The 56,671-nt window shown below is 59.2% G+C and carries 54 protein-coding genes and 1 pseudogene (1 of these 55 cut by a window edge); 29 read left to right on the forward strand and 26 right to left on the reverse strand.

Features of this window, described 5'->3' with window-relative positions:
- The coding region (locus tag AC13C0_RS02830) for a thiolase family protein (protein ID WP_482953923.1) at positions 1-628 on the forward strand (628 nt) is incomplete at its 5' end.
- Between the two features lie 113 nt (positions 629-741).
- Positions 742-942: a YHS domain-containing protein gene (locus tag AC13C0_RS02835; RefSeq protein WP_008175323.1), complete on the forward strand. Its 201-nt coding sequence runs from the start codon at positions 742-744 to the stop codon at positions 940-942.
- 148 nt (positions 943-1,090) lie between these two features.
- Here AC13C0_RS02835 and AC13C0_RS02840 read toward each other — a convergent pair whose 3' ends face one another.
- From AC13C0_RS02840 to AC13C0_RS02895, 12 genes are all read right to left on the reverse strand, one after another.
- Positions 1,091-1,825, reverse strand: a complete 735-nt coding sequence (locus AC13C0_RS02840; RefSeq protein ID WP_482953924.1) for a 16S rRNA (uracil(1498)-N(3))-methyltransferase — start codon at positions 1,823-1,825, stop codon at positions 1,091-1,093.
- Between the two features lie 30 nt (positions 1,826-1,855).
- Entirely contained in the window at positions 1,856-3,208 is a 1,353-nt protein-coding gene (locus tag AC13C0_RS02845; protein ID WP_482953925.1) for an adenosylmethionine--8-amino-7-oxononanoate transaminase, read from the reverse strand.
- 253 nt (positions 3,209-3,461) lie between these two features.
- Positions 3,462-4,190 (reverse strand): TorF family putative porin, encoded by a 729-nt coding sequence (locus tag AC13C0_RS02850; protein ID WP_008175315.1) that lies wholly within the window; start codon positions 4,188-4,190, stop codon positions 3,462-3,464.
- Positions 4,191-4,307: 117 nt separating this feature from the next.
- Positions 4,308-4,472: a hypothetical protein gene (locus AC13C0_RS02855; protein WP_162893701.1), complete on the reverse strand. Its 165-nt coding sequence runs from the start codon at positions 4,470-4,472 to the stop codon at positions 4,308-4,310.
- A gap of 182 nt (positions 4,473-4,654) precedes the next feature.
- A complete protein-coding gene (locus AC13C0_RS02860; protein WP_117618155.1) occupies positions 4,655-5,737 on the reverse strand; it encodes an OprO/OprP family phosphate-selective porin in 1,083 nt (360 codons plus the stop codon).
- A gap of 166 nt (positions 5,738-5,903) precedes the next feature.
- The gene (locus AC13C0_RS02865) at positions 5,904-6,650 is read right to left on the reverse strand and encodes an amino acid ABC transporter ATP-binding protein (protein WP_117618154.1); all 747 of its coding nucleotides are present in this window, start codon (positions 6,648-6,650) and stop codon (positions 5,904-5,906) included.
- A gap of 13 nt (positions 6,651-6,663) precedes the next feature.
- Positions 6,664-7,335: an amino acid ABC transporter permease gene (locus AC13C0_RS02870; RefSeq protein WP_117618153.1), complete on the reverse strand. Its 672-nt coding sequence runs from the start codon at positions 7,333-7,335 to the stop codon at positions 6,664-6,666.
- A gap of 88 nt (positions 7,336-7,423) precedes the next feature.
- On the reverse strand, positions 7,424-8,182 hold the full coding sequence (locus tag AC13C0_RS02875) for a transporter substrate-binding domain-containing protein (protein WP_482953926.1): 759 nt from the start codon (positions 8,180-8,182) through the stop codon (positions 7,424-7,426).
- Between the two features lie 279 nt (positions 8,183-8,461).
- Positions 8,462-9,331 (reverse strand): methylenetetrahydrofolate reductase [NAD(P)H], encoded by an 870-nt coding sequence (gene metF / locus AC13C0_RS02880; protein ID WP_117618151.1) that lies wholly within the window; start codon positions 9,329-9,331, stop codon positions 8,462-8,464.
- 12 nt (positions 9,332-9,343) lie between these two features.
- On the reverse strand, positions 9,344-10,738 hold the full coding sequence (ahcY, locus tag AC13C0_RS02885; RefSeq protein WP_117618150.1) for an adenosylhomocysteinase: 1,395 nt from the start codon (positions 10,736-10,738) through the stop codon (positions 9,344-9,346).
- A 554-nt stretch (positions 10,739-11,292) separates the two neighbouring features.
- A complete protein-coding gene (metK, locus tag AC13C0_RS02890) occupies positions 11,293-12,483 on the reverse strand; it encodes a methionine adenosyltransferase (protein WP_117618149.1) in 1,191 nt (396 codons plus the stop codon).
- Between the two features lie 172 nt (positions 12,484-12,655).
- Positions 12,656-13,657 carry a metalloregulator ArsR/SmtB family transcription factor gene (locus AC13C0_RS02895; protein WP_341582535.1) on the reverse strand — a complete coding sequence of 334 codons (1,002 nt, stop codon included), beginning with the start codon at positions 13,655-13,657 and terminating at the stop codon, positions 12,656-12,658.
- Positions 13,658-13,882: 225 nt separating this feature from the next.
- Here AC13C0_RS02895 and tkt point away from each other — a divergent pair, with 225 nt between their 5' ends.
- The 10 genes from tkt to AC13C0_RS02945 all read left to right on the forward strand — a co-directional run bounded on the left by tkt (position 13,883) and on the right by AC13C0_RS02945 (position 23,871).
- Positions 13,883-15,883 (forward strand): transketolase, encoded by a 2,001-nt coding sequence (tkt, locus tag AC13C0_RS02900; RefSeq protein WP_341582534.1) that lies wholly within the window; start codon positions 13,883-13,885, stop codon positions 15,881-15,883.
- Entirely contained in the window at positions 15,883-16,923 is a 1,041-nt protein-coding gene (gap, locus tag AC13C0_RS02905; protein ID WP_341582533.1) for a type I glyceraldehyde-3-phosphate dehydrogenase, read from the forward strand. Before tkt ends, gap begins: the two co-directional genes overlap by 1 nt.
- Positions 16,924-16,980: 57 nt before the next feature.
- Positions 16,981-18,141, forward strand: a complete 1,161-nt coding sequence (locus AC13C0_RS02910; protein ID WP_117618145.1) for a phosphoglycerate kinase — start codon at positions 16,981-16,983, stop codon at positions 18,139-18,141.
- Between the two features lie 238 nt (positions 18,142-18,379).
- Positions 18,380-19,444 carry a class II fructose-bisphosphate aldolase gene (gene fba, locus AC13C0_RS02915; protein WP_482953927.1) on the forward strand — a complete coding sequence of 355 codons (1,065 nt, stop codon included), beginning with the start codon at positions 18,380-18,382 and terminating at the stop codon, positions 19,442-19,444.
- 461 nt (positions 19,445-19,905) lie between these two features.
- Entirely contained in the window at positions 19,906-20,877 is a 972-nt protein-coding gene (locus AC13C0_RS02920) for a DnaJ C-terminal domain-containing protein (RefSeq protein ID WP_482953928.1), read from the forward strand.
- Between the two features lie 13 nt (positions 20,878-20,890).
- Positions 20,891-21,235 carry a chaperone modulator CbpM gene (locus tag AC13C0_RS02925; RefSeq protein WP_482953929.1) on the forward strand — a complete coding sequence of 115 codons (345 nt, stop codon included), beginning with the start codon at positions 20,891-20,893 and terminating at the stop codon, positions 21,233-21,235.
- A gap of 176 nt (positions 21,236-21,411) precedes the next feature.
- Positions 21,412-21,702, forward strand: a complete 291-nt coding sequence (locus AC13C0_RS02930) for a nucleotidyltransferase family protein (protein WP_117618141.1) — start codon at positions 21,412-21,414, stop codon at positions 21,700-21,702.
- On the forward strand, positions 21,699-22,085 hold the full coding sequence (locus AC13C0_RS02935; protein WP_341582532.1) for a HepT-like ribonuclease domain-containing protein: 387 nt from the start codon (positions 21,699-21,701) through the stop codon (positions 22,083-22,085). Before AC13C0_RS02930 ends, AC13C0_RS02935 begins: the two co-directional genes overlap by 4 nt.
- A 181-nt stretch (positions 22,086-22,266) precedes the next feature.
- Positions 22,267-22,518, forward strand: coding sequence for a hypothetical protein (locus AC13C0_RS02940; RefSeq protein WP_117618139.1), 252 nt, complete (start codon positions 22,267-22,269; stop codon positions 22,516-22,518).
- Positions 22,519-22,530: 12 nt separating this feature from the next.
- The gene (locus AC13C0_RS02945) at positions 22,531-23,871 is read left to right on the forward strand and encodes an ISL3 family transposase (RefSeq protein ID WP_117618138.1); all 1,341 of its coding nucleotides are present in this window, start codon (positions 22,531-22,533) and stop codon (positions 23,869-23,871) included.
- A 105-nt stretch (positions 23,872-23,976) separates the two neighbouring features.
- Here AC13C0_RS02945 and AC13C0_RS02950 read toward each other — a convergent pair whose 3' ends face one another.
- Positions 23,977-24,957 (reverse strand): NAD(P)H-dependent flavin oxidoreductase, encoded by a 981-nt coding sequence (locus AC13C0_RS02950; RefSeq protein ID WP_482953930.1) that lies wholly within the window; start codon positions 24,955-24,957, stop codon positions 23,977-23,979.
- Positions 24,958-25,084: 127 nt separating this feature from the next.
- Between AC13C0_RS02950 and AC13C0_RS02955 the strand changes: the two genes are divergently transcribed.
- The 3 genes from AC13C0_RS02955 to AC13C0_RS02965 all read left to right on the forward strand — a co-directional run bounded on the left by AC13C0_RS02955 (position 25,085) and on the right by AC13C0_RS02965 (position 27,714).
- Complete coding sequence (locus AC13C0_RS02955; protein WP_117618136.1) at positions 25,085-25,816, forward strand: DsbA family protein; 732 nt, start codon at positions 25,085-25,087, stop codon at positions 25,814-25,816.
- A 125-nt stretch (positions 25,817-25,941) separates the two neighbouring features.
- Complete coding sequence (trhO, locus tag AC13C0_RS02960) at positions 25,942-26,961, forward strand: oxygen-dependent tRNA uridine(34) hydroxylase TrhO (protein ID WP_117618135.1); 1,020 nt, start codon at positions 25,942-25,944, stop codon at positions 26,959-26,961.
- 21 nt (positions 26,962-26,982) lie between these two features.
- On the forward strand, positions 26,983-27,714 hold the full coding sequence (locus AC13C0_RS02965) for a DUF481 domain-containing protein (RefSeq protein ID WP_117618134.1): 732 nt from the start codon (positions 26,983-26,985) through the stop codon (positions 27,712-27,714).
- Positions 27,715-27,802: 88 nt separating this feature from the next.
- Here AC13C0_RS02965 and AC13C0_RS02970 read toward each other — a convergent pair whose 3' ends face one another.
- The 5 genes from AC13C0_RS02970 to AC13C0_RS02990 all read right to left on the reverse strand — a co-directional run bounded on the left by AC13C0_RS02970 (position 27,803) and on the right by AC13C0_RS02990 (position 34,276).
- Positions 27,803-28,750 carry a YbgA family protein gene (locus tag AC13C0_RS02970; RefSeq protein WP_117618133.1) on the reverse strand — a complete coding sequence of 316 codons (948 nt, stop codon included), beginning with the start codon at positions 28,748-28,750 and terminating at the stop codon, positions 27,803-27,805.
- An 86-nt stretch (positions 28,751-28,836) separates the two neighbouring features.
- The gene (locus AC13C0_RS02975; protein WP_482953931.1) at positions 28,837-31,080 is read right to left on the reverse strand and encodes a glycosyltransferase; all 2,244 of its coding nucleotides are present in this window, start codon (positions 31,078-31,080) and stop codon (positions 28,837-28,839) included.
- A complete protein-coding gene (locus tag AC13C0_RS02980; protein ID WP_482953932.1) occupies positions 31,077-32,135 on the reverse strand; it encodes a lysylphosphatidylglycerol synthase transmembrane domain-containing protein in 1,059 nt (352 codons plus the stop codon). Before AC13C0_RS02980 ends, AC13C0_RS02975 begins: the two co-directional genes overlap by 4 nt.
- A 64-nt stretch (positions 32,136-32,199) precedes the next feature.
- Positions 32,200-33,222, reverse strand: a complete 1,023-nt coding sequence (locus tag AC13C0_RS02985) for a DUF6160 family protein (protein WP_482953933.1) — start codon at positions 33,220-33,222, stop codon at positions 32,200-32,202.
- 394 nt (positions 33,223-33,616) lie between these two features.
- Positions 33,617-34,276 (reverse strand): GntR family transcriptional regulator, encoded by a 660-nt coding sequence (locus AC13C0_RS02990; protein WP_117618129.1) that lies wholly within the window; start codon positions 34,274-34,276, stop codon positions 33,617-33,619.
- Between the two features lie 235 nt (positions 34,277-34,511).
- Between AC13C0_RS02990 and gloA the strand changes: the two genes are divergently transcribed.
- Positions 34,512-35,060, forward strand: coding sequence for a lactoylglutathione lyase (gene gloA / locus AC13C0_RS02995; RefSeq protein WP_482953934.1), 549 nt, complete (start codon positions 34,512-34,514; stop codon positions 35,058-35,060).
- Between the two features lie 6 nt (positions 35,061-35,066).
- Here the strand turns inward: gloA and AC13C0_RS03000 are convergent, their stop codons facing one another.
- From AC13C0_RS03000 to atzF, 8 genes and pseudogenes are all read right to left on the reverse strand, one after another.
- Positions 35,067-36,020 carry a DMT family transporter gene (locus tag AC13C0_RS03000; RefSeq protein ID WP_482953935.1) on the reverse strand — a complete coding sequence of 318 codons (954 nt, stop codon included), beginning with the start codon at positions 36,018-36,020 and terminating at the stop codon, positions 35,067-35,069.
- Positions 36,017-36,670 carry a LutC/YkgG family protein gene (locus tag AC13C0_RS03005; RefSeq protein WP_482953936.1) on the reverse strand — a complete coding sequence of 218 codons (654 nt, stop codon included), beginning with the start codon at positions 36,668-36,670 and terminating at the stop codon, positions 36,017-36,019. Before AC13C0_RS03005 ends, AC13C0_RS03000 begins: the two co-directional genes overlap by 4 nt.
- The gene (locus AC13C0_RS03010; protein WP_482953937.1) at positions 36,667-38,106 is read right to left on the reverse strand and encodes a LutB/LldF family L-lactate oxidation iron-sulfur protein; all 1,440 of its coding nucleotides are present in this window, start codon (positions 38,104-38,106) and stop codon (positions 36,667-36,669) included. The genes AC13C0_RS03005 and AC13C0_RS03010 overlap by 4 nt, the downstream gene beginning before the upstream one ends.
- Positions 38,107-38,108: 2 nt before the next feature.
- Complete coding sequence (locus AC13C0_RS03015; protein WP_117618125.1) at positions 38,109-38,882, reverse strand: (Fe-S)-binding protein; 774 nt, start codon at positions 38,880-38,882, stop codon at positions 38,109-38,111.
- A 141-nt stretch (positions 38,883-39,023) separates the two neighbouring features.
- Positions 39,024-39,293: a ComEA family DNA-binding protein gene (locus AC13C0_RS03020; protein ID WP_341582521.1), complete on the reverse strand. Its 270-nt coding sequence runs from the start codon at positions 39,291-39,293 to the stop codon at positions 39,024-39,026.
- A 445-nt stretch (positions 39,294-39,738) separates the two neighbouring features.
- Positions 39,739-40,452, reverse strand: coding sequence for a GntR family transcriptional regulator (locus AC13C0_RS03025; protein WP_117618123.1), 714 nt, complete (start codon positions 40,450-40,452; stop codon positions 39,739-39,741).
- Between the two features lie 212 nt (positions 40,453-40,664).
- Positions 40,665-43,104: pseudogene (locus AC13C0_RS03030) on the reverse strand (biotin carboxylase N-terminal domain-containing protein).
- Between the two features lie 73 nt (positions 43,105-43,177).
- Positions 43,178-45,022, reverse strand: a complete 1,845-nt coding sequence (atzF, locus tag AC13C0_RS03035) for an allophanate hydrolase (protein ID WP_482953938.1) — start codon at positions 45,020-45,022, stop codon at positions 43,178-43,180.
- 358 nt (positions 45,023-45,380) lie between these two features.
- On the opposite strand from atzF, the gene urtA reads away from it, so the two are divergent.
- The 13 genes from urtA to AC13C0_RS03100 all read left to right on the forward strand — a co-directional run.
- The gene (urtA, locus tag AC13C0_RS03040; protein ID WP_482953939.1) at positions 45,381-46,688 is read left to right on the forward strand and encodes an urea ABC transporter substrate-binding protein; all 1,308 of its coding nucleotides are present in this window, start codon (positions 45,381-45,383) and stop codon (positions 46,686-46,688) included.
- A gap of 91 nt (positions 46,689-46,779) precedes the next feature.
- Entirely contained in the window at positions 46,780-48,378 is a 1,599-nt protein-coding gene (urtB, locus tag AC13C0_RS03045) for an urea ABC transporter permease subunit UrtB (protein WP_482953940.1), read from the forward strand.
- Between the two features lie 3 nt (positions 48,379-48,381).
- The gene (gene urtC / locus AC13C0_RS03050) at positions 48,382-49,506 is read left to right on the forward strand and encodes an urea ABC transporter permease subunit UrtC (RefSeq protein ID WP_482953941.1); all 1,125 of its coding nucleotides are present in this window, start codon (positions 48,382-48,384) and stop codon (positions 49,504-49,506) included.
- Positions 49,503-50,327, forward strand: coding sequence for an urea ABC transporter ATP-binding protein UrtD (gene urtD, locus AC13C0_RS03055; protein ID WP_482953942.1), 825 nt, complete (start codon positions 49,503-49,505; stop codon positions 50,325-50,327). The genes urtC and urtD overlap by 4 nt, the downstream gene beginning before the upstream one ends.
- Positions 50,327-51,025, forward strand: coding sequence for an urea ABC transporter ATP-binding subunit UrtE (urtE, locus tag AC13C0_RS03060; protein WP_117618116.1), 699 nt, complete (start codon positions 50,327-50,329; stop codon positions 51,023-51,025). The genes urtD and urtE overlap by 1 nt, the downstream gene beginning before the upstream one ends.
- Positions 51,022-51,918 carry an urease accessory protein UreD gene (locus AC13C0_RS03065; RefSeq protein WP_117618115.1) on the forward strand — a complete coding sequence of 299 codons (897 nt, stop codon included), beginning with the start codon at positions 51,022-51,024 and terminating at the stop codon, positions 51,916-51,918. Before urtE ends, AC13C0_RS03065 begins: the two co-directional genes overlap by 4 nt.
- A 172-nt stretch (positions 51,919-52,090) precedes the next feature.
- Positions 52,091-52,393, forward strand: a complete 303-nt coding sequence (ureA, locus tag AC13C0_RS03070; RefSeq protein WP_008175208.1) for an urease subunit gamma — start codon at positions 52,091-52,093, stop codon at positions 52,391-52,393.
- Between the two features lie 10 nt (positions 52,394-52,403).
- Positions 52,404-52,721, forward strand: a complete 318-nt coding sequence (locus tag AC13C0_RS03075) for an urease subunit beta (RefSeq protein ID WP_482953943.1) — start codon at positions 52,404-52,406, stop codon at positions 52,719-52,721.
- Between the two features lie 148 nt (positions 52,722-52,869).
- Positions 52,870-54,573 carry an urease subunit alpha gene (gene ureC / locus AC13C0_RS03080; RefSeq protein ID WP_482953944.1) on the forward strand — a complete coding sequence of 568 codons (1,704 nt, stop codon included), beginning with the start codon at positions 52,870-52,872 and terminating at the stop codon, positions 54,571-54,573.
- Between the two features lie 47 nt (positions 54,574-54,620).
- The gene (locus AC13C0_RS03085) at positions 54,621-55,187 is read left to right on the forward strand and encodes an urease accessory protein UreE (RefSeq protein WP_482953945.1); all 567 of its coding nucleotides are present in this window, start codon (positions 54,621-54,623) and stop codon (positions 55,185-55,187) included.
- Entirely contained in the window at positions 55,159-55,872 is a 714-nt protein-coding gene (locus AC13C0_RS03090; RefSeq protein WP_482953946.1) for an urease accessory protein UreF, read from the forward strand. Before AC13C0_RS03085 ends, AC13C0_RS03090 begins: the two co-directional genes overlap by 29 nt.
- Before the next feature lie 22 nt (positions 55,873-55,894).
- Positions 55,895-56,533: an urease accessory protein UreG gene (gene ureG / locus AC13C0_RS03095; RefSeq protein WP_053112898.1), complete on the forward strand. Its 639-nt coding sequence runs from the start codon at positions 55,895-55,897 to the stop codon at positions 56,531-56,533.
- Between the two features lie 44 nt (positions 56,534-56,577).
- A protein-coding gene (locus tag AC13C0_RS03100; protein WP_482953947.1) for a DUF6732 family protein crosses the window boundary here: on the forward strand, positions 56,578-56,671 show its 5' portion. It continues 92 nt past the right edge of the window; the window shows 94 of its 186 coding nt (coding positions 1-94); it begins with the start codon at positions 56,578-56,580; its stop codon lies beyond the right edge, outside the window.

The raw sequence follows: 56,671 nt of genomic DNA on the forward strand, positions 1-56,671 counted from the left end.
CTTCAGCGAGGCTCAGGCGGCAGGACGCTTCGACGCCGAGATCGTGCCGGTCGAAGTCACATCCCACAAGGGCACGGCGGCCTTCGGGCGCGATGAGCACAATCGCCCCGACGCCACCGCCGAGGGCCTCGGCAAACTCAGGCCGGCCTTCCGCAAGGACGGCACCATTACCGCCGGTAACGCCCCTGGGCTGAACACGGGTGCGGCAGCAATGATCGTCGCTGATCGCGCCTGGGCGGAACGCCGTGGCCTTGAGCCCATGGCGCGGCTGGTGAGTTACGGCATCGGCGCGGTGGAGCCCGGCTATTTCGGCCTGGGCCCGGTACCGGCGGTGCAACAGGCACTGGCACGTGCCGGCTGGAGCATGGGTGATATCGAGCGCATCGAGATCAACGAAGCCTTTGCCGCCATCGTCCTTGCCCTGACCCGGGAGCTCGGTCTGGCCGAGGATATCGTTAACGTGGAAGGCGGCGCGATTGCGCACGGCCATCCAATCGGAGCCACCGGCGCTGTGCTGACCACCCGTCTGTTACACGCCATGGCCCGGGATGGCGTGCGCCGTGGCGTGGTTACCCTGTGCATCGGTGGCGGCCAGGGGGTAGCGCTGGCGTTGGAACGCCTGGCGTAATCACGAATCAACCCGCACGCGCAGCTCGATAAGCTCACCGATGCGGTGGTCTGTTAATGGAAAGGCGCAGCAAAATCTGCATTATTGTGAACTGTAAAAGAGAGAGGGCAACAATGAAACGCGGACGAGAAGAGCAAAAATCTTTCGAGGATCCGGTCTGTGGCATGCAGGTCAGCTACAAGACAGCCCCTGCGGAGTCCGAATACCAAGGTAAACACTATTACTTCTGTGCGACGGCTTGCCGCGAACAGTTCGACGCGGACCCCGAACGGTATGTTCGGGCGCACCGGCAGCATGGGTCAAGGCGTGGGTGAACCTGGCAGCATTCGTGACCGTGATCGGCAACGCCCTGGCTGTTGAGTGATGCCCGGCTTTGCTGCAGGCTGACAGGGATTCTGTCGCCGACCCCTCTATGTCGATGACGTGGGCGCCAGATCGAGACGGCGGCACGGTCGGGGTTGGTCAGCTGCCGATATCGCCCCACAGCCATTGGCAAAGCGCCATGGCTGCAACCGGTGCGGTTTCGGTTCTCAGTACCCGAGGGCCCAGGGCCACCGGCAGGAAACCTTCTTTTTCCGCCTGGACGATTTCCTCTCGGGAAAGTCCGCCCTCGGGGCCAATCATCAGGGCGACGCGTTCGGGGGGGATAATGGCTTTGAGTGCGTGCTTGGTGCGGTGGTGAAGGACAAGACGCACCTCGCAGTCCCGGCTGTGTTCCAGCCACTCGGAAACGGTCATCACCGGCAGGATCTCGGGCACCCGGGCGCGGCCACATTGCTCGGCGGCGCTGATGGCGACGGATTGCCAGTGGCGCAGGCGCTTGTCTTCCCGGTCGCCCCTGAGTTTGACGTCACAACGTTCGGTGGTTAACGGCACGATGCGGGTGGCGCCCATTTCCACGGCTTTTTGCACGGCGTAGTCCATGCGGTCGCCTTTGGAAAGGGTCTGGCCAAGGACGATTTCCAGGGGGGACTCGGTGGCGTTGGCTTCCGGCGTGCCCACCTGTACTTCAACGTTTCTTTTGCTGGCACTGATAATCGTGGCGGGGTAGTCGTTGCCGTTACCGTTGAACAGCAGCAGTTCCTGCCCCGGCTGCATGCGCAATACCCGGCCCACGTGCTGGGCGGCATTGTCATCAAGATCAGCGGTTGCGCCCTCGCTGAGGGCGGAATCGGTGTAGATGCGGGGTATGCGCATGGATGGTTCTCTCAGGTTACGGGACGGTTCTCAGTCCCGAACCGCGATTTCTATGCCTTCCGTTGCGACCTGGGCGAGGTGCCGGATCTGTTCTTCGGTGATTACGTAAGGCGGCATGAAGTAAACCACATTACCCAGGGGGCGAAGCAAGGCCTGGCGGGTCAATGAATGCTGATACACCCGGATTCCCCGCCGTTCCTGCCAGGGGAACGGGGTTTTCGATGCCTTGTCTTTCACCATCTCTACGGCGAGGGTCATGCCGTGCTGGCGGATATCTCCCACGTTGGGGTGGTCCGCCAGGTGGGCAACAGATTCGGCCATGCAGGTGGAGAGCCTGCGATTGCTCTCGATAACGTTGTCGTCCCGGAAGGTGTCCAGGGTGGCCAGTGCCACAGCGCAGCCAATTGGGTTGCCAGTGTAGCTGTGGCTGTGCAGGAAGGCCTTGAGGGTTTCATAGTCGTCGTAAAATGCGTTGTAGACATCATCGGTGGTCAGCACTACGGACAGCGGCAGGTAGCCAGCGGTCAGCCCCTTGGACAGACACATGAAATCCGGGGTGATGCCCGACTGCTCGCAGGCGAACAGGGTGCCGGTTCGGCCAAAGCCCACTGCAATCTCATCGGCAATCAGGTGCACGCCATAGCGGTCGCAGGCTTCTCTCAGCCTGGTGTGGTAAATCGGGTGGTGCATGCGCATGCCGCCGGCACACTGGATTAAAGGTTCCACCACCACGGCGCAGATTTCGTCGTGCTTTTCGGCCAGCAGTGTTTCCATGGCCTCAAACTGGCGCAGTGCGTAATCCTCATCGGTCTCACCCGGTTCTTTGTTAAACGCATCTGGGGAGGGCGCCGTCAGGACTTCCATCAACAAAGGCTGGTAGGTGTCCTTGTACAGAGATACATCGCCGAGGGCCAGTGCGCCCAGAGTTTCCCCATGGTAGCTGTTGCTCAGGTTCACGAAGTTTTTCTTGCCCGGTTTACCGTGGTTTTTCCAGTAGTGGAAGCTCATCTTGAGGGCGGCTTCGATCGCAGACGAGCCGTTGTCGGCGTAAAAGCATTTGTTGAGTCCTTCCGGAGTTGCCTCAATCAGGCGCTCGGACAGGTTGACCACGGGCTCATGGGTAAAGCCGGCCAGGATGACATGCTCAAGCTGGCCAATTTGTTCCTGGATCGCGGCGTTGATTCTCGGATTGGCATGGCCGAACAGGTTGACCCACCAGGAGCTCACGGCGTCGATGAACCGGTTGCCCTCGAAGTCTTCCAGCCAGACACCTTCGCCCCGCTTGATCGGGACCAGTGGCAGGGTTCCTTCATGGTCTTTCATCTGGGTGCAGGGATGCCACACGGATTTGAGGCCACGGGCGACGAGGTCAGCATTGCGCATGAGAATTCTCCATCAGACGGTCGTGTTCTGGATTGTCGGCGGTTAACCTGTGCGGATATTACCGTTAACAGCGGCGACTGGCCAATGCCGACAAACTTCCAGAGCCTCGGAATTCCTTAAGAAAGACTAAGGGGACGCTGATGGGACGGGGATTAAAAAATCCCAATAATTTACTGTAGCAGGATTTCAGGACGCAGGCCCATTGACCGGGCCTGCTTTCACTTGACCAAAATCACTGGAAAAGCGTCCGTAATCAGAAGCTTTTACTCCAGCCAAGCCAGAATTTCGGATCATCCGAGTTGACGGAGCCAAGGGCGCTGTCCGGGTCGATATCCGAATATTCCAGATTGATACTGACGGAGCCGAGCGTTCCCGCATCCTTGGTCACGTTGACGGCGGCGTGTCCATAGCTCGCCTCGCCCACGGACGGTTTTTTGTCGTCGGTAAAGTCGTAGTAGCCTAATGTAACACCTGCACTGAAATCATTTTCCAATGGCATGTGGGCGCTCAGGTAATAGAAGACATCACCTTCCACGAACAGCCCTGGTGTGCTGTTGTCACTGTTTACTGTATAGGCTAGCCCCGCGGATAAATACCCGTAACTCAGCTCCCCGTATATCTCCCCGAAATCAATAGAGGCGGGAGCGTCCGGGTAAGCATAATATATATACCCGACGTCATATCCGATATCGTTGATAGCGCCCGAGTAACCCGCATAGAGGTCAAACTCATAGCTGGTCCCGTCGCCAAAATCCACATTGGAACCCCATACACCGGCATACAAGCCGGACGCATGCTCGTAGTCGAGCCCACCCTGGACAGCAGCTGAATTGTCTGTTTGTGTCACGCCACGGAAGAGGTAATTGCTGGAGACGCCTACATTGGCGCTTACGTCAGCGCTGACCATTGAAGGAGTTGCCTGAAGAACTGCAAACAGACCAACACCGAGCAATCCGGATTTTCTGAGAACTTGCTTATCCATTATGTACACCTTTTTAAGTTGCGCTTTTCGCATTCCTCAGGAGCAAACAAGGTGCCAATCATTATAACTTGTTGTTTATTATAACTTTAATTCTAAAAAGCAGTAGCGAAGTCCGATTCATAAATCCGCAGCGCCCCAAAATGGAGCGATATCCATCGTTCGATCAGTGTGGCGCTCGATTTTAGTGCCAGCCTGGTCGCCCTTGACCTTTTTGCGCCCAAAGTCATCCGGCCAGCCCCGGCGCTGTACCGGAACAACGCCGGTCAACGCGCTGCGCGCCATGTCGGGCGCACCATAAAAAAGGGGCAGAAAAATCTGCCCCTGAAACCTGATTAACTCTTTATCTCGCCAGTATCAGCGCCAACGCGGACAGAACCCAAACCCAATAACCATCTTGCTGTTTATACAGCAATTTTACCATTTGGCTTGAGCCTTACATAAGCGGAACCGGGGATCATGCATGATCAAAACGCATACTGGAACCGCGCACGGACCTCATCTCCGCTTTCGCCGCTGGCTTGCTCGCCGTCCATGTAGCTCAAGCCGAGTCGGACATTCTTATTGGCGTAGTAGTTAACACCCAGCGTCGTTTGCTCGCCGTCGGTTGTGGCCAGCCCCACGTCACTGTATTTTCCATCACCCTCTTCAAAACGGGCGATTACTTCCCAGGCACCTCTGGGCGATGACGGCTTTACCCGCTTAAACACGCCCGCTTTGTAGGGGCGACTCTCTCCGGTAATGACCCAGCCGAGCTGCACGTAGTAGCCATCGACATCCAACTGCCCTTCCTCGGAATCGAAGTATTCGGCCTGAGCGTGGAAAGGCCCCATACGGCCAGCCAGTTCCAGATTGTAGGTATCGATTTCATCAGCCTGAACATCGGCCTCACGCGTGGTATAACCCGCGCCAAGATGAACAACGGCATCATTCGTTTGAATCGGCGCAAACGTACCCCGTGCCGTTATCGCCGTATTATTGAAGTCGTTGCTGCCGTCACCATCCGCTTCAAAATAACCGATACCGTAGGTCCAGTTACTTCCCTTCCCGCTCAGCTGAATACCGCCACTGCGTCCGGGAGCATAACGCTCGGTCATGGCGGAGCGCTCTAGCGCGGAAATGTCTTTCGAGCTTGTCAGTTCTTCCAGGCCGAAAGGCTCTTTCTGCTTACCGATGGTGACGCTTGCAACTGAGCCAAACCCCAGGTACCGAATGTAAAGGTCTTCGACGTCACCGCCGTCGGCACCCTCACTTTCCGCGACGTTAAACTGAGTCTTGTAGGCCCAGTCGCCATAATGGCCCTTGACGTATAAGCGTGCACGCCGCACATCAAAATCCTTGGTATCAACGCCGTTGTCATCCGACTGCGTTGCGTCGTAATCCCACTGGATACGGCCACCAAGCTGAAAGGATGCCAAATCATCAGACGTTTTGACCTCAATACCACTCTCGGTATTGATCACCAGGTCCTCACCGTCAGTCGTAACAGTACCGGCCTGTGCGGAAACAGCGGAAACCGCCAGCATCAAGCTCAAATATTTCTTAGCCATGGTTTTCTCTTACCTTGTCGGTTTGCTTGTGTATTTTGGAACACCGGGGTAAGTGTATTTGGCTAACATTGCGAAAAAGTTACAGAAAACCAATTAGTCGACCCTGAAAAAAGAAAAACCTGAAGAAAAGCCCCCGGAAGCAGGGGCTTTGTCTGGGCGGCTTAGCTCAGTGCGCGAGTACCCGTGACAGGAATGACTGGGTGCGCTCGTTCTGGGGGTTGTCGAAGACGTCTTCGGGTTTGCCTTGCTCGACAATCTGGCCCTCGTGGATGTAGATCACCCGGTCGGCCACTTCGCGGGCAAAGCCCATTTCGTGGGTGACGACCATCATGGTCATCCCTTCTTTGGCCAGCTCGCGCATGACGTCCAGCACTTCACCGATCATTTCCGGATCCAGGGCTGACGTTGGCTCGTCGAACAGCATCAGGCGCGGTTCCATGGCCAGGGCCCGGGCAATGGCAACGCGTTGTTGTTGGCCGCCCGACAGATGGCTTGGATACTTGTCTGCCTGATTTCCGATGCCAACCCGGCTCAGCAGTCGTTCAGCAGTGGCATTGGCAACTGTCGGTGATTCGCTCTTGACCTTCCGGGGTGCCAGCATGATGTTCTTCTTCACCGTGAGGTGCGGGAACAGGTTGAACTGCTGGAATACCATACCGACTTCCTTGCGGATCTCGGCCAGGGCTTTCGGATTACCGCTCTTTGGCGCAAGCTCGTGGCCATCCACCTTCAGATGACCGGATTCAAACTCTTCCAGGCCATTGACGCAACGGATCAGGGTGGACTTACCGGAGCCACTGGCGCCGATAATGACCACCACTTCGCCTTGTTCGACGGTTAAATCTATATCTTTCAGGACATGCAGGTTGCCGAAGTACTTGTTCATGCCCTTCATTTCTACAATATGAGTCATGGGTACCTTTCCTTCAGACAGAGACCAGTCCGCGCCGCTCGACGTAGCGGAGAATCAGGGACAGAGAGAGGGTAATGGCGAGATACAGGATCGCGACCACGAAATACACCTCAAACGCGGTGAAGGTGTTGGCAATGTAGATCTGGCCCTGGCGGACCAGCTCGCCCACACCAATGACCGAGAAAAGAGACGTGTCCTTGATGCTGACGATGGCCTGGTTGCCCAGCGGCGGAATCATCCGGCGGAATGCCTGGGGCCAGATGATGGACCAGAATGTCTGGGTTCTGGACAGGCCCAGGGAAAGGCCCGCTTCGCTCTGGCCTTTGGCAATGGACTGAACACCACCGCGAACCACTTCCGAAATATAGGCGCCGGAGTTCAGCGCAATGGCTGCGATACCGGCGGTCAGGGGATCGATCGGGCCGCCGATCAGGTCGGGCAGGCCGTAAAAGATAAACAGGACCTGGACCAGGATCGGAGTACCGCGAAAAATTTCGATGTAGGCGGTCGCCGGCCATTTCAGGAACCATCGCTTGTTGATGCTCAGCAGGCCGAAGAAAATGCCCAGGGCAAAACCAATGACCAGGCCACCGAAGGAAATCAGGAGGGTGTAGGGAATCCCTTCAAGCAGAAAAGGGATGGAGTCGATGGCAGCCTGCCAGTCGAACTGAAACTGGAATTCCACAGTGAGGATCTCCGCAGCGTTTTGGAGTCAGGAACGGCCGGAGTGAACACACCCCGGCGCAGGGAATCAGACCTTGCGGGTCCGGTCCTTACATGCCTTCTGGCATCGGGCCAAACCATTTTTCATAGATGGTTTTGTAGGTGCCATCTTCTTTCATGGCCGCGAGAGCCGCGTTGACATCATCGACCCACTCACTGCCATTCTTGAGGGCGATGCCGTATTGCTGGCCTTCGTAAAGCGGTCCAACCGTCTTGACCTTGCCTTCACCCTTGGTGCGGGCAAAGTAACCAACGTTCGGCGCATCGTAGAAGACCGCATCAATGGCACGGGACATCAGCGCCATGTACATGTCTGAGCTGCCGGGATACGGAGTGACACCATCGTCTTCTTCGAGGGTCTTTACCAGGTAGTCGTAACTGGTGCTGCCGATCTTGGTGCCAATTTTCTTGCCTTCCAGATCGTCTAACTCCGTTACGCCATCTTCGCCCTGGCGGACCAGAATACGCAGACCGGAATCGTAGTATGGATCAGAGAAATCAACGATCTCTTCGCGCTGGTCAGTAATGGTGATGCCCGCGATGGCGATGTCCACGTTCCCGGTTTGCAGTGCCGGGATGATGCCGTTGAAATCCATGGTGTTGAGATCAATCTCGAAACCGGCGCGGTCAGCAACCTCACGGATGATTTCCATATCGAAACCGATCATTTCACCGGTTTGCTGATCCATCATTTCAAACGGAACAAAACTCGGGTCAGTGACGACACGCAGGGTTTCTGCGCTGACGGTTCCTGCGGCAACGGTGAGTGCCAGGCTGGTGCTGACTGTCTTCAGCCATTTCGTGCTCATACCTTCTCCTTTTCTTTTTTATGAGGCCCCATTCGCCCGGTAAGGCAAGCCGGACCAACCACTGCTGTTGACGGCGATCTCCGGGGAGCGTTGATGGAACTGCATCACAACCACTTTAGACTATTACGCAGATGTGCACAGGAAATCAAATGCTTGGGGAGGGGAGAGTTAACGGTGTCGGGTCGAAAATGGGGTCAGATGAAAGCGTTCATCTGACCCCGAGTTCACTTCGTTGTGAAAGCGTTCATCTGACCCCGGATTCATGACCCCGGGATTCACTCAGAAGGCGATCTTTTCCCGATCACTGATGCCCAGGTTCTTCCAGATGCTGATGCTGGGTTCTGCCTGGTTGAGGGTATAAAAGTGCAGGCCTGGTGCGCCGGCCTTGAGAAGCTTTTCACACATCCCGGTAACCACTTCTTCGCCGAACTTGCGGATGGAGTCGCTGTCGTCGCCGTAGGCTTCGAGCTGCTTGCGAATCCAGCGCGGGACTTCCGCGCCGCACATGTCGGAGAAGCGGACCAGGCTGGAGAAATTGACGATGGGCATGATGCCCGGCACCACCGGAATGGTGACGCCCATTTGCTCCAGACGGTCAATGAAATAGAAGTAGCTGTCTGCATTGAAGAAGTACTGGGTAATGGCGCTGTTGGCGCCAGCCTTCACCTTACGGGCGAAGTTCTGCAGGTCTTCTTCGGCGTTACGGGCCTGGGGATGAAACTCAGGGTACGCCGCGACTTCCAGATTGAAGGTGTCACCGCTGTGCTCGCGGATAAACGCCACCAGCTCGTTGGCATGGCGCAGCTCACCGGCAGCCCCCATCCCGGAGGGCAGGTCGCCCCGAAGGGCGACAATCCGGTTGATCCCGTGCTCTTTATACAGATCCAGCAGCTCGCCGATTTCCTGGCGGGTGCCCCCGACACAGGAGAGGTGTGGTGCCGTGGAAATGCCCTGCCGGTGCAGGTTGAGCACGGTTTCAATGGTGCGGTCCCGGGTGGAACCGCCGGCGCCGAAGGTGACCGAGAAAAAGTCCGGATTTACCCCGGCCAGCTGGTTGCGCACGTTCTGCAGTTTCTCCTTGCCCTGGTCGGTCTTGGGCGGGAAAAACTCAAAGCTGAAACGGCGTCTGAACTGTTTCTGGGATTGCATCTTGATACCCGATCAGTACTTGTAGCTTTCCGGCTTGTACGGGCCTTCGACCGGTACACCGATGTATTTGGCCTGCTCCGGGGTCATCCTGGTGATCACGCCACCAAAACCTTCCACCATGGCCCGGGCCACTTCCTCGTCCAGGTGCTTCGGCAGGACCTGAACGTAAACGCCTTTTTCCCGGGCATCTTCCGGCAGGTCGGCGAACTTGCGCTCGAACAGGTGCATCTGGGCCAGAACCTGGTTGGCGAAGGAGCCGTCCATGATCCGTGACGGGTGGCCGGTGGCGTTACCCAGGTTCACCAGGCGGCCTTCGGAGAGCAGAATCAGGTGGTCGTTGGTGGCCTTGTCGCGGTACACAATGTGAACCTGCGGCTTCACCTCGTCCCATTCCCAGTTCTTGCGCATGTAGGCGGTATCGATTTCGTTGTCGAAGTGGCCGATGTTGCACACCACAGCCCCGGGCTTCAGGGCCTTGAGCATGTGCGCGTCACACACGTTCGTGTTGCCGGTAGTGGTTACCAGCAGGTCGGTGTTCTGCAGCAGGGCGCGGTTAACGCCAGCCTCAGTGCCGGTGTTCACGCCATCGATGTACGGAGACACCACTTCAAAACCGTCCATGCAGGCCTGCATGGCGCAGATGGGGTCGGCTTCGGTGATTTTCACAATCATGCCCTCCTGGCGCAGCGAAGCAGCAGAGCCTTTACCCACATCGCCATAACCGATAACCAGTGCTTTTTTGCCCGCCATCAAGTGGTCAGTGGCGCGTTTGATGGCGTCGTTCAGGCTGTGGCGACAACCGTACTTGTTGTCGTTCTTGGACTTGGTCACGGCATCGTTCACGTTGATGGCGGGAACCTTGAGGGTGCCTTCGCGCAGCATTTCCTGCAGGCGATGCACGCCGGTGGTGGTTTCTTCGGTCACACCGTGGCAGTTGGCCAGAACTTCCGGATACTTCTCGTGAAGCAGGGCCGTCAGGTCGCCGCCGTCGTCCAGGATCATGTTCGGTTCCCAGCCGTCGACATCGGCACCGACAGTGCGCTCAAGGCACCAGTCGTATTCTTCATCGGTCTCGCCTTTCCAGGCGAACACCGGAATGCCTTGTGCCGCGATGGCGGCTGCGGCCTGGTCCTGGGTGGAGAAGATGTTGCAGGAGGACCAGCGTACGTTGGCGCCCAGCTCCACCAGGGTTTCGATCAGCACGGCGGTCTGGATGGTCATGTGGATACAGCCCATGATGTTGGCGCCTTTCAGCGGCTGCTCGGCTTTGTATTTCTCGCGGAGCTTCATCAGGGCGGGCATTTCGCCTTCGGCGATGTTGATTTCCTTCCGGCCCCAGTCGGCCAGGGAAATATCGCGGACTTTGTAGTCGTCAAAGCTGTTCAGTTTTTCTGCGGGAGTGCTCATGGTGTTCTCCTGTCAGTCTGATTTGGCCGGGGTGTACGTAATTCCCTTGGCCTCTGATTTTGGGAGTTTCGGGGGTGGGGATAACCTGCCGTGGAACCGCTACGAGCACGTCCATGTGCGCTTGTTTCCGGCCATCCTTGGCCTCCAACATTCCACGGCAGGTTATCCCCACCCCCTCTGTTTAAACTCTTGGCGTATGCGGTCATGAATACGCTCGAAAACCTGATTGGGCCTTTCCTGTGTCGTATAGAAAGGCACTAGGCTTTTTGAACTGCCCTCACCACAATTCTGCGGCGGGGATGAGTGATCTCCTTCGGGGACTGTAGAGGGCCATGGACGGCCCGAAACAAGCGCACATGGGTCCAGCCGAGCGTTTATGAAGCGAAGCTTCATGCGACAGCTGGACGACCGCAATCTGCGATTGCGGGCTGGACCCGCTTGCGGGTGCTTGTAGCGTGTCCCCGAAGGAGATCACTCATCCCCGCCACCCCCGAAAGGTGACGGGTTGAACCAAAGCGGGCCTAACTCCAATGTTCAGACCCGGAATCCTGGCCTCACAGACCCGCAGCATCCTTAAGAGCGGCCGCACGGTCGGTCTTCTCCCATGGGAACGCGGTGAAGGTCTTGCCACCGACGGTCATCTCATAGGGATCGCGGCCAAAGTGACCGTAGGCTGCGGTTGCCCGGTACATCGGGTGCAGCAGGTCGAGCATGTTGGTGATCGCGTAAGGGCGCAGGTCAAAGTTCTGGCGGATCAGGTCGATGATCTTGTCGTCGCTGATCCTGCCGGTGCCGAAGGTGTTCAGGGAGATCGAGGTTGGCTGTGCCACGCCGATGGCATAGGACACCTGGATCTCGCACTTGTCGGCCAGCCCGGCGGCGACGATGTTCTTGGCGACGTAACGGCTGGCGTAGGCGGCGGAACGGTCAACCTTGGATGGATCCTTGCCGGAGAAGGCGCCGCCACCGTGGCGGGCCATGCCGCCGTAGGTGTCCACGATGATCTTGCGGCCGGTCAGGCCACAGTCGCCCACCGGGCCGCCAATGACGAACTTGCCGGTCGGGTTGATGTGGAACTGGGTATCCTTGTGCAGAAGCTCTGCCGGCAGGGCATGCTTGACGATCAGTTCCATCACCGCTTCTTTCAGATCTTCCTGGGTAACGTCTTCATCGTGCTGGGTGGAAAGGACCACCGCGTCGATGCCGGCAACCCGGCCATTTTCATAGCGGCAGGTCACCTGGCTTTTCGCATCCGGGCGCAGCCACGGCAGCAGGCCGCTCTTGCGGGCCTCGGCCTGACGTTGGACCAGACGGTGCGAGAAGGTAATCGGCGCGGGCATCAGCACGTCGGTTTCGTTGCTGGCGTAGCCAAACATCAGGCCCTGGTCGCCGGCACCCTGGTCTTCCGGCTTCTGGCGGTTAACGCCCTGGGCGATGTCTACAGACTGCTTGCCGATGATGTTGATGATGCCGCAGGTGTCGCCGTCGTATCCGACTTTGGAGGAGGTGTAGCCGATGTCTTTGATCACGCCGCGCACCAGGTCTTCCAGGTCGACCCAGGCGCTGGTGGTGATCTCACCGCCGACAATGGCTACGCCGGTTTTTACCATGGTTTCACAGGCAACACGGGCGTGGGGGTCGTCGGTCAGGATCGCGTCCAGGATCGCGTCGGAGATCTGGTCGGCCAGTTTGTCCGGGTGGCCTTCAGAGACCGATTCGGAAGTGAAGATGTTGTAGTCAGACATAAAGCGTGCTCCTCTGTGAGCGTTTCAAATTCAGACCGGTAAGAGTCTTTCTTCAGCCTTTCTTGGGCCAATCTTAAAAGTGTCTTCCGGTTACCGGGTTGTTGGTCTGTGTAAGGATACGTAAAACTACGTATCTGTATATCAAAATTTATTGATATTGAGATGTCAGTCGTCAGATCTGTCCGCCGTTTTTCCAGAATTCCCGAACCTGTATCTGAAAGCCGTTGCGAAGGCCGATAAACAATTGTTCTCCGGCACTTAAACCCGCATCCGTGGCCCAGGCGGTCAGCTCTTCCGGTTCAAAACCCAGCCAGAGGTCACCGCAGTTCTCTTTGGCCCAGTCCTGGTCGTGGCTGCACAAATCACTGATGACCAGGCAGCCGCCGTTGTTCATCAGGGCCGATGCGTCCAGAAAAATGTCGGCCGGGCTGGGCACGTGGTGCAGCACCATGTTGGCGACCACCAGGTCAAACCCGTCACCCCGGGCGAGCAGTGTGTCGGTTACGCCCTCAATCAGATCAATATTGTTCAGCCGCTGGTCAATACAGGTGCGGGTGGCCTTGGCCAGCATGTCCCGGCTGTTGTCGAGGGCAACCACATGCCCGCAAAGCTCCGCCAGTACCGGCAGGAACGCGCCTTCGCCGGGCCCGATCTCCAGGGCAGTCTGCCACTGGTGTTTCCCGGACCGCTTGCGAATCAGCGCTGCCACAGGCTCGGCATACAGATCAAAGGCTGCAATCAGTTCCTGCTGTTCCCGGAACTGTTCGGCGTACCGTGCGAAAAACGCCTGGGACTGATCCGCCCGCTGGTTGCGGATCGCTTCAATTTTTTCCTGAAGGTTCGGCGGCAGAGGCACCCTGTCCACCGCTTCAAAAATCTGGCGGATGGTCTGGTCCGTTGGCTTGTCAGTGTCCAGGTGCAGGGGGCGGCGGTAGAAAATCGCGTTGCCTTCCCGCTGGGGCTCGAGCAAGCCGGCCTTGTTCATCACCTTCAGGTGATGGCTCATGCCGGACTGGCGCATATCGAACAGCTGGCTGAGTTCCAGCACTCCAAAGGTATCCCGTCTCAGCACACGCAGGATCTCCAGGCGCAAAGGGTCCCCGCTTGCCTTGAAGATCGGAGCCAGTGCGTCAACGGAGGACATTTCGTTTGCGTGTGCGTTCAGGGATGTCATGGCTGAGAAGTTTAGGGGGGTTTGGGTGGTCAATCAACAGGAATATCAAAAAATTTTGATATAGGTTTGTGATTCTTTGGAATCAGCCCGTTTCGGTAATCCACAGGCAAACAATCGTGAAAGAGGTCTATGCCGATTTGCCCCGGCACACAGTAATCGGCGAAAATACGCGCCTCTTTTTTAAGCAGTCCGAATTCTTTCCCGATAAACACTGGAGAAACGTCAATGCCGTCTCGTAAAGATCTCGCCAACGCCATTCGCGCGCTGAGCATGGATGCGGTTCAGAAAGCCAAGTCCGGCCACCCGGGTGCGCCCATGGGTATGGCGGATATCGCCGAGGTACTGTGGAACGATTATCTGAGCCACAACCCGGCTAACCCTCAGTGGGCCAACCGGGACCGCTTCGTGCTGTCCAACGGTCACGGCTCCATGCTGCAGTACTCCCTGCTGCACCTGAGCGGTTACGACGTTTCCATTGACGACCTGAAGAATTTTCGTCAGTTGCACTCGAAAACACCGGGCCACCCGGAATACGGTTATACCCCGGGCGTTGAAACCACCACCGGTCCTCTCGGGCAGGGTTTTGCCAATTCCGTGGGTTTCGCCCTGGCGGAAAAGGCGCTGGCAGCGCAGTTCAACCGTCCCGGCCACGACATTGTGGATCACTACACCTACACCTTCCTCGGTGACGGCTGCCTGATGGAGGGAATCTCCCACGAAGTGGCCTCCCTGGCCGGCACCCTGGGCCTGGGCAAGCTGATCTGCTTCTACGACGACAACGGCATTTCCATTGATGGTGAAGTGGAAGGCTGGTTCACCGACGACACCCCGAAGCGTTTCGAAGCCTACGGCTGGCAGGTGATTCCGGCGGTGGACGGCCACGATGCCGACGCCGTGCGCGCTGCCATTGAGGCTGCCCGCGCCAACACCGATCAGCCCACCATGATCTGTTGCAAGACCATCATCGGATTCGGCTCTCCCAACAAGCAGGGCAAGGAAGACAGCCACGGTGCGCCGCTCGGTGACGACGAAATCACGCTGACCCGCGAGCAACTGGGCTGGCAATACGGCCCGTTTGAGGTTCCGTCCGAAATCGCAGCCGCCTGGAACGCACGTGAAAAAGGCGCAGCGGCTCAGTCAGAGTGGGAGCAGGCGTTCGCCGCATACGAAAAGGCCGAGCCAGAGCTGGCCGCGGAATTCAAGCGCCGCATGGCCGGTGATCTGCCTTCAGATTTTGCCGGCAAGGCCCAGGCCTACATTCAGGAATGCCAGGACAAGGGCGAAACGGTTGCCTCCCGCAAGGCCTCCCAGAACACCCTGAACGCCTACGGTCCCCTGTTGCCGGAACTGATGGGTGGTTCGGCCGACCTGGCCGGTTCCAACCTGACCATCTGGGGCGGCAGCAAGGGACTGACCAGGGAAGACGCCAGCGGCAACTACATCCACTACGGCGTGCGCGAGTTCGGCATGGTCGCGATCATGAACGGCATCGCCCTGCACGGCGGCTTCGTGCCCTACGGCGCCACCTTCCTGATCTTCATGGAATACTGCCGCAACGCGGTTCGGATGGCCGCGCTGATGAAGCAGCGTTCAATCTTTGTGTTCACCCATGACTCCATCGGCCTGGGCGAGGATGGTCCCACTCACCAGCCAGTTGAGCAGATGGCCAGCCTGCGCACCACGCCGAATATGAGCATGTGGCGCCCGGCCGACACGGTGGAAACCGCCGTGGCCTGGAAAGCGGCCCTCGAGCGCACCGACGGCCCGACTGCCCTGGTCTTCTCCCGTCAGGGACTACCGCACCAGGACCGCGATGCCCGGCAGCTCGCGGATGTGGCCAAGGGTGCTTACATCCTGTCTGACAGCGAAGGCGCACCGGAACTGATCCTGATCGCTACCGGCTCCGAAGTGGGCCTGGCCCAGGACGCCGCTACCAAATTGCGTGCGCAGGGTAGCAAGGTGCGTGTGGTTTCCATGCCGTCAACCGATACCTTCGATGCCCAGAGCGCCGAGTACAAGCAGCAGATTCTGCCGCTGGACGTGACCAACCGCATTGCTATCGAAGCCGGCATTGCCGACTACTGGTACAAGTACGTGGGCCTGGACGGCCGTATTATCGGCATGACCACCTTTGGTGAGTCCGCGCCTGCCGGTGAGCTGTTCAAGGAATTCGGCTTTACCGTCGACAATGTTCTGGAAGTGGCCGCTGAATTGCTGGACGCCTGATGACAGACTCCGCGCCTTTTCGCATTGCCATCAACGGGTACGGCCGAATCGGCCAGTGCGTGTTGCGTGCGCTTTATGAAAACGGCTTCCGCGACCACCTGCAGGTGGTCGCCATTAATGAGCTGTCGGATATCGACACCATTGCCCACCTGACCCGCTACGATTCCACCCATGGCCGGTTCCAGGGTGAGATTTCCGTAGCGGGCCAGGACCTGATGGTCAATGGTGACGCCATCAGGGTCCTGCGCCATTCCGAACCGGCGGAGCTGCCCTGGGATCTCCTGAAAGTTGACCTGGTGCTTGAGTGTTCCGGCGCCTATTCCGATCGCGCCACCGCAGAACGCCATATCCAGGCCGGTGCCAAACGTCTGCTGTTTTCCCAGCCGGCGGAATCGGATGTGGACCGCACCGTGGTCTACGGCATCAACGACCGCGATCTCTGCCCGGAGGACGTCATCGTCGCCGCCGCCTCCTGCACCACCAATTGCCTGGTGCCTGTAATCAAGGTACTGGACGAAGCCTTCGATGTGGAGCAGGGCAGTACCACCACCATTCACGCGGCGATGAACGACCAGCCGGTGATCGATGCCTATCATCACCAGGACCTGCGCCGCACCCGCAGCGCTTTGCACAACATCGTCCCGGTGGAAACCGGGCTCGCCAAAGGCATCGAGCGCCTGCTGCCTCACATGGTGGGTAAGTTCAGTTCGGTGGCCATGCGGGTGCCCACCATGAACGTGTCTGCCATCGACATGGTCGTTAATGTGGGCAAGTCCACGGATGTGGCAACGGTGAACAAACTGTTAGAAGAGGCCGCCAACGGCCCGTTGATGCGCATTCTCGGTTACACCGACGAACTGCTGGCCAGCTCCGATTTTAACCACGACGCCCATTCCGGCATCGTGGACGGCGGTCAGACCCGGGTAACCGGGGGCACCATGGTGAAAGTGCTGTGCTGGTTCGACAATGAGTGGGGGTTCGCGAACCGGATGCTCGATGTCAGCCGCTGTTGGCTGGAAAAGACTGAAAAAGGGGTCTGACCCCGTATGGGGGCAGACCCATGTTCACGTGTTCACACAGACTTAGGGAAGAACGTTATGGCCATCAAGAAAATGACCGACCTCAACCTCGCCGGCAAGCGGGTGCTGATCCGCGAAGACCTGAACGTGCCGGTCAAGGATGGCAAGGTCTCCAGCGACGCCCGCATCCGCGCGTCACTACCGACCATCAAGGCCGCCAAAGACGCCGGCGCCAGGGTCATGCTGATGTCACACCTGGGGCGCCCGGAAGAAGGCGTGTACGACGAAGCCTCCTCCATGAAGCCCGTCGCTGACCATCTCTCCAGGGTGCTGGGCCAGGAAGTGCGCCTGATCAAGGACTACCTGGACGGCGTTGAAGTCGCCGATGGCGAAGTGGTCCTGTTTGAAAACGTCCGCTTCAACAAAGGCGAAAAGAAAGACAACGAAGACCTCGCAAAGAAGTACGCCGCCCTGTGCGACGTCTACGTAATGGACGCCTTCGGCACCGCCCACCGCGCCCAGGCCTCCACCCACGGTGTGGCAAGATTCGCCCCCGAAGCCTGCGCCGGCCCGCTGTTGGCCGCTGAACTGGATGCCCTCGGCAAAGCCCTGGACAACCCGGCCAAGCCCGTCGTTGCCATCGTTGGCGGCTCCAAGGTCTCCACCAAGCTGGATGTACTCAACGCCCTGGAAAAAGTCTGCGACCAGATCATCGTTGGCGGCGGCATCGCCAATACCTTCCTGGCCGCAGCGGGTCACCCGGTCGGTAAATCCTTGTGCGAGCACGACCTGATCGACACCGCCAAGGACATTGCCTCCCGCGTTGAAATCCCTCTGCCGGTCGACGTAGTGGTAGCCAGCGAATTCGCCGAAACCGCCACCGCCACCACCAAGAACATCTCCGACGTCAGCGACGACGACATGATCCTCGACGTCGGCCCGGAAACCGCTGGCAAGTTCGCCGACGTACTGAAAAACGCCAAAACCATCCTCTGGAACGGCCCGGTCGGCGTTTTCGAATTTGACCAGTTCGGCAATGGCACCAAAGCACTCGCTCTGGCCATCGCCGAAAGCAACGCCTTCTCCCTGGCCGGCGGTGGAGACACCGTCGCCGCCGTTGACAAGTACGGCGTTGCTGACAGAATCTCCTACATCTCCACCGGCGGTGGCGCCTTCCTCGAGTTCGTCGAAGGCAAAACACTGCCGGCGGTAGCGGTACTGGAAGAGCGCGGAGAGTGAACAAATAGATGCGGTTCTGACTGAGGCTAGCAATAAGGTCAGAATCGCAAGGCAGGTGGGGGACCGCTTTCCGGGACTGTCTGCAGCATGGATGCTGCAGTCAAGCGTACACGGACGTATTCACAGCGTGTCCCGGAAAGCGGTCCCCACCTGCCGCAGCAGACTCCAACGTCTGACGACCAAAGTCTGCACCAAAACAGAATTCAAACATCCAAAGTCCAAATGAAGGAGACGACCCATGGCCCTGATTTCGATGCGGCAAATGCTGGATCACGCCGCCGAGCATGGTTACGGTGTGCCAGCCTTTAACGTCAACAACCTGGAACAGATGCGCGCCATCATGGAAGCCGCCGACAAAACCGACTCCCCGGTGATTGTCCAGGCCTCTGCCGGTGCCCGCAAATACGCCGGCGCCCCCTTCCTGCGCCACCTGATCCTCGCGGCCATCGAAGAATTCCCGCACATCCCGGTGGTCATGCACCAGGACCACGGCACCAGCCCCTCCGTGTGCCAGCGCTCCATCCAACTGGGCTTCAGCTCCGTGATGATGGACGGCTCCCTCGGTGAAGACGGCAAAACCCCGACCGACTACGACTACAACGTTGACGTCACCCGCCGCACCGTTGAAATGGCCCACGCCTGTGGCGTCTCCGTAGAAGGCGAACTGGGCTGCCTCGGCTCCCTGGAAACCGGCCAGGCCGGTGAAGAAGACGGCATCGGCGCCGAAGGCACCCTGGACCACAGCCAGATGTTGACCGACCCGGAAGAAGCCGCGGATTTCGTCAAGAAGACCCACGTGGACGCCCTGGCCATCGCCATCGGTACCAGCCACGGCGCCTACAAGTTTACCCGTCCGCCCACAGGCGACATCCTGGCTATCGACCAGATCAAAGCCATCCACGCCCGTATCCCGGACACCCATCTGGTCATGCACGGCTCCAGCTCCGTACCCCAGGAGTGGCTGAAGATCATCAACGAATACGGCGGCGAGATCCCGGAAACCTACGGTGTCCCGGTTGAAGAAATCGTGGAAGGTATCAAGCACGGCGTGCGCAAGGTCAACATCGACACCGACCTGCGCCTGGCCAGTACTGGTGCCGTTCGTCGGTTCCTTGCAGAAAACCCCGCCGAGTTTGACCCGCGCAAATTCCTCAAGGAAACCATGAAGGCCATGACCGACGTGTGCATCGCACGCTACGAAGCCTTTGGTTGTGCCGGCAACGCCAGCAAGATCAAGCCGGTTAATCTTGAGCGCATGTTCGAGCGTTACGCCTCTGGCGAGCTGGACCCCAAGGTCAAGTAAGCCTGTGAGCTGATTGTTCCGTAGCCTGAAGGTTGCGGGGCAGAATTGGGGCGGAAGCCCTGTTCAAAACACGCCCGCAAGTACGTCCATGTAGGGCTTGGCTGTGGCCATCCTTGGCCACAGACAGTTTTGAACAGCGCTTCCGCCCCAATTATTTTGAACCTCCGGATATATCGTCGATGTTCAGAGCGTTGGTGTGGAGGGAGCGTTCAGAAATCTGGAGCGCCAGGGATGGCGCGACGAAGCCCTACAGGGACGTATTTACGGGCGTTTTCTGAACGCTCCCTCCACGCCGGCGCCTGCACCTGCACCAACTATTTCAGGCTGCAGATAAGAACTCGCCATCATGATCCACCTCAAGTAACTGCCAGTCTCCCCTTGTAATTTCCCGAACCTCATCAAATATATTGGTTAGTAAACGAGCAAAACGCTCAGTGCGATAATCAGTGATGAGGACCAGAATGGACTTCAAAGACTATTACGCCGTACTCGGTGTGAGCGAGTCTGCCTCCTCCGAGGAGATCAAAAAGGCTTACCGGAAGCTGGCCCGGAAATACCATCCGGATGTCAGCAAGGAAAAGGACGCCGACACCAGGTTCAAGGATCTTGGTGAGGCCTACGAAGTATTGAAAGACCCCGAGAAGCGGGCGGAATATGATCAGCTGCGCAAGTACGGCGCCAAGGCTGATGGTTCGTTCGAGCCGCCACCCGGATGGCAGAGCGCATCCGGTTTTGGCGGCGGTGGCTATACTGAGGCCGATGCCCGCCAGTTCAGCGATTTCTTCGAGGAGATCTTCGGAGGCCGTCGCCGGGGTGGGTTCTCCGGTGGTTCTGATAGTGGAGGTTTCCGCCAGAACATGAAAATACGCGGTGAAGACGTCCACGCCAGGATCGCCCTGTTCCTGGAAGAAGCCTTCCATGGCTGCGACAAGCAGGTGTCGTTTACCGTGCACGAAGCCGACCCGCATGGCCGGGTTATTCCGAGGCAGAAAACCCTGAAAGTGAAGATCCCCGCCGGCATGCGCGAGGGGCAGCATATCCGCCTGAAAGGTCAGGGTGCTCCGGGTATTGGCGGCGGTGAGCCTGGCGATCTGTTCATCGAGGTGGAGTTCGCGCCGCATCCGCATTTCACCATTGAAGGCCGCGATGTCATGGTTACCGTGCCCGTGGCGCCCTGGGAGGCGGCTCTGGGTGCAACGGTGACTGTGCCAACGGTTGGCTCCAAGGTGAATGTCAAAGTCCCGAAGGGCTCCACCAGCGGCCGTAAGCTCAGGCTCAAGGGCAAAGGCTTCCCGGGCAAACATCCGGGCGACCAGATCGTCGTTCTTCAGGTGGCCATGCCTGAGAAACACAGCCCGGAGGCTGAAAAGCTCTATGCCCAGTTGGCCGAGGCAGAGAAAAACTTCAATCCACGCAGCAGGCTTCACGTGTGAGCGGGAGTAAGGGATGAACAAGCAAGACCATATTCTGACGGTAGAGGTGTTCGACCAGGATGGCAGCACCTTCACCCTGCGTGAAATCTGCGAACGCGGCGAATGCCATGCCGAGTTTGTTATCAAACTGGTTGACTACGGCATCATTGCGCCACTGGAGGACTCCCCGGGGGCCCGGCAATGGCAGTTCGATGTCGCGGCCCTAAACCGGTTGCGCAAAGCCCAAAGACTGCAACGGGATCTGAAAATGAATCTGCCCGGCCTCGCGATGTCTCTGGAGTTGCTCGATGAGGTTGAGGAAATGCGCCGGGAAGTGGCGCGGCTCAACCATCGGATCAGGCAGTTGATGGGGGAGTAAAGGCTCCCCCGGCTATTTCTTCTCCTCCAGCGCCTGAAATTCGGCGTAGATTTCCTCTGCTCGATTCAAATGCCGTAACTATGCCGTAACTATGGCGCAAAAACGCAATGCGTGATTGACGGCGGACACTAGATGCCCTAAAGTTAGGCTATCTGAGTACCAATGAGGGCCTCTGTATGAAGCCATCTACCGCATATCAACAGCACCGTGATGCCATACGGCAGATCGTGGAGCGGCATCATGCCAAAAACCCGCGTATCTTCGGTTCCGTCCTCCACGGACAGGATACGGATGCAAGCGATCTGGACATCCTCATCGACACCACGGAGGAAACCTCCCTCTTCGATGTTGGTGCTATTCGCACAGAGCTGACTGAACTCCTCGGAGTAGAGGTTGATGTACTGACTCCCGCTGCGCTGCCTGACAGGTGGAAAATGGAAGTGCTCAATGAGGCTCGGGCTGTATGAGTCGTCGGGATGAACTCGCCCTGAGAGACTACCTTGGGCACATCCAGCAGGCTATCGGTCGTATTCAGCGCTATCTCCAGGACATTGATCAAGTCGGGTTCCTTGTTAATGAAGAGAAACAGGATGCAGTGATCCGCAACCTGGAGATCATCGGTGAGGCGGCAGGTAGTATCCAACGTCATTTCCCTGACTTTGCGATAAAGCATCCAGATTTTCCCCTCAAAGCGGCTTACGGCACGCGAAATGCCTTGGCGCATGGGTACTTCAAAGTCGATCTGGATGTGGTCTGGAGGACTGTCGAGAGAGATTTGCCGGAATTGGAAGTGCAGGTTGGGGAGGTAATTCAATCCCTCAATTATCCGGGGGCATCTCCATCCCCATGAGTATCGCCGACAAACAAAGCCAAGCCGTTTCTCCGCCTCGCCAAAAATGGCATCCAAGTAAGAGCCAGAGCGTCACCTGCTATCGCTCAACCTGCAAACGCTACCGCACACGTTCACGCATTGACGGCACCTGCCCGTTTTGTGGTTTCAACTTCAACAGGGTTGCACAGCGGTAAACAGCATGGAAACCGTCGATCTGGAGTTGTTCACTGGGTTCGAGGATACCAACGGGAACGACCTCTATGAGCACGATACCATCATGATTGATCAAGAACCGCATTCAATTGTTTGGTCAACGGCGAAAGGTATGTGGGTTGCAGAAACGGACAATAGTGAAGTGCCGTTCTTTGAAGTTGCCACCAAAAGCACGAATGCCATAGAGATACACGCAGCAGATTGCCGGTGTTTTGAATGCGTGGAGAGTCTGCTGTGACCCACGAATAACATGCCTCGCAATATTCTGAATCTTCCCTCCTACACTATCGCCAGCATCGAGGAAGACGACCACGACTACCACATCTGGGCCGGGGCAACGAAGCACCCATCCGCCTGCCAGCATTGCGGCCACAGAGAGATTGTCGGGTTCGGACGCCGTGAGCAGTTGATCCGCGACCTGCCCATGCACGGAAAACGTGTCGGTATCTATGTCGATACCAGGCGCTATCGCTGCCGCCAGTGCGGAAAGACCTTCTACGAGCGTCTACCGGATGTCGATGAGAAGCGACTGATGACCGCACGCCTGGTCGATTGGGTGGGCAAGCAGGCCATCAAACGCCCCTTCGCGCACCTGGCCGATGAGGTGGGATTGGCTGAGAACACCGTCAAAAACGTCTTCCGCGACTACATCAACGAGCTGGAGCGCACGGTTTGCTTCGAGGTGCCGAAGTGGATGGGCATTGACGAAATCCACATCATCAAGAAACCCCGCTGCATTATCTCCAACATTGAGCACAACACGGCGGTCGAGGTTCTGCGCGACCGCACCAAGAAGACGGTCATGGGCCACTTCCAGACCATGCAGGGGCGCGAGAAGGTGCAATATGTGGCGATGGATATGTGGAACCCTTACCGAGAGGCGGTGGAGGCTCTGATGCCACAGGCGACCATCGTGATCGACAAGTTTCATGTGGTCAGGATGGCGAATGAGGCCCTGGATACGATCCGCAAGGCCCAGCGTGCCGAACTCACCACCAAAGAACGCCGGGGACTGATGCACGACCGCTTCGTGCTGCTCAAGCGCCGTAACGAACTCACCGACAAGGAATACCTCAAGCTCTCGGGCTGGACGGCCAACTACCCGATGCTGGAGGCTGCCTACGATGCCAAAGAGGCGTTCTACGGTATCTGGGACATGGATACCCGTGCCGATGCAGAGCGAGCCTATGCCATCTGGAGGGACAACCTGGTGCCGGAGGTGCGCGAGGCGTTTTACCCACTGGTCAGGGCGATGGATAACTGGCATCCGCACATTTTCGCCTACTTCGATCACGCCATTACCAATGCCTACACTGAGAGCCTGAACAACCTCATTCGGGTGATGAATCGCCTGGGTCGTGGCTATAGCTTTGAGGCCTTGAGAGTCAAAATCCTTTTCTCGGAGGGGGCTCACAAGGTCAAGCGCCCGAACTTCAAGCGCAAGCGTCAGCCGCCACAGGATACCGGATTTGGTGGGGTGATGATGAGGAAGAGTATCAGCTTCACAAGGCCGGAACCGGAGGAGAAGGGGGTCAACTACGGGGCCGATCTATCAACACTGGTGAAGCTGATCGAGGATGGGGCCATCTGACCCCGGATCAATCACGAAATGCAGATACCCTGAATTTGAAGGCGAACTCATAGCTCCCAACAGTATTCATGCCCTGACAATAAATCGTGATGATTTCCGTCGCCATCAGAGGGCCGGGGGAGATGACACTAGCCAGGCCCGGGCGTTTTGGTATTCCTCGCTCAGTCGTTTCACCAGATCCGCGACACTCAGCACGTCGTGGATCTGGCTGACGCCCTGGCCAGCAGACCAGACGGTTTTCCAGGCCTTGGCTTCATCGTCAATGGGTTTGAGCTTTTCTCCGTAATTGATGTCGCCCGCCTGGTTCAGCTTGTCCATGGGGAATCCGGCGGCCTCCAGGCTCTGCCGCATAAAGCTGGCGGGCACACCGGACACCGCCGGTGTGTGGATAATGTCGCCGGAAACAGCCTCGATGATCATGCTCCGGTAAGCCTCTTCCGCCTGGGATTCGGTGGTATTGATAAACCGGGTACCCATGTAGGCCAGGTCTGCACCCAGGGCCTGTACAGCCAGCAGGTCTTCGCCATGAGACAGCCCGCCGGCCAGCAGGATGGTGCCATCAAACACCTCACGGATTTCGTGTACCAGTACAAACGGGTTAATGGTGCCGGCATGGCCGCCGGCGCCGGCCGCTACCGCAATGATGCCATCGACGCCGGTTTGCGCCGCTTTCCGTGCGTGTTTCTGGTTGGTCACATCGTGGAATACCACGCCGCCGTAGCCGTGCACCGCTTCGACCACCTGGCTGGCCGCGCCCAGTGACGTGATAATGATCGGCACCTGGTGTTTCACGCACAGCTCAAGGTCTGCCTGCCAGCGCGGATTGGTCCGGTGCACAATCAGGTTCACCGCATACGGCGCTGTCTTGTGACCCGGATGCAATGTCTGGAAGGCGTCCAGCTCTTCATTCATCTGGACCAGCCAGCCCTCAAAACCCTCACTGGTGCGCTGGTTCAGGGCCGGAAAACTTCCCACAATGCCCTGTTTGCAACAGGCCAGCGCCAGTTCCGGGCCGGAAATCAGAAACATGGGTGCGGCAACCAGCGGCAGAGTGAGCGTGTCTTGCAGGGATGCGGGTAATGGCATGAGGATTCCTTAGTTTTTGTTGGAACTTTTGTAGGATATAAAGGATCTTAGCGTGCCACGCTGGCTCTGAAAACGGTCGCCAGCTAATTAATTCCGGAAAATCAGAAACACAAAAAGGAGCTCCATCATGGGTGAAGCAAAACGTCGCAAGCAAACCGGTGCACCGCCTCCCCGAAAAGGAAAATCCAACAAGCCGCTTTATATTGGCATCGGTGTGCTCGTGGTCGCCGCAGTGGCTTTCGGGTTGGTGTTCCTGACCGCCGCACCGGAGCCAACCTCCGACGAACTGCCTGTGGCTTCTGCCAATGCCGAGGCGTTTCCGGCGCAGTTGGACCAGTTCGGAGTTTCAGTGGGCCCGGAGGATGCTCCTGTCGTGGTGCGGGAGTTTGCAGACTATCAGTGTCCGGCCTGCGGCAACTTCTCCTCGGCGAGCAAGCGGCTGAAGCAGGAGTACGTGGATGAGGGCAAGGTCCGGTTCGTCTATTTCGATCTGCCGCTGCAGCAGCACCAGAACGCCATGCCCGCGGCCCAGGCTGCTCGCTGTGCAGGTGATCAGGGCGCCTACTGGACCATGCACGATCGCCTCTACGATTCCCAGACCGAGTGGAGTGGCTCTAACGACCCGGTGGCAACCTTCACCCGGTACGCCGGCGACCTCGGCCTTGAAGAACGGCGCTTCCGCCGCTGTATGACCACCGAATTGCATCGCGAGGCCGTAGAACAAAGCCGCCGCGTTGCCATGCAGCTTCGGGTAACCAGCACACCCACCGTTCTGGTGGATAATATCCGCCTGACGCGGCCGGGCTGGGGGCAGCTTTCCGCTGTTGTGGAGCGCGAGCTTGCCAGCAAGGCCGAGTAGTGCTGCAAAACCCGCACTTGATCGTGAGCCTGAGTTGGTTAAAATCTGCGCCCTCTCAGGCTTCGGCCTTTGAATAACCCCGAACCCATGCTCCGGATTTACGATCCGGCCCGCAGGAGAAAATGATGAGCAACAACGTTGTTGTCTGCGCACTGTACAAGTTCGCAGTCCTGAACGATTACAAGTCCCTCCGCCAGCCGCTGCTGGACCTGATGCTGGAGCAAGACGTCCATGGCACCCTGCTGCTGGCAAGGGAAGGTATCAACGGCACCATCGCCGGCAGCCGAGAAGGCATTGATGCCGTGAAAGCCTGGATTACCGGCGATGAGCGTTTTGACGGTATTGACTACAAGGAATCCTTTGTTGATATCCAGCCCTTCAAACGCACCAAGGTGAAGCTCAAGAAGGAAATTGTCACCATGGGCGTGGAAGGGATTGATCCGAAGCGCATTGTCGGTACGTATGTGGATCCGAAAGCGTGGAACAATCTGATCTCCGATCCGGACGTGGTTCTTGTCGATACCCGTAATCAATACGAAGTCGAGATTGGCACTTTTAAAAATGCCGTCAATCCGGCCACCGAGACCTTCCGCGAATTCCCGGAATACGTGAAGCAGAATCTCGATCCATCGAAGCACAGGAAGGTGGCCATGTTCTGCACCGGCGGTATCCGTTGTGAGAAATCCACCGCATACCTTAAGGAACAGGGCTTTGAAGAGGTGTATCACCTCAAGGGTGGCATCCTGAAATACCTGGAAGAGGTACCCGAAGAGCAGAGCCTGTGGCGCGGAGAATGCTTCGTGTTTGATGACCGGGTAACCGTCAACCACAGGCTGGAGCGTGGCGAGTACGATCAGTGCCACGCCTGCCGCAGGCCGATTACCGAGGAAGACAAAGAGCGTCCGGAGTATGAGCCGGGAGTCAGCTGTCACCAGTGCGTCGACTCGCTGACCGAAGTGCAGAAGGCCCGGTTCGCCGAGCGTGAACGTCAGATGCGCCTGGCAGGGCAGCGTGGCGAGGCCCACGTGGGCGGTGAAGCGGCCCGCATCATTGCCGAGCGCAAGGCCCGGAAAAAGGCTGAAAGAGAGCATCAGGCCCGGAAAAGCCTGGCCGGTGAAAAGGCCAGCAAAACCGAGGGAGCCTGACCAACACCAACAGGAGACTTCATGGAGTTACGACAGGCAGTAGCCATCACCGCAGTTGCTATCGCGCCGTTTGCCAATGGGCAGGAGGCGGATAACTGGAAGGGCGAAACCGAACTTGGTGTGCTGGTTACCACCGGCAACACCGAGGAGACCAACATCAAGGGCCGTCTCGGTCTGATTCGTGAAGTGGAAACCTGGCGCCATACCGGGGACTTCAGCACCAATTACTCCGAAGCGGAGGACGAAACCACGGCCGAGGAGTACCTGGCCGCTCTGGAAACCGACTACAAGTTCGACAAAAAACAGTATTGGTTTCTTCGCGGCTCCTGGGAGAACGACCGCTTCTCTGGCTACGATTTCGAATCCACAGTGACAACTGGTTACGGGAACCGGCTCTGGCGGTCGGGCGATCGGTCTTTTCTTGATCTCTCAGCGGGTGCGGGTTACCGCTATAACAAGCTGGATACGGTCAACGCGCAGGGAGAAGATACTGAAAAAGAGGCCATCGCCCGCCTTGCGGGGCAGTTTGACTACGCCCTGTCCGCCAATTCGCTGTTCCGCCAGAAGCTCAGCACCGAAATCGGGCTGGATGAGAACAACACGATAAGCCAGTCAGAGACGTCCCTGCAGGCCAATGTGGTGGGAAACCTTTCGATGAAGGCCGCGGTCCGGGTGAAGCACGTATCCGACGCACCGGCCAGCTCTGAAAACACCGACACCGAGACGTCACTCTCTCTCCTCTATGGCTTCTGATTAACGGCGTGAAAATGGGGTCAGATGAAAAAGGGGTCAGATGAAAAGTTCATCTGACCCCTTTTTCATCTGACCCCGCTTTCAAGCTTCAAATGTTGTTTCTCAGACCAAGCTCGTCCGGATAGGGCGTAAGGTATTGCTGGGCGTGCAGGTAATCCACCGGCTCCCGGCGCTGGGCCATGCGCAGCAGGGTCATGGGCACCACCAACGGCACCTCACCCCGGCGGTAGGCCTCCATCTGCTCCATCAACACCTTACGGTCTTCGTCGCCCATGGAGTCTCTCAGGTAGCCCATCAGGTGCTGCATGGCATTCAGGTGGGAGCCCCGGCTGACTTTCTGGCTCATGGCCTCCATGAACTGGTTGATGTAACGGCCGGAGATAGTTTCCAGTGGCTCGGATTTCAGGTCCCCCAACATGGGGCCAAGCTGGCGGTAGATCTTCTCGGAGTGGGCCAGAAGCTGGAACTTGTGGCGGGTGTGGAATTCGATCAGCGCCCTGGCCGAAAGGTTGTCGCCCGCGACATTCTGCATCCAGTCGTCGTAGGCAAAGACCCGCTCGATAAAGTTTTCCCGAAGCATGTCGTCGTTGAGGCGGCCTTCCTCCTCCACCGGCATCAGCGGATAGGCTTTCAACAGAGCTTCGGCGAACATGCCCCGGCCGTCCCTGCGGGTCACCTGGCCATTCTCGTTGTGCACCTTGATGCGCTCCATGCCACAGCTGGGCGATTTGGCCATCAGGATGTAACCCCGAAGGTCCGCCAGGGTGGGCATGATCTGGTCGATAAAGCCGTGCATGGCGCCGGTGTGATCTGCCGTGCCCCTGGTTTCGATCAGCCGAAGGCCATCGCTGTATTCACGCAGGTGAATGGCCGGGCGGGGCACGCCCAGGCCTGCTTCCAGCTCCGGGCAGATGGAACGAAATTCAAAGTGCTTTGACAGCACCTGGGTGCAGTAACGGGAATGTTTGTGGCCGCCATCATGGCGAACTTCCCTGCCCAGCAGGCAGGTGCTGATTCCGACGGGGATGCCGCTCACTTAGACTCTCCGATGGTTAAAACGACTTTTATAATACGTGAACTCAGTCTGGACCGATCAGGGTGCAGGGGAAACCATAACCCTGACTATTCCTGATTGCTTGCTGAGCGTTTCCGTTTCTTGGCGAACATGGCCAGGGTGGTGGCGTAAATTGTGCGAACGTCAGTGGCAAACTGCTCGACGGAATAGTCCTTCGCAAAATCCAGAGCCTGTGAGGCAAGTTTGCTGCGCAGTTCGTCGTCTTCCAGCAGTTTCCTGACCTGCGCCCGCCACTGGTCCTGCTTCTCCGGCGTCTTGAAGCCATTGAAACCGTGCCGCACCACATCCTCGATGCCGCTGGAGCGCACGGCCACCACCGGCAGCCCCGCCGCCATGGCCTCCAGGATCACCATGCCCTGGGTTTCGGATTTCGAGGCAAACAGGAAGGCGTCACCCAGCCGGTACCAGGTGGCCATGTCTTCCGGGGGGATGGCACCCACCAGAGTGAAATGTTGCCGGAGGTCAAGGTCTTCTATCTTCTTCTGCAACCGGTCTTTCTGGTGGCCATCGCCAATCATAAGGAACCGGAACGGCACATCGGTTTCCCGCCTCAGGGCATCAATCGCTTCAATCATGAAGTCGATGTTTTTCTCATTGGATAACCGCGAGACGCTGACGAAAACCTTCTCGTCTCCAAGGTTCAGCTGATTACGCAACTGGTCAATATCTTCCCGGCGAACGTCCCGGAAACGCTGGTATTCAATGCCCGTGGGCTGCACAAAGGTCGGCGTTTTTACCCCGATCATCCGAAGGTATTCCTCGGTGGAGTAGGTTGGCACAATCACGCCGTCACACTTGTTGGAAAAGCGCTTGATCAGGGTATGGGAGATCAGGTTGCGGAACAGCCTCCCCGGCAGGGGCACAAAGTGGGCGTAGTGTTCCAGGCGGGTATGGTAAGTGTAAATCGCTGGCACCTTCAGCCGCCGCGCTACGAACAGCCCCAACGAGCCCAGCCAGAACGGGTGGTGCAGATGGATGATGTCCGGCGCGAAGGCGCGAACCCGCTTGCGGATTCGGCCGAGGAAAATATTGGCCAGCCGGAATTCCCGTTTCTCCCCCATGGCCAGCAGTGAGGGCACCCGCAGCACGTGGGCTTCCGCCTCCGGCTGGTTCTTGTACCGTGGCGCCACGATCAGCAGCTTGTCTCCCAGCTTTTCCAGCCCCCGTCGCAGCCGCTCGATCGAAATCGGAACACCGCCGATGAACGGCAGGTAGTTGTTGGTAAACATGGCCACTCGCAACGGGCGCTCAAGCCAGGGGGCCGGGTCCAGATCGTAATCCGGGTAGTAATCCTTGCCGATGAAAATCGCGCCGTACAATTTGATCGCAATGGCCGCGAACACCGCGACAATCAACAGGAAATTGATGTAGCCCGTGTAGAACAGGGAATAGATAAAAAACCAGAGGCTTTCCAGGCGCTTCAGAACCGGGTGCTGACCCACCTCCAGGCGTTGCAGTGTGTGGCTGACCTGCCCCTCTGCGTTCACATCCACTCGTACATAGTGATAGAAACTGATGTCGTTGTTCACCACCAGACCACCGGCGCCACCGGTGGTTATGAACATGGTATCCCCCATTTGCTTTTCCGAGTAAAGAGACAGGTTGGCGGAGAACACCCGGTCAATGTCGTGCTCATCCATCGCCCGGAGTAACGCGTCCCTGAATTCGGGCGGTGCGAGGTAGTCATCCTGTCTGTCGAACGGGGCATTTTCTTCCGGGTGCAGCGGTGGGTGGCCAATAAAAAGGATCCGCGCCTTTGATTCGTCCCTGGCAAGCAGTTCGTGCAGCCAGCGGATCTGCCAGCGCCAGGGTGTTTTACCGGTGCTGTCCAGGAAAATCAGCCGGCTGTTGCCTGCCTGGATGCTGAAGAAGTGTGGTCCGAAATGGTCATAAAATCGGAAACTGCCAAAGTCTTCGTATTCGTGGGCGCCGAAGGTGAGCAGATATGGGATCTCCAGGTGGCTCAGGGAGCCGTAGAGGGCGCGGTACTTGTCTTCACCGCCACCACTGACGGCATTACCCGCCGATACCATGAAATCGAGGTTGGATCGGTTCAGCTCCGGGATGATCCTGTCCTCGAAGATCCCCACGGAATTGTTGATATTACCCACCACCGCAAAACTGAAGGATTCACCCGGCTGGACCGTGCCCTGGATTCGTTCAACCTGCTCGGTGTGTACCCCTTCAAAATCCTCGGTGAACAGGTTCAGGTAGGCCTTATAGCCAACCAGCAGAAGTACCACCAGCAGGCACAGGTAGAACAGAAGCTTGAGTGGGTTTCGGAAAATCATCCGGTTCTCCCGCGGTTGGCAACAAGTTCCTTCTGCAAGACGATCAAGCCGATAATCATTCCCAGGTAGATGGTCAGCAGGCGCCAGAAGACAATCACCAGAATCAGGTGATTGCCGGAGAGGATGTCCCGGAAGAAGCTGCCAAAAACACCCTCGGAAATACCAGAGGCGCCGGGGGTGGGTGAAAAATACATGATGAAGGTGGTTACCACCAGCAGCCCCAGCGACACCAGGTAATCCACATCATAGTCCAGGCTGGCCATCAGCAGTGCCGGAAAACTGAACAGGCTGAGCAGGAAAACCGCGGTAAACAGAATCGACAAAACCACGAACAGGGGGCGGCCACGCAGATAGTCACTGAAGCTGCGGGAGAACCGCAGCATCTCCCGGCGGGCCTTGAACTGCCACCTCTGGTGCCGACGCTCGCTTATCAGATGAATCCGGCGGGCCGCTCTGAGGAGCTTGCTGAGGGGGCCGATCAGCCAGTGCGTGCGGAACAACAGAACGGCGAAGAAGCCCAGGTAAATCAGGATAAAAATCGCCAGGGCCGTACCAATGTCGCCGGCAATGCTACGGCCATCCAGCGCCTTGAGCGTCAACAGGAAAACCGGCGTCAGGGAAAAGATAAACACCACCGCCAGCACCGTCCGGATGGTGGTGGCGGCTGTGGCCCTGCCAACCGGAACGCCGTGGTTATGCAGATACCAGATCTGCGCGAAGCCGCCACCGGTGGCCATAGGCGTGATATTGGAGAAAAACAGGTTAATGAACACCAGCCGGAACATGGCCGGCAGAGGTAACCGATGACCAAGGGCCCTGAGTGTGTAGTAAAGCCGAAGGCCGTCAGAAACGAAATAGACCAGTAACAAACCAGCCACCGACAACAGGGTTTCCGGGGTGATCAGTCTGGAATCAAAGGTAATGCTGCGCCCGGCAAACTGATCGTAAACGGCATACAGCCCGGCGGCGGTAAGCGCGACAAACAGCAGGCTGAAAATCGCCAGCCGCCGCCCGGAGGCACGCTTTGAATAATTGATGTCAGTGGAGTCAGTCATGGGCTGCCCGTCAAGAGTTAGACGGGCAGTTTACAGGGTAGGGAGTGGTTGGTGTCCAGGCTGTCTAGCGACCATAAACCATCATGGTGGTGTTGGTGATGGCGAAGTCCGTGAACTGAACGCTGCCGATGCTTGTGCCACCCACCCTGAACACAGGCATGTCGATATCCGCCCGGAACTCAACCTCATGGATGGACAGGCCTTCCTTGCCAGAGGCGGCACTGGTTCCCCGGGAGAGTTTTGCCGTCGCACTGGCCATGCCGAAATGCCCCAGCGTATCGTCGCCCCGGCGGTTATGAATCTGCAGCCCCTCGATACCCACCGCGGCAAAGTTGAACAGCAGAATCACATCGGCGGCATCCCAGTTCAGGCTGCCGTTGGTAATCTCAAAATGAGTATCCAGCTGCAGCTCAGAGCCGGACACCTCATTGCCATTGGCCAGAGTGCGGGTGGAACTGCCTCCGTTACGAATCACCAGATCCGTCGGCCCAATATACCCTTGCAGCAGGATGTTCGAGAACAGAGTGGCCGTCCCCCCGGTACCGGTGCTGGTCACACTGTCCGCCGCCAGTTCAAAGTCGACCGCCCGCAGGTAGTCGTCCAGACTGGACGGGTCGCCATAGCCCGTCGCACCCAGGTGCATCACCAGATCACCGCTATTGAACTGCTTGCCAAAAGAGCCCGCGACAGAATACTTCGCCAGAGCATCGGCCACATCCGGATTGCCCGGGGCCAGCAACCCGGCATTGGCGCGACGGGCAATCTCCGAAAATCCGTGCTCCAGCACCTCCCCATCGCCGGCAATATCGATGGTCAGCTTCATGTTGTCCAGCACCGTATCGTTCTGCCCGGACAAGCGCAGACCGTTCACATTCAGCGAACCCTCATCAATCCAGCTGAACCGGTCAATGCTGAGCTTGGTTTCCAGCTCAATCGTCACCCCCGCCTGGCCGGTAACGCCAGACAGCGCACCATCCCCCATCGGCCTGAACTCCGCCAACGCAGGCAGCGGAAGAGCCAGGGCGAGCACCCAGAGCGAGAGTGTGGAAGACGTGGTACTTCGACAACAGGCAAGTGACAGAGTCATGGTGGCCCCAAAAGACTGGTTTATTGTTTTTGGCGGAGAGCGTTAAAGCACTCCCCGGGCCGCAGGGGGACAGCACAACCAATGCAGCAAAAGTTTTGGTTTGTTACAGACTGTTACGATAGGCGTGGAAAGCTGAAAGGTCTGTGAGACTGTTCACAACAAAGAGCGGAAAATATCTGAAGAGTTGCGGGCGATGCGGGTAGGAGCACCTTCCAGAACACGCTGTGAATACATCCCTGTACGCTCGGCTCCGCCCTTTGGCGCTTATTGCTCCTGCGTCGCGCCAAAGGTCCGGGGCAAGCCCTCCATGGCTTGCCCGTGAAGTGCTTCGCACTCCACCCATGGCTCCGCACGGTTCTGGAAGGTGCTCCTACCCGCATCGTCTCCACCCAAGTCAGGAAGCCAAGGCCTGCTGAATCAAAGACTTCTGATGCTCCGCAAACTCCCGGATTAAAGCCTGCGCCTTAACCGAATCCCGCGTCAGAACCGCCTGCGGAAGATTGGCAAAAAACTCACTGGTCTGGGCAAGACCTCTGCGGTAGCGATCAGCACTGAGGTAATAAGCACGGCTAACCGCCGGTTTGAAGTTTGACAGAGCCTCCGTGAGATAGGGATTATCGACCACCTCGCAGCAGACCTCCATTACATTAAAGCTCGCCTCCACCACCGCCGTAATATCGGTAGACGGGCGCTTCATCTGCGCTATAACCTTGCTCACCGCCTCCAGCATCCCGGGCTTATCGCCCTCCTGCCAGCGCTCACACAGCCGGGTGGCCAGCATCATCAGCAAATGCATATATACATCGTACAGCTCGGAGGCGTGGGTGGCGTCCAGCCGGGTTGCCGAGGCGCCTTTGCGGGGCGTGATCTCCACCAGATGCCAGCGTTCAAGGGCATACAGGGCTTCCTTCACCGAGGCCCGGCTCACCTTCAGCTCGCCGGCGAGGGTGACCTCCTGAATCCGCTCACCCGGGCGAATCTGCCCGGTCATGATCCGCTCTGCCAGGTAATTGGCAATCTGCTCGGCCAGGGTGTTGGGCGCCTGAAAATCCATAAAGGTTCTCTGAACAGGTCGTAAAAACCGGTTGGTCCCTGAGGTTGTCGGGCCGGCGTGGGAGTCTGTGTGCATGAGTTTATCACAGCCTCTGAATCCGGTAGCGACAACACTTTGATCCGGCAGGGAGCATCAGTTGGTTTCGTAAGTCCCGGTTCTTTTTTCCGAACTTGAAATCCCCCTGAAACGCAATCAGGTATAATGGTTAAATCCTGCGAAAAAAGGGAAAACCAAAATGCCCAAGCATTTCGAACAGGCCCCCGGCCTATACGACGCCCCCGTTCCCGAAACCGAAGGTTATATATTCAACCAGACCATGATGCGCATCAAGGAACCCGAGCGCTCCATGGACTTCTACACCCGGGTGATGGGCATGCGCCTGGTGCGCAAGCTGGACTTCCCGGAAATGAAGTTCACCCTGTATTTCCTCGGTTACCTGGACGACCGCCATGCCGCCCTGGTGCCACACGACGACGCCTACCGCACCACCTATACCTTCGGCCGTGAAGCCATGCTCGAGCTGACCCACAACTGGGGCACCGAAGACGACAACGGTTTTGGCTACCACAATGGCAACGACGAGCCCCAGGGCTTCGGCCATATCGGCGTTGCCGTTCCGGATGTGTACGCCGCCTGTGATCGCTTCGAAAAGCTCGGTGTCGAATTCGTGAAAAAGCCGGACGACGGCAAGATGAAAGGCCTGGCCTTTATCAAGGACCCGGACGGCTACTGGATCGAAATCCTGCAGCCGGACATGCTCGAAAAGCAGCGCAAGGAAGATTGATGCGCCTCAGTCCGCGCCGGCCTTCTGGCCGGCGGCGGGCTTGCCGCCATACCGGGATGCGACAATCACCGCCGCGGTCAGGATCAGCGCGCCGGTAACGCCGATAGGCCCCAGTATCTCCTCCAGGAACACCCAGGCCAGCAGGGCCACGAACAGGGGTTCCAGGGTCACAATGATACTGGAAAGCGTCGCCGGTGTGGTTTTCATGCCGCTGAAGAAACTTACATAGCCAATGCATGTCGGCACCACGCCGATGTAGCCCACCATCAGCCAGTGCCGGAGTTCCAGGCTTGCCAGTCCCTCGAATCCGCCACTGATTGCCACCACCGGCAACAGGATCAACGCTGCGGTAAAGAAACAGATAAACGCAGTGGTAAATACCGGGGTGCCGGCCGAGCTGTAACGGCTGGTCAGGGTAAAGCCGGTGTACACCACGGCAGCCAGCAGCGCCATCAGAATGCCGGCAAGGCGAAGTGTGCCACTGGTGTCCATATCACTGAGCACCAGCATGGCGGTACCCGCAATAGCGGCAATCAGGGACAATACCGTCAGTAGCCCGGGTTTTTCGCCCAGCAGTGGTGCCGCCAGAAGGGCGATCAGTACCGGCGGAAGGCAGAGTGCAATCAGAGTGGCAATGCCGGCACCGGTGAGGTCGACAGCAAGCAGGTAGCTGCCCTGGTAGAAAGCCTGGAACAGCCCCAGCGCCGCCAACGGCAGCAACGTTCCGGGAGGCAGGCTTCGCAGCGAACCGCCGGCCACCCTCGCGCCGGGATTGGCTTTCTCAAGCCGTGTCTGCTCCCGCCGCATCAGCAGCCAGAAAAACGGCAACGCCACCGCCAGCCTCAGAAAGCCCAGGGTGATGGCCTGAAGGTCAGTGCCGGTAAACAGGAATTTCGCAACAATGCCCGTGGTCGCCCAGAGCAGGGCGGCCAGGGCGATCAGCAGGGCGCCTCGGATCATTCAATAATCAACACAATCAGCTCTTTGGGACCGTGAACACCGTAAGCAAGGGTTTGCTCAATGTCGGCGGTTTTCGAGGGGCCAGAGATTAACAGGGCATTGGTCGGCATGCCAGAGGACCAGTTCTGGGCCTTCATCGCTTCGTGGAAGGTTGTGTAGAGTTCCGTGGCTTTGAGGATGGCAATGTGTACCGGCGCTACCAGGCTCATCAGCCGTGGCTCGTCCACCGTTGGCCACAGGATCAGCGAGCCGGTCTCGGCAATGCCGCCGCGGGTGGAAGTAATGCTCGCATCCACTTCATTGAACAGATGCGCCTGCCAGCTTTCGATGGGCTCGTCATAGATCAGCAGTTCCGGCAGATCGTTACGGCCGGCGCTGCGCAGGGACTGGCCAATCTCATGGGCTTTAGCAACCAGCAGGTTGCGGGCGCCCCGGGAGGCCAGGATTTCAGCAAGGCGATCCATCCAGCTGTCTTCGGTGCAATGGTGAACCTCGCCATGCACCGATTCGATCATCTTCTCGAACCGCTCGACACGCTCCGTGGTGGACCAGTCCGGCCTCTCGAGTACCGAAAAATCACATTCCGGTACCGTCAGCTCGCCGCCGGTCCGGTTGCGCAGGCGTTGCAGGATCGTTTCCCGGGAACTCATTGGTCACGCTCCTTCATCCGCTGGTGCAGGGTTTTGGCGGCCAGCTTTGGCGCCGTCCGGCAGTTGGTCCAGGCGCCGGCACTGGCAGGCTGCAACGCCCGCAGCTTGCTGGCGGCGGCGGTGCCAAGCCGGTAAACGCCCGGGCTGGCGTGCATCCAGGCCCAGCCTTTCCAGATCATTGCTTCTATGGCGCTGCGTTTTGCGCCATGGCCACGCACCTTGGCCGGGTGCAGCTTGTCGCCATCCGCGGATTCCTGGCGCAGGCGCACCAGCAGGTCCGGAATGGGGATTTTGACCGGGCAGACTTCGCCACAGGCACCACACAGGCTGGAGGCGCTGGGCAGGTGACGGCCCTCGTCCAGGCCAATCAGGTGTGGCATCAGAATCTTGCCGATAGGGCCCGGGTAAGTGGTGCCGTAGGCGTGGCCGCCAATGCGGGTATACACCGGGCAGTGATTCATACAGGCGCCGCAGCGGATGCAGCGCAGGGTGTCCAGCAGCTCGTCATCCTGGTAGATGGACGACCGGCCATTATCCACCAGCACCAGATGAACTTCCTCGGGGCCGTCCAGCTCTTCTGCCTTGCGCGGGCCGGAGATCATGTTGAAGTAGGTGGTGATGTGCTGGCCCGTGGCAGAGCGTGTCAGCAGGGCGAGCAGGGCCGAGACGTCTTCCATGCTCGGTACCACTTTTTCAATGCCGGTTACCGCAATGTGGCAGGGCGGGACGGTGGTGGTCATCCGGCCGTTGCCTTCGTTCTCCACCAGGCACAGGGTGCCGGTTTCCGCCACCGCAAAGTTGACGCCAGACACCCCCACATCCGCGTTCATGAACTTTTTCCGCAGCTGCTGGCGGGCGCTGGCGGTGAGGTATTCCACATCGTTGGAGAGATCCGTGCCGGTCTTTTCGTGCATCAGCTCGGAGATCTCGCCGGTGTTCTTGTGAATGGCTGGCATGATGATGTGCGAGGGCGTCTCTCCGGCCAGCTGCACAATGTATTCGCCCAGATCCGATTCCAGGGCTTCGATACCCTGTTCCTCCAGGTAATGGTTCAGTTCCATTTCCTCGGAGACCATGGACTTACCCTTGATCACCGTCCTGGCATCCCGGGCCTTGCAGATATCCCGCACAATCCGGCAGGCCTCGTCGCCGTCCACCGCCCAGTGAACCCTGATGCCGTTTTCTGTCAGCTTTTTCTCAAGCTGTTCCAGCAGGTCCGGCAGGTTGGCCAGGGCCCGCAGGCGAACATTGGCACCGAGATCCCGAAGGGTTTCCAGATCCCAGCCTTCGAACGCCGCTTTGCGTTTGGCCATCAGCCCGTCCATGGCGCTGCGGAAGTTCTTGCGGATCTTGGGGTTGTGGATGGCCGCCTGAGCGCGGGGGTGGAACTGTTTTGCATCGATGTGATGGTCAGTGTGTTCGGCTGTTTCGCTCATGACTATTGCTCCCCTTTGCCCTGGGTACGCGCCCACAGGAAACTGAGAATGTGCTGGCCTTCAACCGGCTTGTGGTTCTTCTCGGCGTAGCCGGCAATGTTCACCAGGCAACCGCAATCGGTGGTCACGAACTGTTTGGTGCCGGTTTCTACCAGCGCATCCACCTTCTCGCTGACCATGGCCCCGGAAATTTCCGGGTGGCGGATTGCAAAGGTGCCACCGAACCCGCAACACTCCTCCGGCCGCACCTGTTCCACCAGATTCACGTTCTTCAGCTGGCCCAGCAGTTTTGGCCCCACTTCCGCCACGCCCATTTCACGGCGGGCCGAGCAGGAGGTGTGCATGGCCACGGTGGTGGGCTCGCCCAGGTCTTCCAGCTTGATGTGGCACACGTTCAGCAGAAAATCGGTCAGCTCCCAGACCCGCCCGGCAATACCGGCGGCCTTGACCTCATCGGTGGTGTCCTTGAACAGGGCCGGGTAATGCTTGTGCATCATGCCGCCGCAGGAACCGGAGGGCACCACGATGGGCCAGTCCTCGGGAAACAGGTCCAGCTGTGCCTTGGCGACGGCACGGGCTTCGTCGTGGTAGCCGGACGTATAGGCGGGCTGGCCGCAGCAGGTCTGGTTTTGCGGAAACAGCACCTGAATGCCTTCCCGCTCCAGCAGCTCCACACCGGCAACGCCTGCATCCGGGTAGAACATGTCCACCAGGCAGGTGCCGTAGAAATAGACTTTGGCAGGTTTTGACGGGTAAACCTTGATGGGATCACTCATGTTCCGACGCTCAACCGTTTGGAATTGTTATCCAGTAATAATAGGGTGGCGCGTGCGGTCTTGCCAGACGACTTTAGGGGCAGGATTGCAATGGCGGGGCAGAGTGGTCGGGCAGCGGCAGAAAACCCCTGCCCGAGGGGATTATTTGACGGTCAAACGCTCTGCGTTCTTTTCAACCGTGCGTTCGCCAATGCCTTTTACCTTGGCGAGGTCAGCGGTTACGGCGAAAGGGCCATTGGCTTCCCGGTAGGCAACGATGGCTTCGGCCTTGCCCTGGCCAATGCCGTTCAGGCTGGCGAGTGCGGCCACGTCTGCGGTGTTGATGTTGATGGTGGCTTCTTCCGCGTAAGCAAAGCCGGTAACAAGGCTGAACAGCAGAACGAGGGTGGCGAAAAGCGGTGTGCGTTTCATGGGTATGAGCTCCTGAGGCTAACTTGCGTTATTGGTGTTGTGCCAGGGAGCGAAGCAGCAGAAACGAAATGTAAGAAGAGAAGCAGAAATGTCCGGTAGGCAGAAAAGTGCACGGACGGGACCACGTTCCCTGTGACCCCCGATTCCGTGGCTGACCCCTGCCTGTTCCTTCAGGCGTGCGCATCATCCTGACTGAGCGCGTCTTCCTTGTGGTCATCCCTGCAAGCCCTGATCCCTCGGGCAACCCCTCATCCGTGGAGTTGTCATCCTTGAGCCAACATTCCTTGCTGGCTTGTCCTCCCTGACACTGACCATTCTACCGGGACTGGAATTTGTACCTATCGGAGAATCGCTCCGAAGATTGTGCGACATGTCTTACAGTTTTGTAAGCAAATATGGGGTCAGATGAAAATGGGGTCAGATGAACTTTCATCTGACCCCATTTTCATCTGACCCCAAGTTCAACGGGTTTCTGCCGGTGCGCCTCGGCCGCCTCCCGGATTCGCTCCATGGTGATTTCCCGAACCGCCTTCTGGCTGATGCGGATATGCCGGGTTAGCCGGTCCGCGGCCTCACTGGCCATGCCATTCCGCAAGGCCTCCAGAATCGAGGCGTGCTCGATATAAGTGGCATCCACCCGATCATCCCGGGTAAAGTCCAGCCGCCGGATAATCCGCAGCCGGTCGGTAATCTCCCGGTGAATCCGCGTCATCTCCCGGTTGCCGGCAGCGGCCACCAGATCACAATGAAAACTCTCATCCAAAGCCCGAACGGTACTGCCTACCGCCCGTTCGGAGGGGTGGTCCGGGTTCCAGATCGCGGTTAATGTCCGCAGCGCCGGCGGCTCCTCATCCAGGCCGCAGATCTTGTGCATGGCCGCCCGTTCCAGGGTAATCCGCAGGTCATACAGTTCCTCCACCTGCCGGAAATCAAACGGCTTCACCTGCCAGCCACTGCGAAACAACACTTCCACGTAGCCTTCCTGCTGCAACCGGTAAAGCGCCTCCCGAACCGGGGTCCGGCTGGCATCCAGGCGCGTTCCCACATCGCCCTCGCTGAATTTGTCACCGGGGATCAGGCGGAACTCAAAGATGTCGTCCTTCAGGGCTTGGTAAACCCTGTCTGCCATGGACTCTTTTCTTTTGGTGTTAGTTGCCATTTTCTTTCCCTTATTTGCGGGAGGCTTCTGTTTTTGGTGTTCGTCGCTGGGCCGGATGGTGGGGTGCGGGTTTCAAAAGACGCCGTGAACCCATCCATGGGGGCTTGATCGCAGCATCCCTGCTGCTCACACTTTTGAAACCCGCACCCCACCACCGGCTGTACTCCAGAACAAGAGGCCAGAGAGGCAAAACTCCGAGGCCCCTATTAAGCCTAGATCTTGATGCTCAACAAAGGCTCCCCGGGAGTCACGGCCTTGCCGGGCTGCACGTGCATGGCACTGATCTCCCCGGCAAGGGTCGCATTCACCTCGAACTCCATTTTCATCGCCTCGACAATCATCAGCGGATCACCTTCAGCCACCGTATCCCCGGGTTTGACCAGACACTTCCAGATATTACCGGCAATCTCCGCACTCACCAGCTCGCCGAATTTCTCCAGGCCGGAGAGATCCGCTTTCGGCGGCGCTTTGGCCAGTCTATCCAGTTCGTCGGTTTCGTTGTCCTTCCAGCGGGCGATTTCTTTAGCGTAGGCCGCCTGCTGCATCTTCCGGAAGTCGGCGATGGAACCGGCGTTGGCGTCGAGGAAGGCCTGGTGGGATTTCAGGTCGAAGGTTTCTTCCTCGATTTTCACCGTCAGCTGGCCGGCGCGGAACTGGTCTCGCATTTCGTCCAGCTCGGCTTCGGTAACCGGGTAGTAGCACACCTGGTCAAAGAACCTCAGCAGCCAGGGGGTGCCCAGGTAAACGTCGCCAAGGCCGAGCACCAGGTATCGGGCCGAAAACAGAATGTCGCGGACGGCCTCGCGGCTCGGCAGGCCATTGATGCGTTGCATGAAGTCGACGTTGTTGGGCAGCCAGGGTGCGGTATCGCGCACGGACTGGCGGTATTTGTCCACCGCTTCGAGAGTCGCGCTGTCTTCGAAGGCCATGGGCAGGTGGATAACCCGGCTGCGGACTTTCAGTTCGTCTGTGGGCGGCAGGGTGGCTTCCAGGTCCAGCAGGTATTCCATCAGCGCATGCTGCGGCAGGATACGAGCGTCGTACCTCAGCTGCAGGGAGCGCACACCGGGGGAGAGTTCCAGCAGGCCGGCCGGCTGCACGTCGGCGATGGCTTCCATCAGGGCGTGGATGCGCAGGCGGAAGCCCAGGTCCATCACGTTGGGGCCGTATTCCAGCAGGATGTACTGGTCGCCGGCCTGGCGGTAGGAGACTTCCGGGCGGCCGTCGGTTTCTTCCAGGTGGGCAAGGATGGTGGCGGAAAGGCCGTTCAGCGGTGCCAGGTCTGGCTTGGCCAGATCCACCGCCGGCGGCGCCATCAGACTCTTGATCGCCAGTTCCTGGCGTTCGGAGAGTTTCACGGCGGTGTCGTTTTCTATTGAGACAAAACGGATAGTATCGCCGGGTTTTACCTGGCCGACTTTCCACAGCTCCGCCTTGGCGATGGTCACCGGGCACACAAAACCACCCAGGCTTGGGCCGTCCTTGGTCAGGATCACGGGCATGTCGCCGGTGAAGTTGATGGAGCCGATGGCGTATTCACAGTCGTGGATGTTGGAGGGGTGCAGGCCCGCTTCGCCGCCGTCGGCGCGGGTGAACTCCGGCTTGGGACCGTTCAGGCGGATGCCCAGGCGGTTGGAGTTGTAGTGCACCTCCCAGTCCTGCTCGAAGAACTTCTCGATGGACGCTTCGGTGAAGAAATCCGGGGCGCCGTGGGGGCCATAGAGCACGCCGATTTCCCAGTGGTCCGGGTAGTCCGGGATCAGGTCCGGGTCCGCCGGGGCCGCCGGGGCCGCCGGGGCCGGGTCGTGTGTGGGTGCGGTGGTGGTGCAGGCGGGCAGGTTGACCTGGCCGGCTTTCACGGTGATGGGTTTCCAGAACTCCACCGGCTTGTTGTCCAGGGTGGCACTCATCCCGGTCGGCGTCGTAGATGTATTCCACGGTGCCAGCGGAGCGGTAATTCACCGACTGGCCGAGGGCGACGGCGGCATCCAGCATCTTCTGGCGGGTGGCCGCCGGCAGGTTCGGGGCCGGGGTTTCCTCCACCACTTTCTGGTTGCGGCGCTGCAGGGAACAATCCCGTTCGCCCAGGGCAACCACATTGCCTTCGCCATCCCCGAATATCTGGACTTCCACATGGCGGGCCCGGGCGATGAAGCGCTCCAGGAACACGCCGCTGTCGTTGAAGAAGCTCTGGCCCTGGCGGCGCACGGTTTCAAAGGCATCCCGCAGTTCGCTCTCGCTGTTGCAGCGGGTCAGGCCGATGCCGCCACCGCCGGCGGTTTCCGCCAGTTCCCGGGCCCGGTGCTTCAGGCCGAATTCACGCATCTGGTCCGGGGTGGGGCCGACAAAGGCAATGCCGTCGGCCTCGCAGGCCTCCGCGAAGTCGGCATTCTCGGAGAGAAAACCATAACCCGGAATAATTGCTTCAGCGCCGGTGTGCTTGGCGGCCGACAGAATCTGGGCCTTGTCCAGATAGGTTTCACTGGCGCCGTTGCCGGTCAGGGCAACCGATTCATCGGCCAGGGTCACGTGCAGGCTGTGGCGGTCCTGATGGGAATAGACGGCAACACTGCCAACACCCATGACCTTGAAGGTGCAAATGGTGCGGACCGCGATTTCGCCTCGGTTGGCGATCAGTACTTTGGTAAACATAGAGGTTTCTCCCCTTGTGAACGTGGGGTCAGATGAAAACGGGGTCAGATGAAATGTTCATCTGACCCCGTTTTCATCTGACCCCATTTTCAGCCGTCACAAACGCGCGCCAGCCGCCGAATTCGGTGACATCCCGGGCGCCGTCGAAGCCGTAGCCTTCACAGATAAAGCCGTTCACCCAGCGGCCATCGGCCAGTTCCACATTGCCGATGCCCAGCGGTGCCGGGATCAGATCCACAAAGGAGCCGAAGGCCGAGGCGGGCATTTCCCAGACTTCCACGATGATTTCCTCGCCTTTTCCGTCACCCCCGCCAGCGGGCACCCGCTTCAGTCCGGGCTTGGGCGGGGTGGTGTTGGGCAGGGCGTACAGCCGGTAGTTGGCGGAGGTGGTGGTTTGCTCCAGAAGTACCGAGAAGCGCTCGGTCAGTTGGGTGTTCAGGGGCATGCCGCTGAGGTGAGCGCCGACTACGGCCACCTGCACGGTGGGGGTGGAAATGGCGGCGCCGGGCGTTTCTTCGGGGCGGTCTTTATCGGTGGCGCCCAGAGTTGTGGGGTGGGCATTCATCCACTGGCAGGCCAGGCGTTGCAGTTCGGTGTCTTTCCAGGCGCCTGAAATAAGCGTGACGCCGAAGGGCAGGCCGTCGTCGCGGAAGCCGGCGGGAATGGCCAGGGCACTCATGTCCGCCAGGTTCACGAAATTGGTGTAGGTGCCCAACTGGCTGTTCAGGGTGACCGGGTCTGCGTTCACCGCCTCAATGGTGGGCGCCGTGGGGGCGGTGGGCACCAGCAGGGCGTCCACATCGGCCAGCAGTTCATCAATCTGGCGTTCCAGCTCTTCTTTCCGGTATTGGGCCTTGAAAGTATCCGTGGCGCTGAACTTGCCGGCGTTACTGATGATGTCTTTGACCACCGGGTTCATGTCATCGGCGTGGCTGGCCATGAACGCTTCCACGGCGGCGTGGCGCTCGGCCACCCAGGGGCCCTCATAGAGCAGCGCCGCCAGTTCTAGCATGGGGCTGAAATCCATGGGAACCAGCTCCACATCCAGCCCGCGCCACCGGCTGATGGCGGTGTTCCAGGCTGCTTCCGACTGCTGGTCACCGAACCACTGCGGATGTTCCGGAATGGCGAGCCGTCTGATCGGGCCGGGCCGGCGAAGGGCGGGGCCGTCCAGGGGCAGGGCGTAAGGTGCCTTGCGGGAGAAAGCATCACCGGCGTCAAAACCGGCCATGGCATCAGCCACCAGCCCGGCATCGTTCACCGTGAGTGTAAAAATGGATACGCAATCCAGGGATCGACAGGCCGGCACTACACCGCGAATGCTGAACAGGCCCTTGGTCGGCTTCAGACCTACCAGATTGTTCAGCCCCGCAGGGACCCGGCCGGAGCCTGCGGTGTCGGTGCCCAGCGCAAACGGCACCAGGCCGCGAGCCACCACCGAGGCGGAGCCGGAGCTGGAACCGCCGCTCACTACTTCCGGTTTGAAGCTGTTTGGCACTGCGCCATAGGGAGAGCGGGTGCCCACCAATCCGGTCGCGAACTGGTCCAGGTTGGTCTTGCCGATCACCACCGCGCCGGCGGCCTTCAGGCGGGCAATGGTGCTGGCGTCGTCTTCCGGGTTGTAGGCAAAGGCGGGGCACGCGGCCGTCGTCTCAAAGCCCCTGGCATCGATATTGTCTTTCGCGGCGAACGGAACGCCATAAAGCGGCAGTGCGTTCTTGTCGCCACCGGCGGCTTCCAGGGTCTGTTCCAGTTCCGTCAGGGCCGTGGCCAGGCCGTTGCCATCCAGCAGGGAAATCCAGGCGACATCCGTGGTATCCAGCCCGGTCAGCAGCTCACCCAGCAGTGAGGCCGGCGTAGCGCCTTCGCTATAGGCGTTCTGCCAGTCCTTTATGGTCCATCCGAGAGTTGCAGGCATTGGTCGTCCTCATGTGCGTTATCAACTTGTATACATGTGGAATGGCAATGCCTGTGCCATTTGCGGGAATTTCTTGATAATCCAATAAAAACAGATGGTTAGTATTTATTGGCTGGAAAGAGCTCAACCCATGCCCGCCCAACGGCGGTGCGGGCGCACCAAAACTGAACTGGAAAACAGGGTTTGGAGGGTGGCCGAAGAATACCTGGCGGCGCTATTGCGACTTGTATACTAGATAACTGATTGTTTTAGATGGATACGCAGGGAATGTGGAACAGCAGATGCAAAGGCCGTGGTGCGTTTCAAGGCGAACTGCACCCTCGAACTCAAGACCCAACTAAAGAAAAGGACGCACAACATGAGCCTCAAAAAACACGTGAAACTGGGCCTCTCCGCACTCGCACTTTCCATTTCCTTTAATTCCGTGGCGGCGGACGATCCCATCAAGGTGGGCATTCTGCACTCGCTCTCCGGCACCATGGCGATCAGTGAAACCGTTCTGAAAGACACCGTTGAAATGCTGATCGAGCAACAGAACGCCAAGGGCGGTGTGCTTGGTCGCCAGCTCGAAGCCGTTGTGGTGGACCCTGCCTCCAACTGGCCGCTGTTCGCTGAAAAAGCCCGCGAACTGCTGGCCCAGGAAAAAGTCGATGTGATCTTCGGTAACTGGACCTCGGTGTCCCGTAAATCCGTACTGCCGGTGGTGGAAGAGCTGAACGGCCTTCTGTTCTACCCGGTTCAGTATGAGGGAGAGGAATCCTCCGAAAACGTCTTCTACACCGGCGCTGCGCCCAACCAGCAGGCGATTCCTGCGGTGAACTACCTGATGAACGAAATCGGCGTGGAGCGCTGGGTACTGGCGGGCACCGATTACGTCTACCCGCGTACCACCAACAAGATCCTTGAAACCTACCTGATGGATATGGGGGTGGCCAAGGAAGACATCATGATCAACTACACGCCCTTCGGTCACTCCGACTGGCAGAACATTGTGTCTGACATCAAACGCTTCGGTTCCGCCGGCAAGAAGACCGCCGTGGTTTCCACCATCAACGGTGACGCCAACGTGCCCTTCTACCGTGAGCTGGGCAACCAGGGCATCTCTGCCTCCGACATCCCGGTAGTCGCCTTCTCCGTGGGTGAGCAGGAGCTTTCCGGTATCGACACCGCGCCGCTGGTGGGCCACCTGGCCGCCTGGAACTATTTCATGAGCGTGGACAGCGACGCCAACTACGACTTTATCGACGCCTGGGTGGAATACACCGGCAAGGAAAATGCCGTTACCAACGACCCGATGGAAGCCCACTACATCGGCTTCAACATGTATGTGGAAGCGGTCAAGAAGGCCGGCACCACAGATGTTGATGCGGTAAAAGACGCCATCATCGGTGTGACCGTGCCCAACCTCACCGGTGGCTACGCCGCCATGATGCCCAACCACCACATCACCAAGCCGGTGCTGATCGGCGAGATCCAGGACAACGGCCAGTTTTCTGTGGTTTGGGAAACCTCTGGTCTGGTCGCGGGCGATGCCTGGTCTGACTACCTGCCTGGTTCGCGGGACATGATTGCAGATTGGCGCAAGCCGTTGTTCTGCGGCACGTTCAACACCGCAACCGGCACCTGTGGCGCGTCTGCGGGCGAAATGGCCGCTGAAGCCGAGTAAGGCTCAGACGGTAAAGCACCATCGACAGCCGGGGGTAGTTAAGCCTCCGGTTGTTGCCCCGCAACACGCTTGAAACAGACAGGACACTCTCATGAGCATCTGCCGATCGCCCACATTGCTGCTTATCGCCCTGTTTTCCCTGCTATCGCTGCCTGCAACGGCGCAGGAAGACGATCCTGGCAAGGCTCTGCTGATCAATCTCGCAGAGGCGCCGGCCAGTAAAGTGGAAGAGGCGGTGAACGCCATCGTCAGCAGTGGTGATGAAAGAGCCAGGGGCTGGCTCGAAGCCTACGGAAATAACCGCCTGAGCCGGGTAAAAGACACCGGGCAGGTTGTACTGGTACTGAACAACCGGGGCAGGGACTGGGAAATTGCCGATCCGCTGACCGGAGAGAATATGGGTGAAATGTCCCGCCGTGAGCTGGACAGAGTCGCCATCAATAACCGCATACGGGGCCAGCTTGAAGGCATACTGGCCATGCTGGACCTGAATGCCAAAGACCCGGATGTGCGCGAAGCCTCCGCGCAGGACATGATGGGCAAAGTGGATGCTTCCCTGGTCGAGCCGCTTGAGGCTCAGCTGGCGAAAGAAGAAGACGCGGCTGTACGCAACCGCATTGAAGAAGCCCTGGCCATCTACCGGGTGGGCGAGGGCAACCTGGAGGCCGTGGAAGTGCTGGCCGGCAGCCTGCACCCGCGCGCCCGCGCCGCTTTGAACGAAGCCGTTCGCGGTGACAACGAGGCGCTGGCTCAACGTGCCGCCAAAGCCCTCGAAAGCATTGAACAAAAACTCAAACTGAACCGCGCCGCCGAGACCCTGTATTTCGGCCTGTCCCTCGGCTCGGTTCTGGTTCTGGCCGCCATCGGCCTGGCCATCACCTTCGGCGTGATGGGCGTGATCAACATGGCCCACGGTGAACTGATCATGCTGGGTGCCTACACCACCTGGGGCATGCAGCAACTCTTTCCCGGCCAGCCCGGCCTGGCACTGATCCTCTCGATTCCCGCCGGCTTCGTGGTGGCTGCCACCGCCGGCATCATCATCGAGCGCAGCGTCATCCAGTACCTGAAGGGGCGCCCCCTGGAAACCCTGCTGGCCACCTTCGGCATCAGCCTGATCCTGCAGCAGCTGGTGCGCACCGTGATCTCCCCCCAGAACCGCACCGTGGTCACTCCGGACTGGATGAGCGGTTCCCTGGTGATCAACGATGCACTCTCGCTGACCCTCAACCGCCTGTACGTACTGGCGTTTGCGCTGATTGTCTTCGCGGCACTGATGCTGATCATGCGCAAGACCCGCCTGGGCCTGGAAGTGCGCGCCGTTACCCAGAACCGCGCCATGGCCCGCTCCATGGGCATCCGGGCCACCCGGGTAGACATCATGACCTTTGCCCTGGGCTCCGGCGTTGCCGGCCTGGCCGGGGTGGCGCTGTCCCAGCTCACCAACGTGGGCCCGAACCTGGGCCAGAACTACATCATCGATTCCTTCATGGTCGTGGTGTTCGGCGGCGTCGGTAACCTCTGGGGCACGCTCATTGCCGGGCTCTCCCTGGGCACCATCAACCAGTTGCTTGAACCCTGGGCCGGTGCCGTACTCGCCAAGATCATTGTGCTGGTGTTCATCATCCTGTTTATCCAGAAACGCCCCCGCGGACTGTTCCCGCAAAAGGGCCGTGCAGCAGAAGGCTAAGGTATGTGGCTGACTAGACCTCTACGAGAGCGATCCACGCAAGTGTTTCTTGGGGTGCTGTTTGCGGCCCTGGTGTTAGTGACCCTCCTCCACCTGTTCATGCCCCAGGACAGCGCCCTGCACGTGAGCGCCTACACGGTGACGCTGCTGGGCAAATACCTGTGCTACGCCCTGCTGGCGGTGGCGGTGGACCTGGTGTGGGGTTACCTCGGTATCCTCAGCCTGGGCCACGGCGCCTTCTTTGCCCTCGGTGGCTACGCCATGGGCATGTACCTGATGCGCCAGATTGGCGACCGCGGCGTCTATGGCGACCCGATCCTGCCGGACTTCATGGTGTTCCTGAACTGGCAGGAGCTGCCCTGGTTCTGGCAGGGTTTCGACATGGCCTGGTTTGCCTTCCTCATGGTGCTGCTGGCCCCGGGCCTGCTGGCACTGGTGTTCGGCTTCCTGGCCTTCCGCTCACGGGTAACCGGGGTGTACCTCTCCATCATCACCCAGGCGCTCACCTTCGCTCTGATGCTGGCCTTCTTCCGCAACGAGATGGGCTTTGGCGGCAACAACGGCCTGACCGACTTCAAGGACATTCTCGGCTTCAACCTGCGCACGGACGCCACCCGCCTCGGGCTGTTCATCGCCACCGGCATCGCTCTGGCCATTGGCTACGTGATCTGCCGGGGTATTGTTACCAGCAAGCTGGGCCGGGTGAGTGTGGCCTGCCGGGATGCCGAAGCCCGCACACGTTTCCTGGGCTACCGGGTGGAACGGGTCCAACTGTTCGTGTTCGTGGTCTCGGCCATGCTGGCGGGTGTGGCCGGTGCGCTGTACGTGCCGCAAGTAGGCATCATCAACCCCAGCGAATTCTCGCCGCTGTTCTCTATCGAGATCGTGGTGTGGGTGGCCCTGGGTGGCCGGGCAACCCTCTACGGAGCAGTGATCGGGGCCATCCTGGTGAACTACGCCAAAACCGTGTTCACCGGCATCATGCCGGACGCCTGGCTGTTCGCCCTCGGCGGCCTGTTCGTGCTGGTAACCGTGTTCCTGCCCAAGGGCATTGCCGGGCTGCTGCAGAAGCGCAGAAAAGCGAAGGCAGATGACGACACCACTACCGGTCAGGAGGCAACCGTATGAGCTTTTTTCAGGAGCTGACCGACCGCGAACACGTGTTCGAGTTTCTGACCCAGGTGCAGTCGCCGGTGGACGTGCGCCACGGCCCCATCCTGTACCTGGAAGACGTAAACGTGAGCTTTGATGGCTTCAAGGCCATCAACAACCTCAACCTCACCATCGACGACGGCGAGCTGCGCTGCATCATCGGCCCCAATGGCGCGGGCAAGACCACCATGATGGACATCATCACGGGGAAAACCCGCCCGGACACCGGCTCGGTGTGGTTCGGCAGCCGCCACAACCTGCTCACCATGAACGAGCCGGACATTGCCTCCCTCGGCATCGGCCGCAAGTTCCAGAAACCCACGGTGTTCGAAGCGCTCACCGTGTTCGAAAACCTGGAACTGGCCATGGCGGCGGACAAGCGGGTGTTTCCCACCCTCACCGCCGTGATGAAAGCCGAATACCGGGACCGGATCGACGAAGTGCTGGAAATGATCGGCCTGGAAGCACTGCGTGACCGGCTCGCCGGCATCCTCTCCCACGGCCAGAAACAGTGGCTGGAAATTGGCATGCTGCTGATGCAGAAACCCCGTTTATTGCTGGTGGACGAGCCCGTGGCCGGCATGACCGAACAGGAAATGGAACGCACCGCCGAACTGCTCACCAGCCTCGCCGGCAAGCAGTCGGTTGTGGTGGTCGAGCACGACATGGGCTTCGTGCGCTCCATCGCCCGCAAGGTCACCGTGCTGCACCAGGGCAGCGTGCTGGCGGAAGGTTCCATGGATCAGGTCTCCAACGACCCGGAAGTGGTCAAGGTGTATCTCGGGGAGGAGGCGTAATGCTCAAGATCGAAAAGCTGAACCAGTACTACGGCGAGAGCCATACCCTCTGGGATCTGGATCTGGACGTGCCCCAGGGCCAGTGCACCTGCGTGATGGGCCGCAACGGCGTGGGCAAGACCACGCTGATGAAATGCATCATGGGGGAGGAAACCACCAAGAGCGGCCGCATTGAATTTGCTGGCGACGTGGAACTCACCAAAAAGAAAGTCGAAGACCGTTCTCGCCTTGGCATCGGCTACGTGCCCCAGGGCCGCCAAATCTTCCCGCTGCTGACCGTGGAAGAAAACCTCCGCACCGGCCTGGCCGTGCGCAAGGATGGCAGCAAGAAAATCCCCGAGCGGGTGTACGAGCTTTTCCCCGTACTGAAAGAAATGAGCAACCGCCGCGGCGGCGACCTCTCCGGCGGCCAGCAACAGCAACTGGCCATTGGCCGTGCCCTGGTGATCGAGCCGCGCCTGTTGATCCTGGACGAACCGGGCGAAGGCATCCAGCCCAACATCGTGGCCCAGATCGGCGAGGTTATCCGCAAGCTCATCAAGGAAGACGGCCTGACCGTGCTGCTGGTGGAACAGAAGCTTCCGTTCGCCCGCAAATACGCCGACCGCTTTGCCATCCTCGATCGCGGCCGCCGGGTGGCGGAAGACGAGATTGCCGGCCTGACCGATGAACTCATCAAGAAGCACCTGACGGTATGACGGTCTTTCAGCAAATCGAAGCCGCGAACGACTCCGGCCACCGCTTCGACGAAGGTCGGCGCTGGGCGGCGTCCATCTCGCTGGGCTTCGACGCCCGCCCGGATGGCGACACCACCGCCACCCGCATGACCCACGTGCGTCATAACGGCCCGCTGAGAGTCCAACGTCCGTTCTACCCGGAAGGCCGCAACGGCTGCTGCCACGTGTACCTGCTGCACCCACCGGGCGGACTGGTCAGCGGCGATGCCCTGAGCATAGAAGCCCGGGTCGGCGAGGGCGCTCACACCCTGCTCACCACCCCGGCCGCCGCCAAACTCTACAAGGCCGACAGCCACGGCGTCGCCTGGGCCCAGCACACCAGTCTGAAAGTGGAGAAGGGCGGCACCCTCGAATACCTGCCCCAGGAAACCCTGGCCTTCGACGGCTCCCGGGGTGAACAGAGCACCACCATCGAACTGGCAGCCGGCGCTAAATGCATCGGCTGGGAAATCCTCGCCCTCGGCCGCCCGGCCAGCAAACTGCCGTTCATCTCCGGCCACCTGGAGCAGAAATTCCGCCTGCTGATGGATGGCCGCCCCCTGTGGCTGGAACGCCAGCCCATGGACCCGAACCACCCCAGATTCAAAGGCCACTGGGGCCAGGGTGGCGCCACGGTGCAGGCCACCCTCTGGATAGTTGGCCTGGACGACGAAGCCGGTGCCATCGAGGCAATACGCGAGCAATTATCCGAATCAAAAAACTGGGCCGTGACCAAGCGACGGGGAGTGGTGTTGCTGCGGTATCTGGGAAACGAAAGAAACGAAGCCTGGGGCATTTGTCAGCAAGCCTGGGAAGTGGTCCGGCCAATGCTGACTGGTCAATCTGCGGTGGTGCCCCGGATATGGCTGACCTGAATTTTTGTGCGGGAACAGGGCGGGGCAAACCGTCCGGGGCACGCTGTGAATACGTCCGTGTACGCTTGACGAAAACATCCGTGTTTTCGACATCCCCGGACGGTTTGCCCCGCCCTGTTCAGGAAATTATCAAGATAGCGCCGATGAACTCCATAGAAAGCGGAGAACAACAATGGAATTAACGCCCAGAGACAAAGACAAACTGCTGCTGTTCACCGCAGCCCTGCTGGCCGAGCGCCGCAAAGCCAAAGGCCTGAAGCTCAACTACCCGGAAGCCGTGGCCCTGATCAGCGCCGAAATCATGGAAGGCGCCCGCGAAGGCCGCACCGTGGCCGAGCTGATGACCGCCGGCACCGAAGTCCTCACCCGTGACGACGTGATGGACGGCATCGCCGAAATGGTCGACGAAGTGCAGGTGGAAGCCACCTTCCCGGACGGCACCAAACTCGTCACCGTTCACAACCCCATCGTGTAAGGAGCGCGCCATGATCCCCGGTGAATACGACTTGAAAGACGGCGACATCGAACTCTGCGAAGGCCGCGAACGCATCACCATCGAAGTGGCCAACACCGGCGACCGCCCGGTCCAGATCGGCTCCCACTACCACTTCGCCGAAGCCAACCCGGCGCTGGATTTCGACCGAGCCAAGGCGAGGGGGTACCGCCTCGATGTCGCCGCAGGCACCGCGATCCGCTTCGAACCCGGCCAAAGCCGGGAAGTGACGTTAATCCCGTTTGCGGGTAGCCGAGAAATCTACGGTTTCCGAGCCGAAGTCATGGGAAATCTCGACTCCACGAAATGATCAGCAGGGCCGGTCGGGTAATCCCTTCCGGGAATGTGCGGAGCCATGGATGGCGGAGCCCAAGCGCCACATGGATGTGCCGCCAGGAGCGTTTCCCGGAAGGGATTGCCCGACTGGCCCAGGCACCCAAGTTAAAACGAGGGACAAGATGAAGATAACAAGACAAGCCTACGCCGACATGTACGGCCCAACCACCGGCGACCGCGTCAGACTCGGCGACACCGACCTGTGGGTCGAAGTGGAAAGCGACAGCACCCACTACGGCGACGAAGTAAAATTCGGCGGTGGCAAGGTTATCCGCGACGGCATGGGCCAGAGCCAGCGTGCCGATGCGGCGGTGATGGACACCGTGATCACCAACGCCCTGATTCTCGACTGGTGGGGCATCGTCAAAGCCGACGTGGGCATCCAGAAAGGCAGAATCGCCGCCATCGGCAAAGCCGGCAACCCCGACACCCAGCCAGACGTCACCATCGTCATCGGCCCCGGCACCGAAATCATCGCCGGTGAAGGCAAAATCCTCACCGCCGGCGGCATTGACGCCCACATCCACTTCATCTGCCCCCAGCAGATCGAAGAAGCCCTGATGAGCGGCATCACCACTATGCTGGGCGGCGGCACCGGCCCGGCTACGGGCACCAACGCCACCACCTGCACACCGGGCCCGTGGCACATTGGCAAGATGCTCCAGGCGGTGGATTCCCTGCCCATGAACATCGGCTTCCTGGGTAAGGGCAACGCCTCCCTGCCGGAATCCCTGGAGCTGCAAATCCAGGCCGGCGCCATGGGCCTGAAACTCCATGAAGACTGGGGCACCACCCCGGCCAGCATCGACAACTGCCTCACCGTGGCGGACAAATACGACGTACAGGTGGCGATCCACACCGACACCCTGAACGAATCCGGCTTTGTGGAAGACACCCTGGCCGCGTTCAAGGAACGCTGCATCCACACCTACCACACCGAAGGCGCCGGCGGCGGCCACGCACCGGACATCATCACCGCCTGCTCCAAGGATTACGTGCTGCCGTCGTCCACCAACCCGACACGGCCCTACACCGTGAACACCATCGACGAACACCTCGACATGCTGATGGTGTGCCACCACCTGGACCCGAACATCCCGGAAGACGTCGCCTTCGCCGACTCCCGCATCCGCCGCGAGACCATCGCCGCAGAAGACATCCTGCACGACATGGGCGTGATCTCCATGATTGCCTCCGATTCCCAGGCCATGGGCCGGGTGGGCGAAGTGGTGTGCCGCACCTGGCAGACCGCCCACAAGATGAAGCAGCAGCGCGGCCTGCTGCCAGAAGACGAAGACCTGGGCGCCGACAACCTGCGCGCCAAACGCTACATCGCCAAGTACACCATCAACCCGGCCATCACCCATGGCATCGCCCATGAAGTGGGTTCCGTGGAAGTGGGCAAGCTGGCTGACCTGGTGCTCTGGAGTCCGGCGTTCTTCGGCGTGAAGCCGGCCACCATTCTCAAGGGCGGCATGATTGCCGCCGCCCCCATGGGTGATCCCAACGCCTCGATTCCCACGCCCCAGCCGGTGCATTACCGCCCGATGTTCGGCGCCTTCGGCAAGGCCGCCAGTGCCACTCGCCTGAGCTTTGTGAGCCAGGCTGCGATTGATGCCGGTGTTGGCAAAGAGCTTGGTCTGGACAGCCCATTATCCGCCTGCAAGGGCGTACGTGACGTGCGCAAGGGCGACATGAAACTGAACGACGCGTGCCCGCACATCACCGTGGACCCGCAAACCTACGAAGTGCATGCCGATGGCGAACTGCTCACCTGTGAGCCGGCCACCGAACTGCCTCTGGCCCAGCGCTACCATCTCTTTTAGCCAATACAGCTCAAGGCTGTTCTGAGCCGGGTACTGGAGAACTGATTATGTTGGAACTGACGAAACGCCTGAGCGAACAGGAAGCTGCCGAAATCGACAGCTCCGAAATCCTCGATAACCTGATTTTGCCGTACGAGCTGCGCATCCGTGGCCGCCTGCGCGCCACCACCCAGACCAGGGTAGACGTGGGCCTGTTTCTCGACCGCGGCCCCGTGCTGCGGGACGGCGACCTCCTTTTGGCCAAAACTGGCGAGCTTGTCCGCATCCGTGCGGCCGAGGAACAGGTGGTCACCGCCCGAATCGAAAACGGCCAGCCCCTGGCGCGCCTGTGTTACCACCTGGGCAACCGCCACGTGACCCTGGCCATCGGCATGGATGACCAAGGCGCCTACGTGCGCATCACGCCGGACCACGTGCTGGAAGAACTGGCGGAACGCCTGGGTGCCACACTTGTGCACCACACCGCGCCATTCGATCCGGAACCCGGAGCCTACACCCAGGCCGGGTATTCCCATGGAAACGGGCACAGCCACGGCCATTCCCACGGCCACAGCCATTCACACGATCACGACCACGGGCACAGCCATGGCCACAGTCATAAACACACCCACTGAGGCCGCCACCCCGCAGGTGGACGACCTGGCATTGCTGGGCCTGATGCAGCTGGTCAGCCCGGCACTGCCCATCGGCGCCTTCGCCTGGTCCCAGGGCCTGGAAAGCGCCTTTGAACTGGGCTGGGTAAACAACGAAGCGGAACTGGCCCAGTGGATTGAAGGCGTGCTGGAAGACGGCCTGAGCCGCTGCGAACTGCCCCTGCTGGTGCGTTTGCAGACCGCGTGGGCCGAAGGCGATGCCATTTCGCTGGCAAAGTGGAACGACTGGCTGCACGCCACCCGGGAAACCGCCGAACTGAGCGACGAAGACACCCGCCTCGGCGGCGCCCTCGTTACTCTTTTGCGCAACCTGGAGCTGCTGCCCGAGCCACACCTGATTCCGGAAGAGCCTGGCTACATCACCATGTTCGCCTGGGCCGCCCACAAACGCTTTGTACCGGTGCGCCAAACACTGCTCGGCTTTGCCTGGGCCTGGCTGGAAAACCAGCTTGCCGTCGCCTGCAAGGCCTTGCCCCTGGGCCATACCGCCGCTCAACGCATCATTGAACGGCTGCGACCGCAACTGGCGGTGGCGGTGGACACGGCCCTGGAACGGAACGATCACGAACTCGGGCCCATCCTGCCAGGACTGGCGCTCGGAAGTGCCCTGCACGAAACACAGTATTCACGGCTTTTCAGAAGCTGAATAACAATTGAGGAGATCTGCCATGACACATTGTCTGAGAGTTGGAGTGGGTGGCCCGGTTGGTTCCGGTAAAACCGCGCTGTTGCGACAGTTGTGCAAAGCCTTGCGGGACCACTACGACATCGCCGTGGTGACCAACGACATCTACACCCGGGAAGACGCCGACTTCCTCCTGCGCCACGAAGCCCTGGCCGCAGACCGCATCCTCGGCGTGGAAACCGGCGGCTGCCCGCACACCGCCATTCGTGAGGACGCCTCCATGAACCTGGCGGCCATCGACGACCTCCAACGCCGCCACCCGAACCTGGAACTGGTGCTGGTGGAATCCGGCGGTGACAACCTTTCCGCCACCTTCAGCCCGGAACTGAGCGACCTCACCCTGTACGTGATCGACGTCTCCGCCGGCGACAAGATCCCCCGCAAAGGCGGCCCCGGCATCACCAAATCGGACCTGCTGATCATCAACAAGATCGACATTGCCGAACAGGTGCATGCCTCCCTGGACGTGATGGAGCGGGACAGCAAGAAAATGCGCGGCGAACGGCCCTTTGTGTTCACCAACCTGTACGACGGGGTAGGGCTGGAGACGATCATCAGCTTCATTTTGGAGCGGGGGATGCTGCCGGAGCGTCGGCCTGAGAAGCTTGCTGAGACTGCTTAATGACACCGGATTTTGAGATTTAAATGAACTACGGAGAGATAACCATGAAACTGACTAATCGACTGACTCTGACTGCTGGCCTGCTTGTGATCTCAGGCGCTGCTTTTGGCCATGCCGGGCATGAAGCGCTTGGTGATG

Source organism: Marinobacter sp. B-21 (genome assembly GCF_056857895.1).

What these genes read in the sequence shown, in the direction of transcription:
- AC13C0_RS02835 (WP_008175323.1), top strand. Translation starts at nt 742, where the DNA reads ATGAAACGCGGACGAGAAGAGCAAAAATCTTTCGAGGATCCGGTCTGT.
- AC13C0_RS02840 (WP_482953924.1), bottom strand. Translation starts at nt 1,825, where the DNA reads ATGCGCATACCCCGCATCTACACCGATTCCGCCCTCAGCGAGGGCGCA.
- AC13C0_RS02845 (WP_482953925.1), bottom strand. Translation starts at nt 3,208, where the DNA reads ATGCGCAATGCTGACCTCGTCGCCCGTGGCCTCAAATCCGTGTGGCAT.
- AC13C0_RS02850 (WP_008175315.1), bottom strand. Translation starts at nt 4,190, where the DNA reads ATGGATAAGCAAGTTCTCAGAAAATCCGGATTGCTCGGTGTTGGTCTG.
- AC13C0_RS02855 (WP_162893701.1), bottom strand. Translation starts at nt 4,472, where the DNA reads ATGGCGCGCAGCGCGTTGACCGGCGTTGTTCCGGTACAGCGCCGGGGC.
- AC13C0_RS02860 (WP_117618155.1), bottom strand. Translation starts at nt 5,737, where the DNA reads ATGGCTAAGAAATATTTGAGCTTGATGCTGGCGGTTTCCGCTGTTTCC.
- AC13C0_RS02865 (WP_117618154.1), bottom strand. Translation starts at nt 6,650, where the DNA reads ATGACTCATATTGTAGAAATGAAGGGCATGAACAAGTACTTCGGCAAC.
- AC13C0_RS02875 (WP_482953926.1), bottom strand. Translation starts at nt 8,182, where the DNA reads ATGAGCACGAAATGGCTGAAGACAGTCAGCACCAGCCTGGCACTCACC.
- metF (WP_117618151.1), bottom strand. Translation starts at nt 9,331, where the DNA reads ATGCAATCCCAGAAACAGTTCAGACGCCGTTTCAGCTTTGAGTTTTTC.
- ahcY (WP_117618150.1), bottom strand. Translation starts at nt 10,738, where the DNA reads ATGAGCACTCCCGCAGAAAAACTGAACAGCTTTGACGACTACAAAGTC.
- metK (WP_117618149.1), bottom strand. Translation starts at nt 12,483, where the DNA reads ATGTCTGACTACAACATCTTCACTTCCGAATCGGTCTCTGAAGGCCAC.
- AC13C0_RS02895 (WP_341582535.1), bottom strand. Translation starts at nt 13,657, where the DNA reads ATGACATCCCTGAACGCACACGCAAACGAAATGTCCTCCGTTGACGCA.
- tkt (WP_341582534.1), top strand. Translation starts at nt 13,883, where the DNA reads ATGCCGTCTCGTAAAGATCTCGCCAACGCCATTCGCGCGCTGAGCATG.
- gap (WP_341582533.1), top strand. Translation starts at nt 15,883, where the DNA reads ATGACAGACTCCGCGCCTTTTCGCATTGCCATCAACGGGTACGGCCGA.
- AC13C0_RS02910 (WP_117618145.1), top strand. Translation starts at nt 16,981, where the DNA reads ATGGCCATCAAGAAAATGACCGACCTCAACCTCGCCGGCAAGCGGGTG.
- fba (WP_482953927.1), top strand. Translation starts at nt 18,380, where the DNA reads ATGGCCCTGATTTCGATGCGGCAAATGCTGGATCACGCCGCCGAGCAT.
- AC13C0_RS02920 (WP_482953928.1), top strand. Translation starts at nt 19,906, where the DNA reads ATGGACTTCAAAGACTATTACGCCGTACTCGGTGTGAGCGAGTCTGCC.
- AC13C0_RS02925 (WP_482953929.1), top strand. Translation starts at nt 20,891, where the DNA reads ATGAACAAGCAAGACCATATTCTGACGGTAGAGGTGTTCGACCAGGAT.
- AC13C0_RS02930 (WP_117618141.1), top strand. Translation starts at nt 21,412, where the DNA reads ATGAAGCCATCTACCGCATATCAACAGCACCGTGATGCCATACGGCAG.
- AC13C0_RS02935 (WP_341582532.1), top strand. Translation starts at nt 21,699, where the DNA reads ATGAGTCGTCGGGATGAACTCGCCCTGAGAGACTACCTTGGGCACATC.
- AC13C0_RS02940 (WP_117618139.1), top strand. Translation starts at nt 22,267, where the DNA reads ATGGAAACCGTCGATCTGGAGTTGTTCACTGGGTTCGAGGATACCAAC.
- AC13C0_RS02945 (WP_117618138.1), top strand. Translation starts at nt 22,531, where the DNA reads ATGCCTCGCAATATTCTGAATCTTCCCTCCTACACTATCGCCAGCATC.
- AC13C0_RS02950 (WP_482953930.1), bottom strand. Translation starts at nt 24,957, where the DNA reads ATGCCATTACCCGCATCCCTGCAAGACACGCTCACTCTGCCGCTGGTT.
- AC13C0_RS02955 (WP_117618136.1), top strand. Translation starts at nt 25,085, where the DNA reads ATGGGTGAAGCAAAACGTCGCAAGCAAACCGGTGCACCGCCTCCCCGA.
- trhO (WP_117618135.1), top strand. Translation starts at nt 25,942, where the DNA reads ATGAGCAACAACGTTGTTGTCTGCGCACTGTACAAGTTCGCAGTCCTG.
- AC13C0_RS02965 (WP_117618134.1), top strand. Translation starts at nt 26,983, where the DNA reads ATGGAGTTACGACAGGCAGTAGCCATCACCGCAGTTGCTATCGCGCCG.
- AC13C0_RS02975 (WP_482953931.1), bottom strand. Translation starts at nt 31,080, where the DNA reads ATGATTTTCCGAAACCCACTCAAGCTTCTGTTCTACCTGTGCCTGCTG.
- AC13C0_RS02980 (WP_482953932.1), bottom strand. Translation starts at nt 32,135, where the DNA reads ATGACTGACTCCACTGACATCAATTATTCAAAGCGTGCCTCCGGGCGG.
- AC13C0_RS02985 (WP_482953933.1), bottom strand. Translation starts at nt 33,222, where the DNA reads ATGACTCTGTCACTTGCCTGTTGTCGAAGTACCACGTCTTCCACACTC.
- AC13C0_RS02990 (WP_117618129.1), bottom strand. Translation starts at nt 34,276, where the DNA reads ATGGATTTTCAGGCGCCCAACACCCTGGCCGAGCAGATTGCCAATTAC.
- gloA (WP_482953934.1), top strand. Translation starts at nt 34,512, where the DNA reads ATGCCCAAGCATTTCGAACAGGCCCCCGGCCTATACGACGCCCCCGTT.
- AC13C0_RS03000 (WP_482953935.1), bottom strand. Translation starts at nt 36,020, where the DNA reads ATGATCCGAGGCGCCCTGCTGATCGCCCTGGCCGCCCTGCTCTGGGCG.
- AC13C0_RS03005 (WP_482953936.1), bottom strand. Translation starts at nt 36,670, where the DNA reads ATGAGTTCCCGGGAAACGATCCTGCAACGCCTGCGCAACCGGACCGGC.
- AC13C0_RS03010 (WP_482953937.1), bottom strand. Translation starts at nt 38,106, where the DNA reads ATGAGCGAAACAGCCGAACACACTGACCATCACATCGATGCAAAACAG.
- AC13C0_RS03015 (WP_117618125.1), bottom strand. Translation starts at nt 38,882, where the DNA reads ATGAGTGATCCCATCAAGGTTTACCCGTCAAAACCTGCCAAAGTCTAT.
- AC13C0_RS03020 (WP_341582521.1), bottom strand. Translation starts at nt 39,293, where the DNA reads ATGAAACGCACACCGCTTTTCGCCACCCTCGTTCTGCTGTTCAGCCTT.
- AC13C0_RS03025 (WP_117618123.1), bottom strand. Translation starts at nt 40,452, where the DNA reads ATGGCAACTAACACCAAAAGAAAAGAGTCCATGGCAGACAGGGTTTAC.
- atzF (WP_482953938.1), bottom strand. Translation starts at nt 45,022, where the DNA reads ATGCCTGCAACTCTCGGATGGACCATAAAGGACTGGCAGAACGCCTAT.
- urtA (WP_482953939.1), top strand. Translation starts at nt 45,381, where the DNA reads ATGAGCCTCAAAAAACACGTGAAACTGGGCCTCTCCGCACTCGCACTT.
- urtB (WP_482953940.1), top strand. Translation starts at nt 46,780, where the DNA reads ATGAGCATCTGCCGATCGCCCACATTGCTGCTTATCGCCCTGTTTTCC.
- urtC (WP_482953941.1), top strand. Translation starts at nt 48,382, where the DNA reads ATGTGGCTGACTAGACCTCTACGAGAGCGATCCACGCAAGTGTTTCTT.
- urtD (WP_482953942.1), top strand. Translation starts at nt 49,503, where the DNA reads ATGAGCTTTTTTCAGGAGCTGACCGACCGCGAACACGTGTTCGAGTTT.
- urtE (WP_117618116.1), top strand. Translation starts at nt 50,327, where the DNA reads ATGCTCAAGATCGAAAAGCTGAACCAGTACTACGGCGAGAGCCATACC.
- AC13C0_RS03065 (WP_117618115.1), top strand. Translation starts at nt 51,022, where the DNA reads ATGACGGTCTTTCAGCAAATCGAAGCCGCGAACGACTCCGGCCACCGC.
- ureA (WP_008175208.1), top strand. Translation starts at nt 52,091, where the DNA reads ATGGAATTAACGCCCAGAGACAAAGACAAACTGCTGCTGTTCACCGCA.
- AC13C0_RS03075 (WP_482953943.1), top strand. Translation starts at nt 52,404, where the DNA reads ATGATCCCCGGTGAATACGACTTGAAAGACGGCGACATCGAACTCTGC.
- ureC (WP_482953944.1), top strand. Translation starts at nt 52,870, where the DNA reads ATGAAGATAACAAGACAAGCCTACGCCGACATGTACGGCCCAACCACC.
- AC13C0_RS03085 (WP_482953945.1), top strand. Translation starts at nt 54,621, where the DNA reads ATGTTGGAACTGACGAAACGCCTGAGCGAACAGGAAGCTGCCGAAATC.
- AC13C0_RS03090 (WP_482953946.1), top strand. Translation starts at nt 55,159, where the DNA reads ATGGCCACAGTCATAAACACACCCACTGAGGCCGCCACCCCGCAGGTG.
- ureG (WP_053112898.1), top strand. Translation starts at nt 55,895, where the DNA reads ATGACACATTGTCTGAGAGTTGGAGTGGGTGGCCCGGTTGGTTCCGGT.